This window comes from Variovorax sp. Soil_C_26, assembly GCF_057657075.1.
This window is the reverse complement of the sequence record NZ_JBDGJC010000002.1, coordinates 555798-611403: the sequence shown is the minus strand read 5'-3', so window position 1 is coordinate 611403 and position 55606 is coordinate 555798. Positions and strand designations below refer to the sequence as shown.

The 55606-nt window shown below is 68.0% G+C and carries 55 protein-coding genes (2 of these 55 only partly in view); 31 read left to right on the top strand and 24 right to left on the bottom strand.

What is annotated here, in order from left to right; translation table 11 throughout:
- The 3 genes from AC3A6G_RS08395 to ompA all read right to left on the bottom strand — a co-directional run.
- Window positions 1-593, bottom strand: the 5' portion of a protein-coding gene (locus AC3A6G_RS08395; RefSeq protein ID WP_487859809.1) for an HAD-IA family hydrolase. Its footprint begins 70 nt before the window's first position; 593 of the gene's 663 nt are visible here — the first part of the coding sequence; the start codon lies at window positions 591-593; its stop codon lies off the left edge, out of view.
- Complete coding sequence (gene ubiG / locus AC3A6G_RS08390; RefSeq protein WP_487859808.1) at window positions 590-1318, bottom strand: bifunctional 2-polyprenyl-6-hydroxyphenol methylase/3-demethylubiquinol 3-O-methyltransferase UbiG; 729 nt, start codon at window positions 1316-1318, stop codon at window positions 590-592. The genes AC3A6G_RS08395 and ubiG overlap by 4 nt, the downstream gene beginning before the upstream one ends.
- 118 nt (window positions 1319-1436) lie before the next feature.
- Window positions 1437-2093 carry an outer membrane protein OmpA gene (ompA, locus tag AC3A6G_RS08385; RefSeq protein WP_487859807.1) on the bottom strand — a complete coding sequence of 219 codons (657 nt, stop codon included), beginning with the start codon at window positions 2091-2093 and terminating at the stop codon, window positions 1437-1439.
- Window positions 2094-2318: 225 nt separating this feature from the next.
- On the opposite strand from ompA, the gene gyrA reads away from it, so the two are divergent.
- The 21 genes from gyrA to mnhG all read left to right on the top strand — a co-directional run bounded on the left by gyrA (window position 2319) and on the right by mnhG (window position 24857).
- Complete coding sequence (gyrA, locus tag AC3A6G_RS08380; protein WP_487863460.1) at window positions 2319-4964, top strand: DNA gyrase subunit A; 2646 nt, start codon at window positions 2319-2321, stop codon at window positions 4962-4964.
- Window positions 4961-5557 (top strand): DUF2059 domain-containing protein, encoded by a 597-nt coding sequence (locus AC3A6G_RS08375; RefSeq protein WP_487873522.1) that lies wholly within the window; start codon window positions 4961-4963, stop codon window positions 5555-5557. The genes gyrA and AC3A6G_RS08375 overlap by 4 nt, the downstream gene beginning before the upstream one ends.
- A gap of 22 nt (window positions 5558-5579) precedes the next feature.
- Window positions 5580-6695, top strand: a complete 1116-nt coding sequence (gene serC, locus AC3A6G_RS08370) for a 3-phosphoserine/phosphohydroxythreonine transaminase (RefSeq protein ID WP_487873601.1) — start codon at window positions 5580-5582, stop codon at window positions 6693-6695.
- 27 nt (window positions 6696-6722) lie between these two features.
- Window positions 6723-7844 (top strand): prephenate dehydratase, encoded by a 1122-nt coding sequence (gene pheA, locus AC3A6G_RS08365; protein WP_487859804.1) that lies wholly within the window; start codon window positions 6723-6725, stop codon window positions 7842-7844.
- A 13-nt stretch (window positions 7845-7857) separates the two neighbouring features.
- Window positions 7858-8742, top strand: a complete 885-nt coding sequence (locus tag AC3A6G_RS08360) for a prephenate dehydrogenase (protein ID WP_487873521.1) — start codon at window positions 7858-7860, stop codon at window positions 8740-8742.
- A 92-nt stretch (window positions 8743-8834) separates the two neighbouring features.
- Entirely contained in the window at window positions 8835-10847 is a 2013-nt protein-coding gene (locus AC3A6G_RS08355; protein WP_487859802.1) for a bifunctional 3-phosphoshikimate 1-carboxyvinyltransferase/cytidylate kinase, read from the top strand.
- 229 nt (window positions 10848-11076) lie between these two features.
- The gene (gene rpsA / locus AC3A6G_RS08350) at window positions 11077-12765 is read left to right on the top strand and encodes a 30S ribosomal protein S1 (protein WP_487859801.1); all 1689 of its coding nucleotides are present in this window, start codon (window positions 11077-11079) and stop codon (window positions 12763-12765) included.
- Window positions 12766-12801: 36 nt separating this feature from the next.
- The gene (locus tag AC3A6G_RS08345; protein WP_487860051.1) at window positions 12802-13164 is read left to right on the top strand and encodes an integration host factor subunit beta; all 363 of its coding nucleotides are present in this window, start codon (window positions 12802-12804) and stop codon (window positions 13162-13164) included.
- Window positions 13165-13215: 51 nt separating this feature from the next.
- Complete coding sequence (locus tag AC3A6G_RS08340; protein WP_487859800.1) at window positions 13216-13554, top strand: LapA family protein; 339 nt, start codon at window positions 13216-13218, stop codon at window positions 13552-13554.
- Window positions 13544-14722 (top strand): lipopolysaccharide assembly protein LapB, encoded by a 1179-nt coding sequence (lapB, locus tag AC3A6G_RS08335; RefSeq protein ID WP_487873520.1) that lies wholly within the window; start codon window positions 13544-13546, stop codon window positions 14720-14722. Before AC3A6G_RS08340 ends, lapB begins: the two co-directional genes overlap by 11 nt.
- A 149-nt stretch (window positions 14723-14871) precedes the next feature.
- A complete protein-coding gene (locus tag AC3A6G_RS08330) occupies window positions 14872-15246 on the top strand; it encodes a ComEA family DNA-binding protein (protein ID WP_487873519.1) in 375 nt (124 codons plus the stop codon).
- 176 nt (window positions 15247-15422) lie between these two features.
- Complete coding sequence (locus tag AC3A6G_RS08325; protein ID WP_487859797.1) at window positions 15423-16391, top strand: TRAP transporter substrate-binding protein; 969 nt, start codon at window positions 15423-15425, stop codon at window positions 16389-16391.
- 21 nt (window positions 16392-16412) lie between these two features.
- On the top strand, window positions 16413-16922 hold the full coding sequence (locus AC3A6G_RS08320) for a TRAP transporter small permease (RefSeq protein WP_487859796.1): 510 nt from the start codon (window positions 16413-16415) through the stop codon (window positions 16920-16922).
- Window positions 16915-18216, top strand: coding sequence for a TRAP transporter large permease (locus AC3A6G_RS08315; protein WP_487859795.1), 1302 nt, complete (start codon window positions 16915-16917; stop codon window positions 18214-18216). Before AC3A6G_RS08320 ends, AC3A6G_RS08315 begins: the two co-directional genes overlap by 8 nt.
- Before the next feature lie 31 nt (window positions 18217-18247).
- Window positions 18248-18625, top strand: coding sequence for a fluoride efflux transporter CrcB (crcB, locus tag AC3A6G_RS08310; RefSeq protein ID WP_487859794.1), 378 nt, complete (start codon window positions 18248-18250; stop codon window positions 18623-18625).
- A gap of 82 nt (window positions 18626-18707) precedes the next feature.
- Complete coding sequence (locus AC3A6G_RS08305; RefSeq protein WP_487859793.1) at window positions 18708-21662, top strand: monovalent cation/H+ antiporter subunit A; 2955 nt, start codon at window positions 18708-18710, stop codon at window positions 21660-21662.
- Window positions 21662-22015, top strand: coding sequence for a Na+/H+ antiporter subunit C (locus AC3A6G_RS08300; RefSeq protein WP_487859792.1), 354 nt, complete (start codon window positions 21662-21664; stop codon window positions 22013-22015). Before AC3A6G_RS08305 ends, AC3A6G_RS08300 begins: the two co-directional genes overlap by 1 nt.
- A 22-nt stretch (window positions 22016-22037) precedes the next feature.
- Window positions 22038-23741: a monovalent cation/H+ antiporter subunit D gene (locus tag AC3A6G_RS08295; protein ID WP_487859791.1), complete on the top strand. Its 1704-nt coding sequence runs from the start codon at window positions 22038-22040 to the stop codon at window positions 23739-23741.
- Window positions 23738-24229, top strand: coding sequence for a Na+/H+ antiporter subunit E (locus AC3A6G_RS08290; protein ID WP_487859790.1), 492 nt, complete (start codon window positions 23738-23740; stop codon window positions 24227-24229). The genes AC3A6G_RS08295 and AC3A6G_RS08290 overlap by 4 nt, the downstream gene beginning before the upstream one ends.
- Window positions 24226-24504, top strand: a complete 279-nt coding sequence (locus AC3A6G_RS08285) for a K+/H+ antiporter subunit F (RefSeq protein WP_487859789.1) — start codon at window positions 24226-24228, stop codon at window positions 24502-24504. The genes AC3A6G_RS08290 and AC3A6G_RS08285 overlap by 4 nt, the downstream gene beginning before the upstream one ends.
- A complete protein-coding gene (mnhG, locus tag AC3A6G_RS08280; protein WP_487859788.1) occupies window positions 24501-24857 on the top strand; it encodes a monovalent cation/H(+) antiporter subunit G in 357 nt (118 codons plus the stop codon). Before AC3A6G_RS08285 ends, mnhG begins: the two co-directional genes overlap by 4 nt.
- A 13-nt stretch (window positions 24858-24870) precedes the next feature.
- On the opposite strand, the gene AC3A6G_RS08275 is transcribed toward mnhG, so the two are convergent.
- A complete protein-coding gene (locus tag AC3A6G_RS08275; RefSeq protein ID WP_487863453.1) occupies window positions 24871-25866 on the bottom strand; it encodes an ABC transporter substrate-binding protein in 996 nt (331 codons plus the stop codon).
- Between the two features lie 111 nt (window positions 25867-25977).
- Here AC3A6G_RS08275 and AC3A6G_RS08270 point away from each other — a divergent pair, with 111 nt between their 5' ends.
- The 6 genes from AC3A6G_RS08270 to AC3A6G_RS08245 all read left to right on the top strand — a co-directional run bounded on the left by AC3A6G_RS08270 (window position 25978) and on the right by AC3A6G_RS08245 (window position 31323).
- Window positions 25978-26658 (top strand): TetR family transcriptional regulator, encoded by a 681-nt coding sequence (locus tag AC3A6G_RS08270; protein WP_487873518.1) that lies wholly within the window; start codon window positions 25978-25980, stop codon window positions 26656-26658.
- Between the two features lie 96 nt (window positions 26659-26754).
- Window positions 26755-27567, top strand: a complete 813-nt coding sequence (locus AC3A6G_RS08265; protein ID WP_487873517.1) for an ABC transporter permease — start codon at window positions 26755-26757, stop codon at window positions 27565-27567.
- Window positions 27564-28613, top strand: coding sequence for an NAD-dependent epimerase/dehydratase family protein (locus tag AC3A6G_RS08260; RefSeq protein ID WP_487863450.1), 1050 nt, complete (start codon window positions 27564-27566; stop codon window positions 28611-28613). The genes AC3A6G_RS08265 and AC3A6G_RS08260 overlap by 4 nt, the downstream gene beginning before the upstream one ends.
- Before the next feature lie 4 nt (window positions 28614-28617).
- Window positions 28618-29457, top strand: coding sequence for a GNAT family N-acetyltransferase (locus tag AC3A6G_RS08255; RefSeq protein WP_487859783.1), 840 nt, complete (start codon window positions 28618-28620; stop codon window positions 29455-29457).
- Between the two features lie 10 nt (window positions 29458-29467).
- Window positions 29468-30535 (top strand): dihydrodipicolinate synthase family protein, encoded by a 1068-nt coding sequence (locus AC3A6G_RS08250; protein ID WP_487863449.1) that lies wholly within the window; start codon window positions 29468-29470, stop codon window positions 30533-30535.
- A complete protein-coding gene (locus AC3A6G_RS08245) occupies window positions 30532-31323 on the top strand; it encodes an ABC transporter ATP-binding protein (protein ID WP_487859781.1) in 792 nt (263 codons plus the stop codon). The genes AC3A6G_RS08250 and AC3A6G_RS08245 overlap by 4 nt, the downstream gene beginning before the upstream one ends.
- Window positions 31324-31341: 18 nt before the next feature.
- Here the strand turns inward: AC3A6G_RS08245 and AC3A6G_RS08240 are convergent, their stop codons facing one another.
- The 7 genes from AC3A6G_RS08240 to AC3A6G_RS08210 form a co-directional block, all read right to left on the bottom strand.
- Complete coding sequence (locus AC3A6G_RS08240; protein WP_487873516.1) at window positions 31342-32364, bottom strand: XdhC family protein; 1023 nt, start codon at window positions 32362-32364, stop codon at window positions 31342-31344.
- A 10-nt stretch (window positions 32365-32374) separates the two neighbouring features.
- Window positions 32375-32962 carry an SRPBCC family protein gene (locus AC3A6G_RS08235; protein ID WP_487873515.1) on the bottom strand — a complete coding sequence of 196 codons (588 nt, stop codon included), beginning with the start codon at window positions 32960-32962 and terminating at the stop codon, window positions 32375-32377.
- A 46-nt stretch (window positions 32963-33008) separates the two neighbouring features.
- A complete protein-coding gene (locus AC3A6G_RS08230) occupies window positions 33009-34211 on the bottom strand; it encodes a vWA domain-containing protein (protein WP_487873514.1) in 1203 nt (400 codons plus the stop codon).
- A gap of 34 nt (window positions 34212-34245) precedes the next feature.
- A complete protein-coding gene (locus AC3A6G_RS08225) occupies window positions 34246-35148 on the bottom strand; it encodes an AAA family ATPase (protein ID WP_487863448.1) in 903 nt (300 codons plus the stop codon).
- A gap of 64 nt (window positions 35149-35212) precedes the next feature.
- Window positions 35213-36004 carry an FAD binding domain-containing protein gene (locus tag AC3A6G_RS08220; protein ID WP_487873513.1) on the bottom strand — a complete coding sequence of 264 codons (792 nt, stop codon included), beginning with the start codon at window positions 36002-36004 and terminating at the stop codon, window positions 35213-35215.
- Between the two features lie 50 nt (window positions 36005-36054).
- A complete protein-coding gene (locus tag AC3A6G_RS08215) occupies window positions 36055-38493 on the bottom strand; it encodes a xanthine dehydrogenase family protein molybdopterin-binding subunit (protein WP_487873512.1) in 2439 nt (812 codons plus the stop codon).
- 13 nt (window positions 38494-38506) lie between these two features.
- Window positions 38507-39004: a (2Fe-2S)-binding protein gene (locus tag AC3A6G_RS08210; protein ID WP_487859775.1), complete on the bottom strand. Its 498-nt coding sequence runs from the start codon at window positions 39002-39004 to the stop codon at window positions 38507-38509.
- 180 nt (window positions 39005-39184) lie between these two features.
- Here AC3A6G_RS08210 and AC3A6G_RS08205 point away from each other — a divergent pair, with 180 nt between their 5' ends.
- On the top strand, window positions 39185-40312 hold the full coding sequence (locus AC3A6G_RS08205) for a helix-turn-helix domain-containing protein (RefSeq protein ID WP_487873511.1): 1128 nt from the start codon (window positions 39185-39187) through the stop codon (window positions 40310-40312).
- Between the two features lie 3 nt (window positions 40313-40315).
- On the opposite strand, the gene AC3A6G_RS08200 is transcribed toward AC3A6G_RS08205, so the two are convergent.
- From AC3A6G_RS08200 to AC3A6G_RS08150, 11 genes are all read right to left on the bottom strand, one after another.
- Window positions 40316-40693 (bottom strand): nuclear transport factor 2 family protein, encoded by a 378-nt coding sequence (locus AC3A6G_RS08200; RefSeq protein ID WP_487859773.1) that lies wholly within the window; start codon window positions 40691-40693, stop codon window positions 40316-40318.
- Between the two features lie 110 nt (window positions 40694-40803).
- Window positions 40804-41640, bottom strand: coding sequence for an ABC transporter substrate-binding protein (locus tag AC3A6G_RS08195; RefSeq protein ID WP_487873510.1), 837 nt, complete (start codon window positions 41638-41640; stop codon window positions 40804-40806).
- On the bottom strand, window positions 41637-42317 hold the full coding sequence (locus tag AC3A6G_RS08190) for an ABC transporter ATP-binding protein (protein ID WP_487863442.1): 681 nt from the start codon (window positions 42315-42317) through the stop codon (window positions 41637-41639). Before AC3A6G_RS08190 ends, AC3A6G_RS08195 begins: the two co-directional genes overlap by 4 nt.
- Window positions 42318-42331: 14 nt before the next feature.
- On the bottom strand, window positions 42332-43087 hold the full coding sequence (locus tag AC3A6G_RS08185; RefSeq protein WP_487873509.1) for an ABC transporter permease: 756 nt from the start codon (window positions 43085-43087) through the stop codon (window positions 42332-42334).
- A 98-nt stretch (window positions 43088-43185) separates the two neighbouring features.
- Entirely contained in the window at window positions 43186-44661 is a 1476-nt protein-coding gene (locus AC3A6G_RS08180) for a M81 family metallopeptidase (RefSeq protein WP_487873508.1), read from the bottom strand.
- Window positions 44658-45914 (bottom strand): Zn-dependent hydrolase, encoded by a 1257-nt coding sequence (locus tag AC3A6G_RS08175; RefSeq protein ID WP_487873507.1) that lies wholly within the window; start codon window positions 45912-45914, stop codon window positions 44658-44660. Before AC3A6G_RS08175 ends, AC3A6G_RS08180 begins: the two co-directional genes overlap by 4 nt.
- A gap of 28 nt (window positions 45915-45942) precedes the next feature.
- Complete coding sequence (locus AC3A6G_RS08170; protein ID WP_487873506.1) at window positions 45943-46653, bottom strand: ABC transporter ATP-binding protein; 711 nt, start codon at window positions 46651-46653, stop codon at window positions 45943-45945.
- A gap of 172 nt (window positions 46654-46825) precedes the next feature.
- Entirely contained in the window at window positions 46826-47593 is a 768-nt protein-coding gene (locus tag AC3A6G_RS08165) for an ABC transporter ATP-binding protein (RefSeq protein WP_487859766.1), read from the bottom strand.
- Window positions 47590-48549, bottom strand: a complete 960-nt coding sequence (locus AC3A6G_RS08160) for a branched-chain amino acid ABC transporter permease (RefSeq protein ID WP_487873505.1) — start codon at window positions 48547-48549, stop codon at window positions 47590-47592. The genes AC3A6G_RS08165 and AC3A6G_RS08160 overlap by 4 nt, the downstream gene beginning before the upstream one ends.
- A 5-nt stretch (window positions 48550-48554) precedes the next feature.
- Window positions 48555-49415: a branched-chain amino acid ABC transporter permease gene (locus tag AC3A6G_RS08155; RefSeq protein ID WP_487859764.1), complete on the bottom strand. Its 861-nt coding sequence runs from the start codon at window positions 49413-49415 to the stop codon at window positions 48555-48557.
- A 25-nt stretch (window positions 49416-49440) separates the two neighbouring features.
- On the bottom strand, window positions 49441-50649 hold the full coding sequence (locus tag AC3A6G_RS08150) for an ABC transporter substrate-binding protein (protein ID WP_487863435.1): 1209 nt from the start codon (window positions 50647-50649) through the stop codon (window positions 49441-49443).
- A gap of 186 nt (window positions 50650-50835) precedes the next feature.
- On the opposite strand from AC3A6G_RS08150, the gene AC3A6G_RS08145 reads away from it, so the two are divergent.
- Window positions 50836-51621 (top strand): FadR/GntR family transcriptional regulator, encoded by a 786-nt coding sequence (locus AC3A6G_RS08145; RefSeq protein ID WP_487863434.1) that lies wholly within the window; start codon window positions 50836-50838, stop codon window positions 51619-51621.
- Window positions 51622-51639: 18 nt separating this feature from the next.
- On the opposite strand, the gene AC3A6G_RS08140 is transcribed toward AC3A6G_RS08145, so the two are convergent.
- Window positions 51640-52701: a DUF6929 family protein gene (locus tag AC3A6G_RS08140; RefSeq protein ID WP_487873504.1), complete on the bottom strand. Its 1062-nt coding sequence runs from the start codon at window positions 52699-52701 to the stop codon at window positions 51640-51642.
- 92 nt (window positions 52702-52793) lie between these two features.
- The gene (locus AC3A6G_RS08135; protein WP_487863432.1) at window positions 52794-53729 is read right to left on the bottom strand and encodes a LysR family transcriptional regulator; all 936 of its coding nucleotides are present in this window, start codon (window positions 53727-53729) and stop codon (window positions 52794-52796) included.
- Window positions 53730-53821: 92 nt separating this feature from the next.
- Between AC3A6G_RS08135 and aptA the strand changes: the two genes are divergently transcribed.
- Together aptA and AC3A6G_RS08125 are read left to right on the top strand one after the other, a co-directional pair.
- Window positions 53822-55177: an omega-aminotransferase AptA gene (gene aptA, locus AC3A6G_RS08130; RefSeq protein ID WP_487863431.1), complete on the top strand. Its 1356-nt coding sequence runs from the start codon at window positions 53822-53824 to the stop codon at window positions 55175-55177.
- A gap of 89 nt (window positions 55178-55266) precedes the next feature.
- On the top strand, window positions 55267-55606 hold the beginning of the coding sequence (locus AC3A6G_RS08125) for a substrate-binding domain-containing protein (protein ID WP_487873503.1). The gene runs 773 nt beyond the window's last position; only the first 340 of its 1113 coding nucleotides appear in the window; it begins with the start codon at window positions 55267-55269; its stop codon lies off the right edge, out of view.

Genomic DNA, 55606 nt, shown 5'->3' with positions numbered 1-55606 from the left:
GCCTGCGGCCCCATGTAGCCGTAGGTCGCCGCGACTGTCCGCATGCCCGCGGCGCGACCGGCGATGATGTCGCGCTCGTCGTCGCCCACGTAGATGCAGGCGCCGGACGGTACTTCAAGGCGTCGCGCAGCTTCGTGCAGCGGCTCCGGGTGCGGCTTCGAATAGGGCGTGGTGTCGCCGCTCACGATGGCGCCGGCGCTCGCGAAGAGCGGGATGGCGCGCGTCAGCGGGTCGGTGAAGCGCTTCGACTTGTTGGTGACCACGCCCCAGGCCAGGCCCCGTTCATGGATGGCCTCGATGAGCGCCTGCACGCCATCGAACACCTGCGTGTTGAGCAGCATGCGTTTTTCATACGCCACGAAGAACTCTTCGCGCAGTTCGGGGAACTCCGGCGCGTCAGGCGTGATGCCGAACGCGACGCCGAGCATGCCACGCGCACCGGCACCGGCCATGAAGCGGTAGCGCTCCAGCGGATACGACGGGAGCCCGCGGTCGGTGCGCATCTTGTCGGCCGCCGCGCCGAGGTCGGGCGCGCTGTCGACCAGCGTGCCGTCGAGGTCGAACAGCACGGCCTGGATGGGAGCGCGCGTCACGCTTGCGGCCCCGGCACAGCCGGCTTCTGCGTGGCGAACATGTAGTTGACGCTCGTGTCGGCGCTGAGCCAATAGCGGCGCGTGAGCGGGTTGTGCTCCATGCCGCGGGTCTGCCGCAGGTCGAGCCCCGCGGCGCGGCAGTGCGCGGCGAGTTCGCTCGGGCGGATCAGCTTCGCGTACTCGTGCGTTCCGCGCGGCAGCATGCCCAGCACGTATTCGGCACCCACGATCGCGAACGCGAAGGACTTGAGGTTGCGGTTGATCGTCGAGAAGAACACCCAGCCGCCGGGCTTCACGAGCGTGGCACAGGCCTGGACCACCGACGCGGGCTCGGGCACGTGCTCGAGCATCTCCATGCAGGTGACGACATCGAAACCGCCCGGCTGCTCGGCCGCCAGCGCCTCGGCGCTGACCTCGCGGTACTTGACGCCGCTCGTGCCGGCCTCGAGCGCATGAAGGCGCGCCACCTTGAGCGCCTTGCCGGCAAGGTCGATGCCGAGCACGTCGGCACCCTTCCTCGCCATCGAATCCGCGAGGATGCCTCCGCCGCAGCCGATATCGAGCACTTTGCGGCCCGAGATCGGCGCAATGGAATCGATCCATTCAAGTCGCAGCGGATTGATTTCATGGAGCGGCCGGAATTCGCCGTCCATATCCCACCAGCGATGGGCCAGTTCAGAAAACTTGGCGAGTTCGGCCGGGTCGGCATTCACTTGGTCTGTCATGCCACGATTATGAAACGGAGAACGGTCGCGGGAGCCCGGGCCATTCAGCGCCTGCGAGAAACAGACGGGCATAAAAAAACCCCGCCGAAGCGGGGTTCTTTTGAGCGGTTCAATCGAATCAGCGGGTGGCGCGGGTGCCGACCACTTCGATTTCCACGCGACGGTTCTTGGCGCGGCCTTCCTTGGTGCGGTTGTCAGCCACTGGCTGCTTCTCGCCCTTGCCTTCGGTGTAGACGCGGTTGCGTTCGATGCCTTGCGAGACCAGGAAGGCCTTCACGGCTTCGGCGCGGCGCACCGACAGACGCTGGTTGTAGGCGTCCGAACCGATCGAGTCGGTATGGCCCACAGCGATGATCACTTCGAGGTTGACGTCGCGGATCTTCGAAACCAGGTCGGTCAGCTTGGCGCGACCTTCAGGCTTGAGGACCGACTTGTCGAAGTCGAAGAAGGCGTCGGCAGCGAAGGTGACCTTCGAAGCGGCGACTTGCGGTGCAGGCGCAGGAGCGACCGGAGCAGCCGGGGTGGGCGCAACGGCTGCAGGTGCAGCAGGAACCAGAGCACCGTCGCAACCAGCAGCGGCAGTGGCGGGCGTCCAGTTGGCATCGCGCCAGCACAGTTCGTTCGTGCCGTTTTTCCAGACGAGTTCGCCGGTGCCGTTCTGCCAGTTGTCAATGGTAGGGCCGCCATTCGCAGCGGTGACACGGGTCTGCGCGCCGGCGGCAGTGGCGAGCGCAGCGACTGCAAACATCATCGCCACTTTATTCAGTTTCTTCATGGTTCTCCTCTTGGGGAAAAAGCCGCAGCCGCGCTGCGAATCAAGGACGCTTTAAGTGACCACCACCCAAAACGTTGAGGCGATTGTGCCATAGGGTCTTTGGCAAACAGGCCGCTGGGCGCCCCGGAAGCGTAGGACGGAGGCGGAATAGCCGCCTTGTGTTGCGGCGGAGCGACACCCCTCAGAGCGTAAAATTCCGCCTTCTGCCGCCAGCCTCTCGCCTCAATGACCTCCTTCGCCAAAGAAACCCTGCCCATCAGTCTCGAAGAGGAAATGCGCAGCAGCTATCTCGATTACGCCATGAGCGTGATCGTGGGCCGAGCGCTTCCCGACGCGCGGGACGGCCTGAAACCTGTGCATCGGCGCGTGCTCTTCGCGATGCACGAGCTCAACAACGACTGGAACCGCGCCTACAAGAAGTCCGCCCGCATCGTGGGCGACGTGATCGGTAAGTACCACCCGCACGGCGACCAGTCGGTCTACGACACGATCGTGCGGCTGGCGCAGGATTTCTCCATGCGCCACATGCTGGTGGACGGCCAGGGCAACTTCGGGTCTGTGGACGGAGACAACGCGGCCGCAATGCGGTATACGGAAATCCGGCTGGCCAAAATTGCGCACGAAATGCTGTCCGATATCGACAAGGAAACGGTCGATTTTCAGGACAATTACGACGGCTCCGAAAAAGAGCCGAAGGTTCTGCCGAGCAAGGTGCCGAATTTGCTGGTGAATGGCTCCGGCGGTATTGCAGTCGGCATGGCCACCAATATTCCGCCGCACAACCTCAATGAGGTAGTCGACGCCTGTCTGCACCTGCTGCGCCATCCGGAGGCGAGCATCGATGAGCTGATGGAGATCGTGCCGGCGCCCGACTTCCCGACCGCCGGCATCATCTACGGCATCAATGGCGTGCGCGACGGCTACCGCACCGGCCGCGGCAAGGTCGTGATGCGCGCCAAGTGCCACTTCGAGGACATCGACCGCGGCCAGCGCCAGGCGATCATCGTCGACGAGCTCCCCTACCAGGTCAACAAGAAGACGCTGCAGGAGCGCATGGCCGAGCTGGTGCACGAGAAGAAGATCGAGGGCATCAGCCACATCCAGGACGAGTCCGACAAGTCGGGCATGCGCCTGGTGATCGAACTCAAGCGCGGCGAAGTGCCCGAAGTGGTGCTGAACAACCTCTACAAGCAGACGCAGCTGCAGGACACCTTCGGCATCAACATGGTGGCGCTGGTCGACGGCCAGCCCAAGCTCTGCAACCTCAAGGACCTGATCCAGGTCTTCCTGCAGCACCGCCGCGAGGTGGTCACGCGGCGCACCGTGTTCACGCTGCGCAAGGCGCGCGAACGCGGCCACGTGCTCGAGGGCCTGGCGGTGGCGCTCGCCAACATCGACGAGTTCATCTCGATCATCCGCAACGCGCCCACCCCGCCGGTGGCCAAGGCCGAGCTCATGACCCGCAGTTGGGACAGCAAGCTGGTGCGCGAGATGCTCACGCGCACGCGGGCCGACGGCGGCGTGATCAACGCCGACGACTACCGCCCCGAAGGCCTCGAGCGCGAGTTCGGCATGGGCGGCGACGGCCTCTATCGCCTCTCGGAAACCCAGGCGCAGGAGATCCTGCAGATGCGCCTGCAGCGCCTGACCGGCCTCGAGCAGGACAAGATCGTCGCCGAGTACAAGGACGTCATGGCCGAGATCGACGACCTGCTCGACATCCTGTCCAAGCCCGAGCGCGTCTCGGTCATCATTGGCGAGGAACTCGGCGCGATCAAGCAGGAGTTCGGCCAATCGAAGCTCGGCGCGCGCCGCAGTCTGGTCGAGCACAGTGCCTTCGACCTCTCGACCGAAGACCTGATCACGCCCACCGACATGGTGGTCACGCTGTCGCACAGCGGCTACATCAAGAGCCAGCCGCTCCACGAATACCGCGCCCAGAAGCGCGGCGGCCGCGGCAAGCAAGCCACGGTGACCAAGGAAGACGACTGGATCGACCAGCTCTTCATCGCCAACACGCACGACTACATCCTGTGCTTCTCCAACCGCGGCCGCCTGTATTGGCTCAAGGTCTGGGAAGTGCCGGCAGGCTCGCGCGGTTCTCGCGGGCGTCCCATCGTCAACATGTTCCCGCTGCAGGAAGGCGAGAAGATCAACGTCGCGCTCGCGCTCACCGGCGAGAAGCGCAACTTCCCGGCCGACCAGTACGTCTTCATGGCGACTTCGATGGGCACGGTCAAGAAGACCACGCTCGACGAGTTCAACAACCCGCGAAAGGGCGGCATCATCGCGGTGAACCTCGATGAGGGCGACTACCTCATCGGCGCCGCGCTGACCGACGGCAAGCACGACGTGATGCTGTTTAGCGACGGTGGCAAGGCCGTGCGTTTCGACGAGGAAGACGTGCGCCCGCTGGGCCGCAATGCGCGCGGCGTGCGCGGCATGTCGCTCGAGCCAGGCCAGGGCGTGATCGCGATGCTGGTGGCGGAGGACGAGCAGCAGAGCGTGCTGACTGCCACCGAAAATGGTTACGGTAAACGCACAAGCATTACCGAGTACACGCGGCATGGTCGCGGAACCAAAGGCATGATTGCGATTCAACAGAGTGAGCGCAACGGCAAGGTCGTTGCCGCCACCCTCGTGCATGCGGACGACGAGATCATGCTCATCACCGACAAGGGCGTGCTCGTGCGCACCCGTGTTGCCGAAATTCGTGAACTAGGTCGCGCAACGCAGGGCGTCACGCTGATCGGGCTCGACGAAGGCGCAAAACTCAGCGGGCTACAGCGTATCGTCGAGAACGACGCAAACGGCGACATCGAGCCGGACGCGGACGACACTTCCACATCTTCAACGGAGAATCCTCAGTGAAAAAATACAAGCTCGCACTTCTGACGGTCGCACTGGCCGGCAGTTCGATGGCCGCCATGGCCCAGGACAAGGCCGCGCTCATCAAGCAGTTCATCGACGTGCAGCGCCCCGGCATCGAATCGCTCGCGCGTGGCCTGATCGAGCAATCGAGCGCCCCGATCGCGCAGGCCGGCTCGCAGTACCTGCAGACGCAGGTGCCCGAAGCCAAGCGCGAAGCTGCCGCCAAGGCCGCCGACGCCGAGCTCAAGAAGTACTTCGACGAGTCCTATCCGATCGTGCGCGACAAGGCCGTGCAGCTCGCACCTGGCGCGCTGACCCCGATCCTCGAGCAGAACTTCAGCGAAGACGAGCTCAAGCAGCTGCTGGCCTGGATCAACTCGCCGCTCAGCAAGAAGTACCAAGACCTCAATCCGAAGATGCAGACCGCGCTGACCGAGAAGCTCGTGACCGAAACGCGCGCCACCATCGAGCCCAAGATGCGCGCGCTCGACGAGAACGTGGCCAAGGCACTCGGTGCCCCCACGGGCGGCTCGCAAGGCGCGGCGCCCGCCAAGGCCCCGGCCAGGTCCTCGTCTAACAACAACAAGAAGTGACGTGACGCCCCAGCAGCAGCCCATGCCCGCCGGCACGCGCCCGTACAACTTCTCGGCGGGCCCGGCCGCCATGCCGGAGGCGGTGCTGCAACGCGCTGCCGCCGACATGCTCGACTGGCAAGACAGCGGCATGAGCGTGATGGAGATGAGCCATCGAGGCAAGGAGTTCGGCGCCATCTGCACGCAGGCCGAAGCCGACATCCGCCAGCTGCTGGCCGTTCCAGAACACTTCCACATCCTCTTCATGCAGGGTGGCGGGCTCGGCGAAAACGCCATCGTGCCAATGAACCTGTCGCGCGGCACCACCGCCGACTTCGTCATCACGGGCAGCTGGAGCATCAAGTCCCAGAAGGAAGCCCAGCGCTATTGCACCGCGCACGTCGCGGCCAGCAATGCCGGCGACCAGCACACGCGCCTGCCCGATCCTGCAACCTGGCAACTCGGCAACGATGCCTCGTACGTGCACGTCTGCACCAACGAGACCATCAACGGCGTCGAATTCCACGAACTTCCCGATCTCGCAGCGCTCGGCAGCAGCGCGCCGCTGGTGATCGACTTCTCCTCGCACGTCGCATCGCGCAGCGTCGACTGGCGCCGCGTCGGCCTCGCCTTCGGCGGTGCGCAGAAAAACCTCGGCCCGGCCGGGCTCACGCTCGTGATCGTGCGTGACGACCTGCTCGGCCGTGCGCTCGAGATCTGCCCGAGCGCGTTCAACTACAAGACCGTGGCCGACAACAAGTCCATGTACAACACCCCGCCGACCTGGGGCATCTACATGGCAGGGCTCACGTTCCAGTGGCTCCTGCAGCAGACCGAAGGCACGCTGAGCGGGGTGGCCGCCATGGAGCAGCGCAACATCGCCAAGGCGAAGCTGCTGTACGACTTCATCGACGCCTCCTCGTTCTACGTCAACAGGATCGATCCGGGCTGCCGGTCACGCATGAACGTGCCGTTCTTCCTGCAGGACGAAAGCCGCAACGACGCCTTTCTGGCAGGTGCGCGCGAAGCGGGCCTGCTGCAGCTCAAGGGCCACAAGTCGGTGGGCGGCATGCGCGCGAGCATCTACAACGCGATGCCGCTCGAAGGCGTGCAGGCACTCGTGGGCTACATGCGAGAATTCGAGCGATCGCATGCCTAGGGGCATGCCCAGCCGCTGCTCGCCACGATGACCGCCTCCGCACCCACACCGCCCTCTTCCCCCGAAAATTCCGACAGCCTGTCTGATCTGCGTGTGCAGATCGATTCGCTCGACCAGCAACTGCTCGCCCTGCTCAACGAGCGCGCCCATGTGGCCGAACAGGTCGGCGAGGTCAAGAAGCGCGAAGGCACCCCGTTCTTTCGCCCCGACCGCGTGGCGCAGGTCATCGAGAAGATGCAGAAGAGCAACGGCGGTCCGCTCAAGGACCTGCACGTGGCCGCCATCTGGCGCGAGATCATGTCGGCCTGCCTGGCACTCGAATCGCCGCAGCGCGTGGCCGTGCTCGGGCCCGAAGGCACCTTCTGCGAACAGGCCGCGATCGAATACTTCGGCGGTGCCGCCGACCTGGTCTATTGCGCCAGCTTCGACGAGGTGTTCCACGCCACGGCCGCAGGCAGCGCCCAGTACGGCGTGGTCGGGGTCGAAAACTCCACCGAAGGCGTGGTCACGCGCTCGCTCGACCTGTTCCTGCACTCGCCCACCCATGTGGTCGGCGAAGTCAGCCTGCTCGTGCGCCATCATCTGCTGCGCACCAGCAACACGCTCGAGGGCGTCGAGGCCGTGCTGGCCCATCCGCAGGCGCTCGCGCAGTGCCAGACCTGGCTCTCGAAGCACCTGCCGAATGCCGAACGGCGCGCCGTCTCGAGCAACGCCGAAGGCGCCCGGCTCGCCGCATCGAACCCGGCATGGGCCGCTCTGGCGGGCGAGCGGGCGGCCACGCGCTTCGGCCTGCACATCGTCGCGCACGCTATCCAGGACGACTCGTACAACCGCACCCGCTTCTCGGTGATCTGCCTGCCGCAGACGCTCGCCATGCCGCCTGCATCGGGGCGCGACTGCACCAGCCTGATCGTCTCGGTGCCCAACCGACCGGGCGCCGTGCACGACCTGCTCGTGCCGCTCAAGGTCAACAACGTCTCGATGACCCGCTTCGAGTCACGGCCCGCGCGTACCGGCCAGTGGGAGTACTACTTCTACATCGACCTCGATGGCCATCCTTCGCAGCCCAACGTGGCGGCGGCGCTGGCCGAGCTTCGCGGCCTCTGCGCTTTCTACAAGGTGCTCGGCGCCTATCCCGTCAAAGCCTGACCGGACGCGCACCATGTTCGAGCAATTGGGATTGATCGGCTGCGGGCTCATCGGCGGCTCCTTCGCGCTCGCGCTCAAGCGCGCCCGGCTGGTGAAGCGCGTGGTGGGCTACAGCAAGTCGCCGTCCACCACCGAGCGGGCGCGCCAACTCGGCGTGATCGACGTCGCCGCGCCGTCAGCGCTGCTGTCGGTCTCGGGCTCCGACCTCGTGCTGCTGGCGGTGCCGGTGGCGGCGTCCGAGGCCACATTCAAGGCCATCCGCCACGGCCTTTCTAGCGACACGCTCATCATGGACGTGGGTTCAACCAAGGGCGACGTGATCGAGGCCGCGCGCCATGGCCTGCAGAACCACTTCGCGAATTTCGTTCCGGCGCATCCGATCGCGGGCAAGGAAGTGTCGGGCGTCGAGCATGCCGAGGCCTCGCTCTTCACGGGCCGCAAGGTGGTGCTGACGCCGGTCAAGGCCACGCTGCGCTCGAACGTGCAGCGCGCCTCGCAACTCTGGAGCGGCATCGGCGCCAACGTGCTCACCATGACCCATGAGGAGCACGACAGCGCCTTCGCGGCCGTGAGCCACCTGCCGCATCTGCTGGCCTTTGCCTACACCAACGCCCTGCTCTCCCAGCCGCAGGGCGACCGTTTCCTCCGTCTCGCGGGTCCCGGGTTCCGAGATTTTTCTCGCATCGCGGCCAGCGACCCGGTCATGTGGCGCGATGTGCTGCTCGCCAACCGCGAGCAGGTGCTGCAGCAGTCGCAGGCCTTCCGCCAGGCACTGCTCGATCTGGAGGCGCTGATGGCCGCGGCCGACGGCAACGCGCTGGAGCAGGCGATTGCAATGGCCAGCAAGGCCCGCGCGGCCTGGCAGCCGGGCAGCGACACCTCCGCCCTGGACGCCTGAAATGAAACTGCCCCCACGCTCATCGCTTTGCGTATCGCTGCCCCCCGAGGGGGCGCGTCAGCGGCTTCGGGCGGCCGGGGGGCGCCACTGACATGTTTTCGACCGCCTTCCTCGACCTACCCGCCCTCGTGTCCGCCGCCGGCACGGTGCAGCTGCCGGGCTCCAAGAGCATTTCGAACCGCGTGCTGCTGCTGGCTGCACTCGCGAACGGCACCACCACCGTTCACGACCTGCTCGACTCGGACGACACCCGCGTGATGCTCGATGCGCTGCGCGCGCTCGGCTGCGGCGTCGAGGCCTCGGGCAAGGCGCTGCGCATCACCGGCATCGGCGGCCAGTTCCAATCCGGCGGCGCGCTGTTGTCGCTTTTCCTGGGCAACGCGGGCACCGCGATGCGGCCGCTGACCGCAGCGCTGTCGCTGCTCGGCGGCGACTTCGAACTCAGCGGCGTGCCGCGCATGCACGAGCGCCCGATCGGCGACCTCGTCGATGCGCTGACCCAGCTCGGCTGCCGCATCGACTACCTCGGCAACCCCGGCTATCCGCCGCTGCGCATCCACCCGGTCGACCGCGACGCGCTGGTGCTCGATGCGCCGATCCGCGTGCGCGGCGACGTGTCGAGCCAGTTCCTCACGGCGCTGCTGCTCGCACTCCCACTGGCGGCGGAACGCGATGTCGTGATCGAAGTGGTCGGCGAACTCATCTCCAAACCCTACATCGAGATCACGCTGAACCTGCTGGCGCGCTTCGGCATCGCGGTGCAGCGCGACAACTGGGAACGCTTCACCATTCCCGCGGGCAGCAGCTACCGCTCGCCCGGCGACATCCACGTCGAGGCCGACGCCTCGTCGGCCAGCTATTTCATCGGCCTTGGCGCGATCGCCACGGGCGATGCCGGCGCCAGCGGCATCCGCATCGAAGGCGTGGGTGCCGACTCGATCCAGGGCGACATCCGTTTCATCGACGCCGCCCGCCAGATGGGCGCGCAGGTCGACAGCGGGCCCAACTGGCTCGAAGTCCGGCGCGGCGCGTGGCCGCTCAAGGCCATCGACCTCGACGCGAACCACATCCCCGATGCCGCCATGACGCTCGCGGTGATGGCGCTCTACGCCGATGGCCCAAGCACCCTGCGCAACATCGCGAGCTGGCGGGTCAAGGAAACCGACCGCATCGAGGCCATGGCCAACGAGTTGCGCAAGCTCGGCGCCACGGTCGAGTCCGGCCCCGACTTCCTCCGCGTGCATCCGCTGGCTGCGGCGCTCTGGCGGCCGGCGAGCATCCGCACCTACGACGACCATCGCGTGGCGATGTGCTTCTCGCTCGCGGCGTTCAATCCGGCCGGCCTGCCGGTCCGCATTCTCGAGCCGCACTGCGTCGCCAAGACCTTTCCCGACTACTTCGAGACCCTGTTCTCGGTCGCACGGGCCGCGGAGATCCCGGTGATCTGCATCGACGGCCCCACGGCGTCGGGCAAGGGCACGCTCGCGGCAGAGGTCGCGCGCCTGCTGGGCTACCACTACCTCGATTCGGGATCGCTCTACCGCGTGACCGGCCTCGCCATGCGGCGCGCCGGGCTCGAGGCCGAGCCGGCGCAAGAGGCGCGCATCGCCGCACTCGCGAGCACCCTGCCGCTGCACTTCGCCGAGGGCAAGGTGCTGCTCGGCGGCGAGGACGTGAGCGACGAGATCCGCACCGAAGCCGCGGGCATGGACGCCTCGCGCGTCTCGACGCTGCCGGCCGTGCGCGAGGCGCTGCTGGGCCTGCAGCAGCGCTTCCGGCAGCTGCCGGGCCTGGTCGCCGACGGGCGCGACATGGGCACCGTGATCTTTCCCAACGCGGCGCTCAAGGTCTTTCTCACCGCCAGCGCCGCCCAGCGCGCCGAGCGGCGGCATAAGCAGTTGATTTCAAAGGGTATTTCGACTACACTCGACAGTCTTCGCTCCGACCTGGAGGCGCGCGACGCCAGGGATTCGTCCCGCAGCGTGGCCCCTCTGAAGCCGGCGCACGACGCCCGCCACCTCGACAACTCCCAGCTGTCCATCGCGCAATCGATCGATCAGGTGTTGGCATGGTGGCAGCAGATCCAGCCGTTCGAGCCCACTTGAACGACTGAACCGACGGCCTTTCAAGCCCGCTTGAAAGGCTCGCGCCAGCCGGGTTCCGGATGGCGCCCACCGCTCCGGCAGGCTCTTCTCGCGCGACAGCGCACTGGCCCGCCGGGATGTTCAACCAACCGGGCAACCGCCCAAACAACCGCCGTCTACAGACCTCAGCGCAGTCGCACGCAATTCCGCATGAGCGCCTGCCAACCCTGCCTGACGGAAGGAACCATCAATGTCTGAATCTTTTGCCGATCTGTTCGAAGAGTCCCTGAAGCGTTCTGAAATGCGCACCGGCGAGGTCATCACGGCCGAAGTCGTGCGCGTCGAGCACAACCACGTCGTCGTCAACGCCGGTCTCAAGTCCGAAGCGTATGTGCCGATCGAGGAGTTCAAGAACGACAAGGGCGAACTCGAAGTCCAGGCCGGCGATTTCGTTTCCGTTGCCATCGGCAGCGTCGAAAACGGCTACGGCGACACCATCCTGTCGCGCGACACCGCCAAGCGCCTCGCTTCGTGGCTCGCGCTCGAGAAGGCCCTGGAATCAGGCGACTTCGTCACCGGCACCACCAGCGGCAAGGTGAAGGGCGGCCTCACGGTGCTCGTCAACGGCATCCGCGCGTTCCTGCCGGGTTCGCTGATCGACACGCGTCCGATCAAGGACCTGACCCCCTACGAGAACAAGACCCTCGAATTCAAGGTCATCAAGCTCGACCGCAAGCGCAACAACGTCGTGCTGTCGCGCCGTGCCGTGGTCGAAGCCAGCATGGGCGAAGAGCGCGCCAAGCTGATGGAAACGCTGAAGGAAGGCGCAGTCGTGCGCGGTGTGGTCAAGAACATCACCGAATACGGCGCGTTCGTGGACCTCGGCGGCATCGACGGCCTGCTGCACATCACCGACATGGCATGGCGCCGTGTCCGCCACCCGAGCGAAGTCGTTCAGGCCGGCCAGGAAATCACCGCCAAGATCCTCAAGTTCGACACCGAGAAGAACCGTGTCTCGTTGGGTCTGAAGCAAATGGGCGACGACCCGTGGATGGGCGTTTCGCGCCGCTACCCGCAGTCGACCCGCCTGTTCGGCAAGGTCACGAACATCGCCGACTACGGCGCGTTCGTCGAACTCGAGCCCGGCATCGAAGGCCTGGTGCACGTCTCCGAAATGGACTGGACCAACAAGAACATCGCTCCGAACAAGATCGTCTCGCTGGGCGACGAAGTCGAAGTCATGGTCCTCGAGATCGACGAAGAGAAGCGCCGCATCAGCCTGGGCATGAAGCAGTGCAAGGCCAATCCGTGGCAGGAATTCGCGCAGAACACCAAGCGCGGCGACCGCGTCAAGGGCCCGATCAAGTCGATCACCGACTTCGGCGTTTTCGTGGGCCTGGCTGCCGGCATCGACGGCCTGGTGCACCTGTCCGACCTCTCGTGGAACGAAGCCGGCGAAACCGCCGTTCGCAATTACAAGAAGGGCCAGGAAGTCGAAGCGATCGTGCTGGCCGTCGACGTCGACCGCGAGCGCATCAGCCTGGGCATCAAGCAGCTCGACGGCGACCCGTTCACCACGTTCACCACGGTGAACGACAAGGGCCAGATCGTGACCGGCAAGGTCAAGACCGTGGACGCCCGCGGCGCTGAAATCGACCTCGGCGAAGACATCATCGGCTACCTCCGTGCTTCGGAAATCTCGCGCGATCGCGTCGAAGATGCCCGCAACGTGCTGAAGGAAGGCGACGAAGTCACCGCCATCGTCGTGAACGTGGATCGCAAGACCCGCAACATCCAGCTGTCGATCAAGCAGAAGGACATGGTCGACGAGCAAGGCGCCATGGCCAACCTGAGCCAGCAGTCGTCACGCGAGAACGCGGGCACGACGAGCCTGGGCGCCCTGCTGCGCGCCAAGCTGGACAACAACGACAGCAAGTAAGTCGAGTCCGAAGACAGAGCAGGCCCTGGGGCCGCTCTGTCTTTTTTTTCGTCCCCGTTTTTTGCCCGGCCTATGACCCGCTCCGATCTTGTCGAAGAACTCGCAGCCCGCTTTGCGCAGCTGACGCACCGCGATGCCGAATACGCCGTCAAGACCATCCTCGACGCGATGAGCGACGCGCTGGTTCGCGGCCACCGCATCGAGATCCGCGGTTTCGGCAGCTTTTCCGTCACGCGGCGTCCGCCGCGCATCGGGCGCAATCCGCGCTCGGGCGAGAGCGTGCAGATTCCCGAGAAGCGGGTGCCGCACTTCAAGCCCGGCAAGGCCCTGCGTGAGGCCGTCGATGCACGCACCGCCGAACTCGGCACCAGCGCGCTGCCTCCCGACCGGAAGCCCTGAGCCGCACATGGCGGCGGCAACCGTAAAATGCCCCCGGCAACGGGAATGGCTATGAAATACATCCTGTGGCTGCTCAAGGCAGCCATTTTTTTTACGCTCTTCGCTTTCGCGCTGAACAACCAGCACGACGCCACGGTGTACTTCTTCTTCGGCACGCACTGGCGCGCGCCGCTGGTGCTGGTCGTGCTCGCGGCCTTCGCGGGCGGCCTCGTGGTCGGTGCGCTCGGCATGCTGCCGGGCTGGTGGAAGCATCGCGCCGCCGCGGCGGCGCAGCCGGCTTCCGCCGCGCCGCAGGTCCAGCCCATGCCGGGCCCGCCCGCCACGGCGCCCGCGCCGGCGCCATCCCTCTCCGCCACCGACCTCCCGGCCGCACGTCAACATGGACTTTGATCCCAGCTGGCTGCTGATCAGCCTGCCCGTCGCCTTCGTGCTGGGCTGGCTCGCATCGCGCTTCGACCTCCGGCAGCTCAAGCTCGAGAACCGGCAGGCGCCCAAGGCCTACTTCCGCGGCCTCAACTTCCTGTTGAACGAGCAGCAGGACCAGGCCATCGATGCCTTCATCGAAGCCGTGCAGAACGACCCCGACACGCAGGAGCTGCACTTCGCGCTCGGCAACCTGTTTCGCCGGCGCGGCGAATACCAGCGCGCGGTGCGGGTGCACGAACATCTGCTCGGCCGCGGCGACCTGAGCCGCGCCGACCGCGAGCGCGCGCAGCATGCGCTGTCGCAGGACTTTCTGCGCGCCGGGCTGCTCGACCGCGCCGAGGCCGCGCTGCAGAAGCTCGAAGGCACGCGTTACGAGAATGAAGCACGGCTCGCCCTGCTGGCCATCTACGAGCGTTCGCGCGAATGGACGCAGGCGGCCGATGTGGCGCGCAAGCTCGACGAGTCCGACCAGGCGAGCTACAGCACGCGCCGCGCGCACCACCTCTGCGAGCAGGCTGCCGAGCAGGCGGCGGCAGGCGACCTCGCCGCGGCCGCCCGCCTGCTCGACGAAGCCGTGGCACAGGCGCCGCAGGCGCCGCGCCCCGCCATCGACACCGCCACGCTGCAATTGCGCAATGGCGATGCGACTGCGGCCTTCGACACGCTGCTGGCGCTCGGCGAAACCGCGCCGCTCGCACTACCGCTCTATGCCGCCACGCTGCAGCAGGCGGCCGTCGCGGCGCACCGCGAGTCCGAGGCGCTGGCACTGCTGCAACGGCGCTATGCCGAGTCACCCTCGATCGACGTGCTCGAGGCGCTGATCGCACTCGGCGGTGCGCCCCATGCGGCCACGCCGGCCGCCGACGACCAGCCGCTCGCGCCACGCGACGGCTACATCGCGCACCTGGCACAACAACCCTCGCTCGTGGCCGCATCGCGCTGGCTTGCCGGCGAACGCTTCGAGCACGAGCAATTCCATCCGCAGGTCCAGCGCGCGCTCGACCAGGCCACGCGGCCCTTGATGCGCTACCGCTGCGCCGCCTGCGGCTTCGAGGCGCACCAGTACTTCTGGCACTGCCCCGGATGCCAGGCCTGGGACAGTTATCCCCCGCGCCGCGTCGAGGAACTCTGAGCCACATTCCGACCACGGTTGGGGACAATGGTCACCTGGGCGGCTGCCAGCCACAGCGCCGTCAACGCAGATCTTCCTGGGCCGTTGAACGCGCGCCGGCACCTCTGCCGGCGAGAAGTTCGATCAACCATCAGGGAGTTCAAAAAATCATGCTGAAGAAAATCTTCGCCGCACTGGCGATGCTGTGTGCCGCCGCTTCGTTCGCCGCGGTCGACGTCAACAAGGCCACGGCGGCCGATCTCGATGGCATCAAGGGCGTGGGCCCGGCCATGTCGACGCGCATCCTCGATGCACGCAAGCAGGGCGAGTTCAAGGACTGGGCCGACCTGATGCAGCGCGTCAAGGGCGTGAAGGACAAGACCGCCGAAAAGCTCTCGGGCGAAGGGCTCACGGTCAACGGCAAGGCCTTCAGCGCACCAGCGGCCGCGCCGGCGACCGCACCCGCGGCAACCCCGCCCGCGAGCATGGCGAAGCCGGCTGCCGCGTCGGCCGAGGCCAAGCCTGCGAAGCCAGCCAAGCCTTGAGCCCACCGCAGCAGCCGCTGCGAACCGAGCCGCCCTCCGGGGCGGCTTTTTCATGCCCGGCCGCACGGCGCGCCAGCGCGCACATGGCATCGCGTGGCAGGGAAATGCCTCACAAGTGGCCCGGAATTTGCACGTATGCTGGCCTTCGTTTTTCACTTCATACGTCCGGAGAGCCCATGAATCACAAGTTCGGCATCGCCCTCGCTGGCCTCACCCTTGGCGCCGCAGCATTCGCGCAGACCAAGTGGGACCTGCCCACCGCCTACCCGGCGAGCAACTTCCACACCGAGAACAACATGCAGTTCGCGAGCGACGTCGACAAGGGCAGCGGCGGCAAGCTCAAGATCACGGTGCACGCCAACGCTTCGCTGTTCAAGGCGCCCGAAATCAAGCGCGCGGTGCAAGGCGGCCAGGCGCAGCTCGGCGAGATCCTGCTGGTCAACTACCAGAACGAGTGGCAGATGTTCGGTGCCGACGGCATTCCGTTCCTGGCCGACAGCTACGACGCGGCGTGGAAGCTCTACCAGGCGCAGAAGCCCGCGCTCGAGAAGAAGCTCGCCGAACAGGGCATCGTGCTGCTCTACACGGTGGCCTGGCCGCCGCAGGGCATCTTCGTGAAGAAGGAGATCGCGTCGGCCGCCGACCTCAAGGGCGTCAAGTGGCGCGCCTACAGCCCCGCCACCGCGCGCATCGGCGAACTCGTCGGCGCCCAGCCCGTCACCGTGCAGCAGGCCGAGCTGTCGCAGGCCATGGCCACCGGCGTGATCGAGTCGTACATGTCGTCGGGTTCGACCGGCTACGACACGAAGACCTTCGAATACATCAAGAACTTCTACGACACGCAGGCCTGGCTGCCGAAGAACGCGATCCTCATGAACAAGAAGGCCTTTGATGCGCTCGACAAGCCCGTACAGGACGCCGTGCGCAAGGCCGCAGCCGACGCCGAGAAACGCGGCTGGGAACTCTCGAAGAAGAAGAACGTCGAGTACCTCGACCTGCTCAAGAAGAACGGAATGGCCGTGCACGTGCCCTCGGCCGCACTCAAAACCGACATGAAGAAGATCGGCGACACCATGATCAAGGAATGGCTCGAGAAGGCCGGGCCCGAGGGACAGGCCGTGGTCGACGCCTACAAGAAGATGTGAGCCGAGCCCGCACCGCGCCCGATGCGAAAAGCCCTCGACTTCCTCTACGACAGCGCCGCCGCCCTGGCGGCGCTTTTCATGATCGGCCTGCTGGCGATGGTGCTGCTGTCGATCGTCAGCCGGCAGCTGCATTTCAACGTGCCGGGCATCGACGCCTATGCGGGCTACCTGATGGCCGGTGCGGGTTTCCTGGCGCTGGCGCACACGCTCAAACGCGGCGAGCACATCCGCGTGACCTTGGTGCTGCAGCACCTGCCGCCCACGGCGCAGCGCTGGCTCGAGCGCTGGGCCATGGGTGCCGGTGCGGTGCTCGCGCTGCTGTTCGCCTGGTACAGCGCGCGGCTGGTACTGCAGTCGCATGAATTCCACGACATCTCGACCGGCAACGACGCCACGCCGCTGTGGCTGCCGCAACTCTCGATGGCGCTCGGCGCGCTGGTGTTCGCCATTGCGGCGCTCGACGAGTTCGTGATCGAGTGGCGCGGCCGCCCGGCCAAGGCCGAGGGTGCGGAGGCGCTGCGCCATGAATGACATTGCCGTCGCAGCGCTGCTGATCGCGGCGCTGTTCCTCATTCTCGGCAGCGGCGTCTGGATCGGGCTCACGCTTTCGGGCGTCGCATGGATCGCCATGCAGGTCTTCTCGTCGCGCCCGGCCGGCGACGCAATGGCCGTGACCATCTGGGGCTCGGCCTCGAGCTGGACACTGACCGCGCTGCCGCTCTTCATCTGGATGGGCGAGATCCTCTTCCGTACCCGGCTCTCGCAGGACATGTTCAAGGGTCTCGCGCCCTGGATGCAGAGCCTGCCGGGGCGGCTGCTGCACACCAACGTGGTGGGCTGCGCCGTGTTCGCAGCAGTCTCGGGATCGAGCGCGGCCACCTGCGCCACCATCGGCAAGATGAGCCTGCCCGAACTCAAGCGGCGCGGCTACCCCGACGACATGGTCATCGGCACGCTGGCGGGCGCGGGCACACTGGGCCTCCTGATCCCGCCGTCGATCATCATGATCGTCTATGGCGTGAGTGCCGACGTTTCGATCGCACGCCTGTTCATCGCGGGGGTGGTGCCGGGCATCGTGCTCGGGCTGCTGTTCTCGGGCTACATCATGGTCTGGGCGCTGCGGCATCCCGAACGCGTGCCGCCGGCCGACCTGAAGCTGCCGCTGCTGGAGAAGCTCAAGGCCTCGCTGTCGCTGATCCCGGTGGCGCTGCTGATCCTGTCGGTGCTCGGCTCCATCTACGCCGGCATCGCCACCGCCACCGAGGCGGCGGCGCTGGGCGTGGTGGGCGCGCTGGTCATCTCTGGCACGCAGGGGTCGCTCAGTTGGCACAGCTTCAAGGAAGCGCTGCTCGGCGCCACGCGGCTCTACTGCATGATGGCGCTGATCCTCGCCGGCGCCGCTTTCCTCACGCTCGCCATGGGCTACATCGGCCTGCCGCGCCACCTGGCCGAATGGATCGGTTCGCTCGGCCTCTCGAAGTTCCAGCTGATCGCGATGCTCGCGATGTTCTTCATCGTGCTGGGCTGCTTCCTCGACGGCATCTCGATGGTGGTGCTGACCATGGGCGTCATCATGCCGACCGTGCACGCGGCCGGCATCGACCCGATCTGGTTCGGCATCTTCGTCGTGCTGGTGGTCGAGATGGCGCAGATCACGCCGCCCGTGGGGTTCAACCTGTTCGTTCTGCAGGGAATGACCGGCAAGGACCTGCTCTACATCGCGCGCGTCACGCTGCCGATGTTCCTGCTGATGGCAGCGGCCGTGCTGCTCATCTACTTCGTGCCGCAGCTCGTCACCTGGCTGCCGCAGCAGATGGCGCCCTGAGCCACAGATCCGCGCCACCGACAATAGGCCGATGCTGCTTCCGATCATCGCCATCTGCATGGGTGCTTCCGTGGGGGCGCTCGCGCGCTGGGGCCTCGCACTCTGGCTGGGTAGCGGCGGACTCATGCCCTGGGGCACGCTGGCCGCCAACCTGATCGGCGGCTACCTGATCGGTGTGGCGATCGCTGCGTTCCAGCTGCTGCCCGACCTCGACCCCGTCTGGCGGCTGGCGCTGGTGACCGGCTTCCTCGGCGGGCTCACCACCTTCTCGAGCTTCTCGGCCGAGGTGGTGACGATGCTGCTCGAGGGCCGCGTGGGCGTGGCCCTGCTCACCGCGTCCGCCCACCTCGGCGGCTCGCTCGTCGCGACCTGGCTCGGCATCCGCAGCGTGCAGGTGCTGGCCGGCTGACCGCGATCGGGGCTGTAAAACCGGCCGACGGCACCGGCTTTGGCGGGGCCGGCCGGGGGTGCGGTCGATAGAATCGACCGCAATGCCCCTGGTCTTCCTCGTCGCCCTCCCCTTCATTGCCAGCGTGCTGGCCGCGTTGTTGCCGTCCAATGCGCGCAATCGGGAGTCGACGCTGGCTGGGCTGGTGGCGCTCGGCTGCGCGGTGCAGACCGCGTGGTTCTTTCCGCAGATCGCCCAGGGCAACGTGCTGCGCCAACACATCGAGTGGCTGCCCGAACTGGGCCTCGACCTGGTGTTTCGCATGGACGGCTTCGCGTGGCTCTTCTGCATGCTGGTGCTCGGCATCGGCGCGCTGGTGGTGCTCTATGCGCGCTACTACATGTCGCCGTCCGATCCGGTGCCCCGCTTCTTCTCGTTCTTCCTTGCCTTCATGGGCGCGATGATCGGCGTGGTGCTCTCGGGCAACCTGATCCAGATGGTGCTGTTCTGGGAGCTCACCAGCCTGTTCTCGTTCCTGCTGATCGGCTATTGGCACCATCGGCGCGATGCGCGCCGCGGTGCCCGCATGGCGCTCACCGTCACCGGTGCCGGCGGGCTCTGCCTGCTGGCCGGCGTGCTGGTGCTGGGCCGCATTGCTGGCAGCTACGAGCTCGACGTGGTGCTCGCCTCGGGCAACGAGATCCGCGCCCACGCGCTCTACCCCGTGGCGCTGGTGCTGATCCTGCTCGGCGCCTTTACCAAGAGCGCGCAGTTCCCGTTCCACTTCTGGCTGCCGCGCGCCATGGCAGCGCCCACGCCGGTGTCGGCCTACCTCCACTCGGCCACCATGGTGAAGCTCGGCGTGTTCCTGATGGCGCGCCTGTGGCCCGTGCTCTCGGGCACCGAGCAGTGGTTCTGGCTGGTCGGCGGCGCAGGTGCGATCACGCTGCTGCTCGGCGGCTTCATCGCGATGTTCCAGCGCGACCTGAAGGCACTGCTGGCGTACTCGACCATCTCGCACCTCGGGCTCATCACGCTGCTGCTGGGGCTCAACAGCCCGCTCGCCGCGGTAGCGGCGGTGTTCCACATCATGAATCACGCGACGTTCAAGGCGTCGCTCTTCATGGCGGCCGGCATCATCGACCACGAGACCGGCACGCGCGACATCCGCAAGCTCAGCGGCCTGATGCGGTTGATGCCGATCACGGGCACGCTGGCGATCATCGCCAGCGCCGCGATGGCAGGCGTGCCACTGCTCAATGGCTTCCTGTCGAAGGAGATGTTCTTCGCCGAGACCGTCTTCATCCAGTCCACGCCCTGGATCGACTTCAGCCTGCCGGTGATCGCCACGGTCGCGGGCATCTTCAGCGTGGCCTATTCGGCGCGCCTCGTGTTCGATGTGTTCTTCGGCCCGCCCTGCGGCCCCGACGTGCCCAAGCAGCCGCACGAGCCGCCGCACTGGATGCGCGTGCCCGTCGAGCTGCTGGTGCTGGTCTGCCTTGTCGTGGGCGTGGCGCCGGCATGGTCGATCGGCGCGCTGCTCGCGGCCGCCGCGCAACCGGTGGTGGGCGGCGTGCTGCCGGCCTACAGCCTCGCGGTGTGGCACGGCTTCAACCTGCCGCTCGCGATGAGCTTCGTCGCGCTCGCCGGCGGCGCAGCGCTCTACCTGTCGCAGCGCAGCCGCCGCGCACGCGGCGCGCTCGAACACACGCCGCTGCTGCACCGCTTCGACGGCCAGCTGATCTTCGAGCACCTGCTCGCGCAGCTCAGCGAGGCCGGCCGCCGCAGCCGCCGCGTGCTCGGCACCCGGCGCATGCAGTCGCAGTTGCTGCTGCTGGTCGTGGTGGCGGCCGCCGGCGCCGCGGCCGCGCTCTGGACCGCACCGGTGGCACGCGGCAGCCGCGAACCGCTGCCGTTCTCGCCGATGTTCGCCATGACCTGGCTCATCGGCGGCGTCTGTGCGCTGGCCGCGGCATGGCAGGCCAAATTCCACCGGCTCGCCTCGCTGATGCTCGCGTCGGCGGCGGGCCTCGTTGCCTGCATCACCTTCATCTGGTTCTCGGCGCCCGATCTCGCGCTCACGCAGCTCGTGGTGGAAGCCGTCACCACGGTGCTGATCCTGCTCGGCCTGCGCTGGCTGCCGATGCGCAGCAAGGACGCAGTGCAGCCCGCCCGCGCGCGGCTCAGGCCCTGGGGCCGGCGCGGGCGAGACCTGCTGGTGGCCGCGTGCGCCGGCAGCGGCATGGCGGCGTTGGCCTGGCTCATGATGACGCGCCCGTTCCCGCAGAGCATCTCGCCGTTCTTCCTCGAACGCGCGCTCACCGAGGGCGGCGGCACCAACGTGGTCAACGTGATGCTGGTCGACTTCCGCGGCTTCGACACGTTCGGCGAGATCACGGTGCTCGGCGTGGTGGCGCTCACGGTGTATGCATTGCTGCGCCGCTTCCGGCCCGCGCCCGAATCGATGGCGCTGCCCCCGCAGCAGCGCGCGCAGACCGACGACGGCAGCAGCGACCTGCTGAACCCGCGGCTCGCGAAGGACACCGCGGTCGGCTACCTCATGGTGCCGGCGGTGCTGGTACGGCTGCTGCTGCCGCTCGCGGTGCTCGTGTCGGTGTATTTCTTCATGCGCGGGCACAACGCGCCGGGCGGCGGCTTCGTCGCCGGCCTCGTGATGTCGGTCGCGCTGGTGCTGCAGTTCATCGTGTCGGGCACCGAATGGGTCGAAGAGCACCTGCGCATCTATCCGCGCCGCTGGATCGCGGTCGGGCTGCTGCTTTCCATGGCCACCGGCAGCGGCGCCGTGCTGCTCGGCTATCCGTTCATGACCACGCACACCGCGCACCTGCATGTCCCGATCCTCGGCGAACTGCACGTGCCCAGCGCCCTCTTCTTCGACATCGGCGTGTTCGCGCTGGTGCTCGGCGCCACCATGCTGATACTCACCGCGCTCGCGCACCAATCGATCCGGAGCCACCGCTGGGCCGCCGAGCAGGACGAAAAGGCGGCCGAGGCCGCAGCAGCCGCCGCCGCATTGGCCGCGGAGGGCGCGCGCTGATGGAAGCCGTGCTCGCCATCGCCATCGGCGTGCTCTCCGGCTCGGGGGTGTACCTGCTGCTGCGTCCACGCACCTTCCAGGTGATCATGGGCCTCACGCTCATCTCGTATGCGGTCAACCTGTTCATCTTCAGCATGGGGCGGCTCAAGGTCGACAGCGAGCCGGTGCTCATCGAAGGCTTCACCGCCACGCTCGCCAACACCGCCGACCCGATGCCGCAGGCCCTGGTGCTTACGGCGATCGTGATCGGCTTCGCGATGACCGCATTGTTCCTGGTGGTGATGCTGGCTTCGCGCGGCCTCACCGGAACCGACCACGTCGACGGCGAAGAGCGGCAGGGGACGGCGGAATGAGCGCAGCGCCTAGGAAGCACCAATGACCGGCCTCGTGCACCTGCTCGACCGGCTGCTCGAGTTCGGCATGCCGCACCTGGTGGCGGTACCGATCCTGCTGCCGCTGCTCACGGCCGCGCTGATGATGCTGCTCGGCGAGCGCCGCCGCCGCACCAAGTCGGCGCTGAGCGTGATCTCCGGCCTCGCCGGCCTCCTGGCCGCGCTGGCGCTGCTGCGCTGGGTGAATGCGCCCGACACCGGCGACGGGCCGGGCTCGGTCGGCATCTACCTGCCGGGCAACTGGCAGGCGCCGTTCGGCATCGTGCTGGTGGCCGACCGGCTCTCCAGCATGATGGTCGCGCTCACCGGCGTGGTGGCGTTCGCGGCCTCCATCTACTCGACCTCGCGCTGGGACCGCGCGGGCGTGCACTTCCATCCGCTGCTGCAGCTGCAGCTCATGGGCCTGAACGGCGCCTTCCTCACGGGCGACCTGTTCAACCTGTTCGTGTTCTTCGAGGTGATGCTGGCGGCCTCCTACGGCCTGCTGCTGCACGGCTCGGGCCGGCTGCGCGTGCAGGCCGGACTGCACTACATCGCGATCAACCTCGCCGCCTCGGCGCTCTTCCTGGTCGGTGCGGCGCTGCTCTACGGCGTGACCGGCACGCTCAACATGGCCGACCTCGGCATGCGCATCGCGCAGCTCGATGCGGGCGACCGCGGCCTCGTGCATGCGGCCGCGGCCATCCTCGCGACCGCCTTCTTCGCCAAGGCCGGCGCCTGGCCGCTCAACTTCTGGCTCGTGCCGGCTTACAGCGCCGCGGTGTCGCCGGTGGGCGCGGTCTTCGCGCTGCTCACCAAGCTCGGCGTCTACACGCTGCTCCGGCTCTGGACCGTGCTCTTCGCGCCCGACACCGGCGCCTCGGCCGGGCTCGGGCAATCGGTGCTGATCGCGATCGGCCTCGCCACGCTGTTCGCGGGCGCGCTCGGCATCGTCGGCACGCAGCGGCTCTCCAACCTCGCGGGCTTCAGCGTGCTGGTGTCGGCCGGCACGCTGATCGCGGCCATCGGCCTCGGCGAAACCGCGGTCTGGGCGGGTGCGCTCTATTACCTCCTGAGTTCGACGCTCGCGGTCAGTGCCTTCTTCCTGCTGGTCGACATGATCGAGCGCTGGCGCAATGCCGGCCTGAGCGTCGCGCCGCACGAGCAGGCGGGCAACGCCCCGTTTCTTGCCGAAGACCTGCGCGTGGTCGACGACGTGAACCTCGACGACGAGGCACAGGCACTCTACGGCCGCGCCATTCCGGCCGGCGTCGCCTTCCTGGGCCTGAGTTTCATCGGCTGCACGCTGCTGCTCGCGGGGCTGCCGCCGCTGTCGGGCTTCGTGGGCAAGTTCGCGATGCTGTCGGGCGCCTTCGTGACCAGCGGCACCTCGACGCCCGCCTGGATCTTCCTTGCGCTGCTGCTGGCGTCGGGCTTCCTGGCGCTGATCGCGCTGAGCCGCACCGGCATCCGGCATTTCTGGACCCAGCCGCATCCCGTCATGCCCGCGCTGCCGGCGCTCGAGGTGCTGCCCGTGGCCGGGCTGCTCGCGGCCTGCGTGGCGCTGACGGTCTGGGCCGGCCCGGTCATGCGCCACGCCACTGCCACGGCCGAGAACCTGCGCACGCCCACCGCATACCGCAAGGCCGTGATGGATGCGCGGCAGGTGCCCAACCCGCCGCGGCCGGCCAAGGGGGGCACCCCATGAAGCGATGGATGCCGTCGCCGCCGCTCTCGCTCGCGCTGTTTGCGGTGTGGCTGCTGCTGAGTCAGTCGCTCGACGCCGCCACATTGATGTCGGCGGCCGTGATGGCCATTGCCGTGCCCCTGCTCACGCAGGGCCTGCGCCCCGCCCCGGTTCGCATGCGCCGGCCCGGCCTGGCGCTGCGGCTGGCGTTCGTCGTGCTCTGGGACATGCTCAAGTCGGCCTACGACGTGTCGCGGCTGCTCCTCACGCGCCGCACGTCGCGCATCGCCTCGAAGTTCGTGCAGGTCCCGCTCGAACTGCGCGACCCGAACGCCCTCGCCGTGCTGGCCATGATCATGTGCCTGACGCCGGGCACCGCCTGGGGCGAGATCGCGTTCGACCGCAGCACGCTGCTGATCCACCTGTTCGACCTCGACGACGAAGCCGCCTTCATCGAGATGATCAAGACGCGCTACGAACGCCCGCTGATGGAGATCTTCGAATCATGACGCCCGTTCTTTTCTGGGCCCTCAAGGCCGCGCTTTTCCTGCTGGCGGTGGCCATGCTCTGTGCGCTCTGGCGCCTGCTGATCGGACCGACTGCGCAGGACCGCGTGATGGCGCTCGACTGCCTCTACATCAACGGCATGCTGATGATGCTGGTGCTCGGCATCAACTACGCGAGCAACGTCTACTTCGAGGCCGCGATGCTGGTCGCGATCTTCGGCTTCGTGGGATCGACGGCGATGGCCAAGTTCCTGTTGCGCGGGGAGGTCATAGAGTGAATGATTTCATCGTCGGCCCCCTGCCGCTGTGGGCCGAGATCGCGACCGCGGTGTTCGCGGTGCTCGGCGCTGTTTTCGCGGCCATCGGTTCCTTCGGGCTCGTGCGCCTACCGAGCTTCTTTCGCCGCATCCATGCGCCCACGCTGGGCGCCACCGTCGGCGTATGGTGCATGACGATCGCGATGATCGTCTACTTCTCGGTGCAAGGCTTCAGCCTGTTCCTGCACGCCATCCTGATCGTGCTGTTCATCGCGCTCACCGCGCCGATCACCACCATCTTCCTGATGCGCGCCGCGCTGTTCCGCGAACGGCAAAAGGGCGGCGACGTGCCGCCCCAGGCCAAGTCGGGCTGAAGCCGGCTCGGCCTCAGTTGGGCGCCATGCGCACGCCCTTGTCGAGGAACTCGTTGGTGAAGAGTGTCGCCGGGTCGTAGGGCTTGTCGATGCCGATCAGCGAAGACACCAGTTCGTAGTCGGCCTTCACGCGCTGGCCGTCGAAGGCGCCGAGCGCCACCTTGGTGGTGGTGTCGTCGCGCATCAGCTGCTTGATGCGGCTCCACTGGTCGCGCTGGTTGTCGGGCGTGAGGCCGCTCACGCTGGCCGTCAGCGCCTGCAGGCAGGGATCGAAGCTCTTCACGCAGGCGTCGTAGGCGCGCTGCGTCACCGCCACGAACTTTTTCACCTGCGCCGCGTTCTTCGCCAGATACGCGCCGTTCACGATCAGCGAGTTGCCATACACGTTCACGCCCGCGTCGCGCCAGGGCTGGAAGCCGAGGTCGCTGCCGAACTCGCGCACCTTCAGGTCGTGCTCGTTGTAGAAGTCGCTGATGATGTCGACCGACTTGCTCTTGAGCGCCGCAACCTTGGCTTGCGGGCTCACGTTGACGAAGCCCACGCTCGCCGGATCGAGCCCCACCTTCTTGGCGAACGCGGGCCACATGAGGCGCGCCGCATCGCCGGGAGGGTTGCCGATCTTGCGGCCCGCGAAGTCCTTGGGTCCGGTGATGCCCGAAGACTTGAGCCAGTAGAAGCCTTGCGGACTGTTCGCGTAGATCACCATCACCGCCTTCACGTCGGCACCCTTGCCCTTCGCCTGGATGGCGGTGGGCAGGTCGGCGATGCCGAGCTCGGCGCCGCCCGTGCCCACGCGCTGCGCCGAAACCGCCGAACCCTTGCCGGCCTCGATGCTCAGGTCGATGCCGGCCTCGGTGTACCAGCCCTTCGACTTCGCGAAATAGATCGGCGCATGGTCGGCCGTCGGCGTCCAGTTGAGCATCAGGCTCATGGAATCGGCCGCGAAGGCGGCGGGGATCGAGACCATCAGCAGCGCGGTGGCGCCGAGTGCCGGCAGCAGCTTTTTCATGCGGGTCGCTCCAAAAGAGGGTAAAAACAGATTCTGCAATTCATCGTACCAACTGTTTGGTTGACAGGCAATCCAGACACGCCCGCCCATGGGGCCAGAATCCATCCCACCATGCCCGCAGCAAACTCCTCCCTCTCCCGCCGCCCTGCATCCGCACCTGCACCTGCACCCGCGCGCCGCGAGCGCGACCCGGCCGCCGCCAAGCAAGCGCTGATCGCGGCCGCCGTGGCCGAGTTCGCCGGCAAGGGCTTCGCCGGCGCGCGTGTCGACGAGATCGCCGCGACCGCGGGCGTCAACAAGCAGCTCGTCTACCACTACTTCGACAACAAGCAGGGCCTGTACCTGGTCGCGCTCGAATCGGTGTACGCCGAGATCCGCGAAAAGGAAAAGAAACTCACGCTCGATGCGCTCGAACCGATGGAGGCCATGGCCAAGCTGGTGGCGTTCTCTTTCGACTACCTCGCCGAGCACCCCGAATTCATCGCGCTGCTGGCGGACGAGAACCGCAACCAGGGCGCCCACCTGCGCGCTTCCGAGCGGCTGCAGAAGATGCATTCGCCGTTCATCGACATGCTCGAGGCCACGCTCAAGCGCGGCGTGGCAGCGGGGGTGTTCCGGGCCGACTTCGACGCGATCAACCTCTACATCTCGATCGCGGGCATCTCGTACTTCTTCTTCTCCAACAACCACACGCTGTCGGCGATCTTCGGCAAGGCGCTCGACGCGCGCGGCGCATTGCGCAAGCGCCGCAAGCACGTGGTCGAGTTCGCACTCAACGCGTTGAGGCCCTGAGGGTTTCCTCGCCCGCTTTTTATCAACCGGTTGGTTGACTCGGTCCGGTGCGGGTCCTATGATCCGCCGCATTGCTTGCCCAGACCAGGAATCGAGATGACGGCACCCGAGGGCGCACTCGCGCCAACCGCCCCCGCGCCCTTCGCGGGCGAGCGCCCCGACTGGCAGCGCTGGGCCATCGTGGTCGCGGTGCACGTCGCGGCCGTCGTGCTGTGGGAAATCGTCGTGCGGGTGCTCGAGGTCCAGTCCTTTGTCTTGCCCGCGCCGTCCAAGGTGCTGGCCACGCTGGGCAACCCCAACTACAGCTGGCTCATGAACACCGGCGTCACCGCGCTCGAGGTGTTCGGCGGCTATGCGCTCGGGCTGGTGCTCGGCATTCTTTCGGCGCTGCTCTTCATTACCAGCCGCCGGCTCATGCTGCTGGTGTTTCCGCTCCTGGTCACGCTCAACATGATTCCCAAGGTGGCGATGGGCCCGCTCGTGATCGTGTGGTTCAGCTACGGCATCGGGCCCAACATCCTGATCACCTTCAGCCTCTGCTTCTTTCCAATCCTGCTGACCACCATTCGCGGCCTCAACGAGGCCGAGCCCGAGATGCTCGACCTGGTGCGTGCGCTCAAGGGTTCGCGCTGGCAGTTGTTTCGCTACATCCAGCTGCCGGGCTCGCTGCCCTACGTGTTCTCGGGCATGAAGGTTGCCACCATCCTCGCGGTGGCCGGCGCAGTGGTCGGCGAGTTCATTGCCTCCGAACGCGGGCTGGGCTACCTGATGATCCAGGTCCAGGCCTCGCTCGACACGCCCGCGGTCTTCATGGCCGTGCTGCTCATCACGGGCCTGGGCGTTCTGCTCTACCTGCTGGTGCTCCTGCTCGAGCGCCTCTTCATCACCCAGGACGCAAGAATCCAATGACCGCACCCATCGTGCTCGACGAGCTTCCCTTTCCCGATCGCTTCGAGACCGAAGCTGCACTCGAAGACTACCTGGCCACGCCCTCGCGCGACCTCGTGCGCGACATGGCGCGCATCGACGGCGACCTGATGATCCTCGGCGTGGGCGGCAAGATGGGCCCGACGCTCGCGCGCCTCGCAAAGAACGCGATGCCGGGCCGCCGCGTGATAGCCGTGGCGCGCTTCAGCGAAGCCGGCGTGCGCGAATCGCTCGAAGCACACGGCATCGAGACCATCGCCTGCGACCTGCTCGACCGCGCCGCGATCGCCGCGCTGCCGCCGTGCGCCAACGTGGTCTTCATGGCCGGGCGCAAATTCGGCGCCGATGCAAACAACCCGCTCACCTGGGCCATGAACGTGCATGTGCCGGCGCTGGTGGCGGAGCACTTTCGCGCGTCGCGCATCGTGGCCTTCTCGACCGCTTGCGTGTACCCGTTCGTGCCGGTGATCGGCCAGGGCGCGAGCGAAGGCGATGCGCCCAATCCGCCCGGCGAATACGCCAACTCGTGCGTGGGCCGCGAACGCATGTTCGAGTATTTCTCTCAGCAGCACGGCACGCCCGGGCGGCTGTTTCGCCTGAGCTATGCAATCGACCTGCGCTACGGCGTGCTGGCCGACGTGGCGCTCAAGGTCTGGCGCGGCGAGCCGGTCGATGTGACGATGGGCCACGTCAACGTGATCTGGCAGGGTGATGCGAACGCACAGGCGCTGCGCTGCCTGTCGGTGGCCACGGTGCCGACCTCGCCGCTCAACGTGAGCGGCCCCGAGACGACCTCGATCCGCTGGCTCGCCGAAGAATTTGCGCGTCATTTCGGCAAGCCCGCGACGATCACCGGCCAGGAGGCCCCGACCGCCTGGCTCATGAACACTGGCGAGGCGGAGCGCCTGTTCGGCTATCCGCGCGTGCCGCTCGCCCAGCAGATCCGCTGGGTGGCCGACTGGATCTCGCGCGAGCAGCGCCAGTACGGCAAGCCGACGAAATTCGAATCGCGCGACGGAAAGTACTGAAGCCGTGGCCACGCCCGCCGTCGAAACGCTCGCGTCGATCACGCCCGGCACGCAGCCGATGCTCGATGCGCTGGTCGCCGCCAGCGGCTGGAACCAGACCGGCTGCGACTGGCGACTGTTCGAGCGGCTCGGCACGCTGCACGTCGTGCGCGATGCGCACGGCACGATCGTCGCGAGCGGTGCCGTGCTGCCGATGGAAGGCGCAGCCTGGATCAGCATGATCCTCGTGCAGCCGGAGATGCGCGGCCAGGGCCTGGGCCGCGCGGTGTTCGCGCGCTGTCTGCAGCAGGTGCAAGCGGCGGGCCTGGTCGCCATGCTCGACGCCACGCCGCAGGGCGAGCCGCTCTATGCGAGCTTCGGTTTCACCCCGCTGTGGCGGCTGGCGCGCTGGCAGCGCGAGGCCACCGCAGGCCCCACCGATGCGCTCGCGGCCGGCAAGCCGCCCATCGACAGCCTCGCCGCACTCGACGCCGAGGCGCTCGGCATGGCGCGCCCGGCCGTGCTCGCCGACCTGCTCGCGCGCGAGGACAGCCGCTGCGTGCGCAACGGCCTCGGCTTCGGGCTGGTGCGCGCAGGCCGCATCGCCCATCACATCGGTCCGCTGCTGTCGGCCGACGAGCACACGGCCGCGGCGCTGCTGCAGGACGCCGCACGCGGCTTGGGCGGCCGCATCTTCATCGACGTGCCCGAAAACCGCCCCGCCATGGCCGCGGCGCTGCGCGAAGCCGGCTTCACGCCGCAGCGCAGCTTTGCGCGCATGGCGCTCGCCACGCGCCCCGGCACGGCACCGCCGCTCGGCCAGCCTGCCTTCATCCACGCCATTGCCGGCCCCGAGTTCGGCTGAGGACATCCAGATGCCATTGAATCGATCCGACCTGCCCGCCGACGTGCTCGCGCTGCTCTCGCAAGGCACGGTGATTCCCGCGCACCCGCTCGCACTCGACGCGTCGCGCCGCCTCGATCGCCAGCGTCAACGTGCGCTCACGCGCTACTACGTCGATGCCGGCGCCGGCGGGCTGGCGGTGGGCGTGCACACCACGCAGTTCGCGATCCGCGAGCGCGGCCTCTACGCCACGGTACTCGAAGCCGCGATGCACGACCGCCTTGCCTGGAGCGGCCGCCCGATGGCGATGATCGCCGGCCTCTGCGGCCCGACCTCGCAGGCGCAGGCCGAGGCGCGCACGGCCGTCTCCCTCGGCTACCACGCGGGACTGCTGAGCCTCGCCGCGCTCGCGGGCTCGCCCGAAGACGAACTCATCGCCCACTGCGAAGCCATCGCCGAAGAGATTCCGCTCGTCGGCTTCTACCTGCAGACGGTCGTCGGCGGCCCGGTGTTGTCGAGCGACTTCTGGCGCCGCTTCGCATCGATACCGAATGCGCTCGCGATCAAGGTCGCGCCGTTCAACCGCTACCGCACGCTCGACGTGGTGCGTGGGCTGGTCGATGCGCGCGCCGAGGAGCGCGTGTTTCTCTACACGGGCAACGACGACCACATCGTGCTCGACCTTGCGCTGCCGTTCGCCGCCATGCGCGACGGCACGCCGGTCGAGGTGCGCTTTCGCGGCGGACTGCTCGGCCACTGGTCGGTCTGGACGTCGAGCGCAGTGAAGCAACTGCAGGCGATCAAGGCCGAGCTCGCCGCGGGCGGGGGCACGCTGAGCCCGTCGCTGCTCGCGCTCGATGCGCGCGTGACCGACTGCAATGCCGCCTTCTTCGACGTGCCGAACAACTTCCACGGCTGCATCGCCGGCTGCCACGAGGTGCTGCGGCGCCAGGGCCTGCTCGAAGGCATCTGGTGCCTCGACCCCGAAGAGGGCCTCGGCCGTGGGCAGGCGGACGAAATCGACCGCGTCTACCGCCAGCACGGCGACCTGGCCGACGATGCGTTCGTGCAGGCGAACCTTGCGCGGTGGCTGGCATGAGCGCCGTTCTGCAATCGCGCGACGAAACGCCGCTGATCCGCATGCGGCAGTTGCGCAAGGTCTACCGCAAGCGCAACGAAGAATTCCTCGCCGTCTCCGACGTCACGATGGACGTGCACGCCGGCGATCTCGTCTCGCTGGTCGGGCCTTCGGGCTGTGGCAAGTCGACGCTGCTCAAGATCCTCTCGGGACTGCACGGCCACGACGGCGGCACGCTCGAGATCGGCGGGCCCGGCGGTGCCGGCTTCCAGCCAGGGCGCGATGTCGGCATGGTGTTCCAGCAACCGCTGCTGCTCAAGTGGCGCACCATCCTCGACAACGTGATGCTGCCCGCCGACATCCTCGGGCTGGAGCGCCGCGCTGCCCGCCAGCGCGCGCACGAGCTGCTCGAGATGGTCGGCCTCGCGGGCTTCGCCGACAAGCTGCCCTACGAACTCTCGGGCGGCATGCAGCAGCGCGCGGCCATTGCGCGCGCGCTGATCCACGATCCGAAGCTGGTGCTGATGGACGAGCCCTTCGGCGCCCTCGATGCGCTCACGCGCGAGAAGATGAACCTCGAGATGCTGCGCATCTGGGAACAGAGCCGCAAGACCTTCGTCGTGGTCACGCACAGCATCCAGGAAGCGGTGTTCCTGGGCTCGCACTGCGCCGTGCTCACCGCCGGGCCCGCGCGCATGGCCGACTTCTTCCCCATCGAGCTGCCCGAACCGCGCAAGCTGCATGTGAAGACCAGCCCGGCCTTCGGCGCGTACGTGCGCCGCATCTACGACCTGCTGGGCGTGGAATAGCGCGCGCCCCCGCGCGTGTCAGCCCGCCACCGCCTGCTGCAGGCCCTTGGCGCGCGCCACTTCCATTTCGCGCGGCAGCGTCACCGCGTTCTTCACCGCGAGGATCTCGGCCATCACGCTGACCGCGATCTCGGGCGGCGTCTTGCTGCCGATGTAGATGCCGATCGGCCCGCGCAGCCGCGCGAGCGAGGCGTCCGTCTGGTCGAAGTGCTCGATCATGCGGCTGCGCCGTGCCTCGGCATTGCGGCGCGAGCCGATGGCGCCCACGTAGAAGGCCTCGCTCTGCAGGGCCTCGAGCAGCGCGAGGTCGTCGAGCTTGGGATCGTGCGTGAGCGCGACCACGCAGCTGCGCCGGTCCGGCCTGAAGGCCAGCACCGCATCGTCGGGCATCTCGGTGGTGATCTCCACGCCGGCCAGCGACCATGCGGTGCGGTACTCGGCGCGCGGGTCGCACAGCGTCACGGCGAAGCCGCTGAACTTGGCCATGGTGGCAAGGTATTCGGCCAGTTGCCCGGCGCCGATCAGCAGCATGCGGTACTCGGGACCGAAGGTGTTGGTGAGCTCGGTCTCGTCCACCTTGAGTTCGTCGGGCGCGCTGGCCTCGGCCAGCTGCACGGCGCCGCTCGCGAGCGCGACCGTGCGCCGCATGAGCCGGCCCTTCTCGAGCGCGGTGACGAGCGCCGCGAGCGACGCGGCATCGGGGTCGTGTTCGAGCAGCAGCTCCAGCGTGCCGCCGCAAGGCAGCCCGAAGCGATGCGCCTCGTCGGCCGTGATGCCGTACTTGACGAGCGCGGGCGGCGTGCCCGGCGGCACGCGCTCGCCGATGTCGTGCGCGTGGCTGTAGCGTGCGATCAGGTCGTCCTCGATGCAGCCGCCCGAGACCGAGCCCACCACCGCGCCGTCGTCCGCCAGCGCCATGATCGAGCCGACCGGCCGTGGCGACGAGCCCCAGGTGCGCACCACCGTGGTCAGCAGCGCACGCTTGCCGGCCTGTCGCCAGTCGCGCAGCGTGCGCAGCACCATGACGTCGAGATTTTCCATCCCTTCGCCCCTAGCTCGCCGCGTCGGGCGTGTCGCTGTCGTCCTTCTTGCCGAGGCCGATCTTCTTCATCAAGCCCGACACCATGCCGGGTTTTTCGGCCGGCGCTTCGGCGGCACCTTCCGCGGGCGGCGCACCGTAGCGGCTTTGCATCTCGGCATCGAAGCGCTTGAAGAAGTCGTCGGCGGTGGACTTGGCGGCGCCGTCGATCAGCCGCTGGCCAAGCTGCGCGATCTTGCCGCCGACCTGTGCCTGCACCGTGTAGTCGAGCTCGCAGGCCGCATCGCCGGCGGCGCCGCCATCGACCGGCCGGAGCGTCACGCTCGACGATCCCTTGGCAAAACCCGCTACGCCGCCCTGCCCTTCGAACGCGAGCTTGTAGCCGTCGGGGGCGACGATGTCGGTGAGCATGACCTTGCCGCTGAACTTGGCCGACACGGGGCCGATCTTGAGCGCCAGCGCCACGCTGTACTGGTTGTCGCCGGTGGCTTCGAACTTGTCGCAGCCCGGAATGCACTTCTTGAGCGTCTCGGGGTCGTTGAGCGCTTCCCAGGCCTGTTGTTGCGTCACGCCGAGGCGACGGTTGCCGAGCATTTCCATGGTGGTTTCCTTTGGGGTTCTTCGCTAGCGTGCTTGCTTCTTCCGGTCAACGGCCGGAGCGCATCAGGGCCGCGAGGCTGGCGGCCAGCTGTTCGAGGGCATTCAGATTGTGGACCGCCCACATCGCATCCGCATGGCGGTGCAGCACGGCGGCCCCACGCGCCAAGGGGGCGTAGCCCTCGAAGCGCAGCAGCGGGTTGAGCCACAGCAGCCGGCGCGAATGGCGCTTGAGCCAGAGCAGCTCGTGGTCGAGCACGGCCGGTTCGCCGGTGTCGAGCCCGTCGCTGATCACCAGCACCAGCGTGCGCAGCCCCGTCAGCCGGCGCGCATGCGTTCGCCGGAGTTCGGCCAGCGAACTGCCGAGCCGGGTGCCGCCCGCGAAGTCGTCGATTGCCAGGCTCGCGGCCGAGAGCATCGCGTCGGTGTCGGCCAGGCGGAACGCCGGCGTGAGATCGGTGAGTCCGGTGCCGAAGGCGAACACGTCGCGCCGCCCGGCGCGCCGCGTGGCGGCATGCAGGAAGGCCAGCAGCAGCCGCGCGTAGCGCTCCATCGAGCCCGACACATCGACCAGCACCAAAAGCGGCAGCGGCTCTTCGCGCCGCGTGAGCCGCGGCAGGCGCAGGATCTCGCCGCCGGTGCGCGCGGCCTCTTGCAGCACGCCGGGCCAGTGCATGCGCGCATGCGCTCCCGCCTGGCCGGTCGCGCGCAGCCGGCGCGAAGGCAGCAGGGGCACGGGCAGCGTGACCTCGCGCGCGAGCCGCTCGACCAGCCGGTATTCCGAGGCGCCGAGCGCATTGAAATCGGCGTGCCGCAGCCGATGCCGGTCGCTGGCCGTCATGGCGGCGTCGAACTCGATCTCCTTGTCCGGCGGGGCCGCCGCAGCCGGCTTCACCGCATCGCGCGGCGGGCTCAGGGCTTCGCGCACGCGCGGGCGCCGCTTCGACGGCTCGGCCTTGCCTTCGGCGCTCGGCAGCATCTGGGCCAGCAGCTTGTTGGCCAACTCGGGGTCGCGGAACCAGGCATCGAACAGCTCGCGGAACACCATGCGGTCCTGCTCGCGGCTCACCATGACGGCCTCCATGGCGGCGCCAAGATCACGCCGGCTCTCCACGCCGACCAGCGTCGCGGCTTCGGCGGCCAGCGCGATGCGCATCGCATCGGTGCGCACACCCGCGCGGCGCAGCGCGCGGCCGAAGGCCGTGATGTTGCCGGCCAGCTTGCCGGTGCGGGCGTCGCCTAGCTGCTGCATCGGCGGGCTCGGGCGGACATCACGGCGCCCGCGTTCATGCCCCGGCCTCCTCCTCCGGCCGCAGCGCATCGGCGGCCAGTTCGTGCGTGAGCGCGGCCACGTCGTCGCGCTGCTTGAACAGGATGCCGGCAGTGTCGACCACCACCTCGGGGTCGAGCTCGACCGTGTCGAGCGCGATCAGGGCGCGTGCCCATTCGACGCTCTCGGCAATGCCCGGCGCGCGCTGGAACGCGTTGACGAAAGGCGCATCGCGCAGCCGCGCGACGAAGGCGGCCACCTGGGCCGAGAGCTTCTCGCCGGCCTCGGGCACCTGGGCCCGAACGATCGCCAGCTCGCGCTCGCGCTCGGGGTAGTCGAGCCAGTGGTAGAGGCAGCGCCGCTTGACCGCGTCGTTGAGCTCGCGCGTGCGGTTGCTCGTGAGGATGGTGACCGGCGGCACCACGGCGCGCACGGTACCGAGCTCGGGAATGCTGACCTGGTACTCGCCCAGGTATTCGAGCAGGAAAGCCTCGAAGGGCTCGTCGGCGCGGTCCACTTCGTCGATCAGCAGCACTGCGCCGGGCATCGGGGTCTGCAGTGCCTGCAGCAGGGGGCGGCGGATCAGGTAGTGCGGCTGGTAGACCTCGGACTCCACATCCCGGGCAGCGCCCGCAGCTTCGGCCGCGCGCATATGTAGCAATTGCGCGGCGTAGTTCCATTCGTAGAGCGCCTCGCGTTGTTCCAGGCCGTCGTAGCACTGCAGCCGCAGCAGCGCGCGGCCCAGCGCCTTCGACAAGGCCTTGGCAAGCTCGGTCTTGCCGACGCCGGGCTCGCCCTCGAGCAGCAGCGGGCGCTGCAGCTTGAGCGCGAGGAACACCGCGGTGGCCAGGCGCCGGTCGGCGAAGTAGCCGGCCTGCACCAGGCTGTCGGAAAGGGCGTCGATGGAGGCGAAGGTCATGGCAAAGGGTAGCGCAGGCTGCCGGACGCAGGGGTCTCGAACAGGCAGCCGAAGGTCTCGTCCGTCAGCCCAGCGCCCGCGCCACCGCCCTCTGGCTCAGCACGCTGATCAGGTTCGCGCGGTAGGCCGCCGACGCGTGCAGGTCGCTGTTGAGTTCGCTCGCGTCGATCTTCACCGCGGCCGCCGCCGCGGGCGTGAAGCTCTGGTTCAGCGCATCCTCGAGCCCCGCGTGGCGGAACACACCGTTGCCGGCACCGGTGACGGCCACGCGCACGCCGCCGTCGTACTGCGCGAGGAACACGCCGACGAGCGGAAAGTGCGAGGCCTTCTGGCGCAGCTTTTCGTATACCGCGCGCTTCGGGACCGGGAAGCGGATGGCGGTGATCAGCTCGTCCTCCTCGAGCGCCGTGGTGAAGAGCCCGAGGAAGAAATCGTCGGCGGCAATCTCGCGCTTCGACGTGACGACGGTCGCACCGGAGCCGAGCACCGCGCTCGGGTAGCAGGCGGCCGGGTCGTTGTTGGCCACCGAGCCGCCGATGGTGCCCATGGCGCGCACCTGCCGGTCGCCGATGCGCGCGGCCAGGTCGGCCAGTGCCGGGTAGGCGGCCTTGACGTCGGCATGGTTCGCCACCTCGATGTGGCGCGACATCGCACCGATGGTGATCGTGTCGCCGTCCTTGCGGATGCCGGTGAGTTCGCGGACGCCGCCGAGGTCGACGAGTTGCTCGGGCGCAGAGAGCCGCAGCTTCATGGAGGCCAGCAGGGTCTGCCCGCCTGCGAGCGGCTTGGCGCCCGCCGCGGCGAGCCGGACCGCATCGGCCACGGTGGTCGGCTGTTCGAGTGTGAAGGCGTACATGGTGGGGTTCCTTCTTTTCGTGCTTCTTTTCTTGTCGGTTCTTGCGGTGTTCAGGGCGCGGGGCGGCCCTGGGTGCTGGCGGCGAGCGAAGGCGCCTGCACGTCGTGCGGGTTGCCGCCCTTCTGCATCGCTTCCCAGACCCGGTTCGGCGAAGCGGGCATGTCGAAGTCCTTCACGCCGAGCGGCGCCAGCGCATCGAGCACGGCATTGATCACGGCCGGCGGCGAGCCGATCGCGCCGGCCTCGCCGCAGCCCTTGGTGCCGAGCGGATTGTGGGTGCACGGCGTGCAGACGGTGTCGAGCTTGAACTGCGGGAAGTCGCCCGCGCGCGGCATCGCGTAGTCCATGAAGCTGCCGGTGAGCAATTGCCCCGTCTCGTTGTCGTAGACGCAGTTCTCGAGCAGCGCCTGGCCGATGCCCTGCACCAGCCCGCCATGCACCTGGCCCTCGACGATCATCGGGTTGATGATGGTGCCGAAGTCGTCCACCGCGGTGAAGCGGTCGACCTTCACTTCGCCGGTCTGCTTGTCGATCTCGACCTCGCAGATGTAGGTGCCGCCCGGAAAGGTGAAGTTGGTCGGGTCGTAGAAGGCGGTTTCGTTGAGGCCCGGCTCCAGCTTGTCGAGCGGATAGTTGTGCGGCACGTAGGCCGTGAGCGCGACCTGTCCGAACGGAATCTTCTTGTCGGTGCCCTTGACGGTGAACTCGCCATTGGCGAACTCGACGTCGGCGTCGCTCGCCTCCATCAGGTGCGCCGCGATCTTCTTGGCCTTGGTCTCGATCTTGTCGAGCGCCTTCATGATGGCCGCGCCGCCCACCGAAATGGAGCGCGAGCCGTAGGTACCCATGCCGAAGGGCACGCGACCGGTGTCGCCATGCACCACGTCGACGTTCTCGACCGAGATGCCGAGCCGCGCCGCAACGACCTGCGCGAACGTGGTCTCGTGGCCCTGCCCGTGGCTGTGCGAGCCGGTGAACACCGTCACGCTGCCGGTCGGGTGCACGCGGATCTCGCCGCATTCGAACAAGCCCGCGCGCGCACCGAGTGCGCCCGCGATGTTCGACGGCGCGATGCCGCAGGCCTCGATGTAGCTCGAGTAGCCGATGCCGCGCAGCTTGCCTTGCGCCTCGGTCGCCGACTTGCGCTCGGCGTAGCCGTCGACGTCGGCGAGCACGCGGGCCTTGTCCATGCACGCATGGAAGTCGCCGGTGTCGTACTGCAGCGCCACGGGCGTCTGGTAGGGAAAGGTGGTGATGAAGTTGCGCTTGCGGATCTCGTCCTGGCCCAGGTTCATTTCCCAGGCACAGCGCGACACCAGCCGCTCGAGCAGGTAGGTGGCCTCGGGCCGTCCCGCGCCGCGGTAGGCATCGACCGGCGCGGTGTTGGTGAACCAGGCATCGACCTCGACGTAGATCTGCGGCGTGGCGTACTGGCCCGCGAGCAGCGTGGCGTACAGGATGGTCGGCACCGCGGTCGAGAAGGTCGACAGGTAGGCACCGAGGTTGGCGTCGGTGTGCACGCGCATGGCGAGGAACTTGCCGTCCTTGTCCATCGCCATCTCGGCGTGACTCACATGGTCGCGGCCGTGCGCGTCGGACAGAAAGCACTCCGAGCGCTCGGCCGTCCACTTGATGTTGCGGTTGAGCTGCTTGGCGGCCCAGGTCAGGCACACGTCCTCGGCATAGAGAAATATCTTCGAGCCGAAGCCGCCGCCCACGTCGGGTGCGATCACGCGCACCTTGTGCTCGGGCAGGCCCAGCACGAAAGCCGTCATCAGCAGGCGCTCGACGTGCGGATTCTGGTTCGACACGTAGAGCGTGTAGTCGTCGGTGCCGCGGCTGTAGCTGCCGATGGCCACGCGCGGCTCGATCGGGTTGGGCACCAGCCGGTTGTTGACCAGGTCGAGCTTCGTGACGTGCGCCGCATTGGCGAACACCGAATCGACCGCGGTCTTGTCGCCCAGCGCCCACTTGTAGCACTGGTTGTCGGGCGCCTCGTCGTGCAGCGTGACGCCGCCGGCCTTCTTGGCGGCATCGGCCACGCTCACGAGCGCGGGCAGCACGTCGTAGTCGACCACCACGGCCTCGGCGGCATTCTTGGCCTGCTCCACCGTCTCGGCCACCACCATGGCCACATGGTCGCCCACGTAGCGCACCTTGTGGATCGCGAGGATCGGGTGCATTGGCTCCTTCATCGGGGTGCCGTCGGGGTTGTTGATGAGCCAGCCGCAAGGCAGCCCGCCCATCTTGCCCTCGATGTCCTTGCCGCTGAAGATGCCGACCACGCCGGGCATCTTCAGCGCCTCGGCCGTGTCGACCGACTTGACGACCGCATGGGCGTGCGGCGAGCGCACGAAGACCGCGTGGCTCTGGTTGGCCAGCGTGATGTCGTCGGTGTAGTTGCCCGCGCCGGTCAGGAAGCGGTAGTCTTCCTTGCGCCGCAGCGCCTCGCCGATGTGGGGCAGGTTCGAGAAGTCGGAAGCACCCATGATGTCGCTCCCTTCAGGCCGAAGCCGTGGTCTTGACCGGGGTGCCCGAGGCCATGGCCTCGCCGCCCATCTGCACCGCCTTGACGATGTTCTGGTAGCCGGTGCACCGGCACAGGTTGCCGTCGAGCAGCTCGCGGATCTCCGATTCGCTCGACTTGGGATGGTGCGTGCACAGGTCGATGGCGCTCATCACCATGCCGGGGGTGCAGAAGCCGCACTGCAGGCCGTGGCATTCCTTGAAGGCGGCCTGCATCGGGTGCATGGTGCCGTCGGGCTCGGCGATGCCCTCGATGGTGGTGATCTCGGCACCGGCCGCCTGCGCCACGAGGATGTTGCACGACTTGACCGCGCGGCCGTTGAGGTGGATGGTGCAGGCGCCGCACTGGGCCGTGTCGCAGCCGACGTGGGTGCCGGTCAGGTGGAGATGCTCGCGGATGGCGTGCACGAGAAAGGTGTTGGGGGGTGCGTCGACCGTGACCTGACGGCCGTTGACCGTGAAAGCTACCTGCATGTGGCTGTCTCCGTTGAAGGTGATGGCTGGTTCAGCGAAAGGCATCTTGGATGCCGGCCACGTGCACTATCCTAGGCAAAACCCTCAGCGCTTGCGCCACGGGCGCGAAATTCTCAAAATGAAACAGCTTGCGGCCGGCAAGCGCTCCCCACGACGCCCCTCCCCGCGTAAACCAGAACGATGTCCGCTCCGATCGCCCCGCACCTGACCGAGCGTTCGCTCGCCATTGCCGAGGCGCGCCGGGCCCTGATCCACGGCGAGGCCCGCGCGCCGGTACGCATCGAGCCCTGGATCGCGCGCTCCTGGCAGCGCTGCATGGAGGCCGGGCGCCAGCCGCAGCAACGCGTGAGCTTCGATCCGGTCGGCCAGTCGGCCATCCGCGACGTGGCCGAGCGCAACCGGGCGCTCATGGCGGCGGCGCGGCCGGTGATCGAGCGGCTGTCGCGCGCCATTGCCGACACGCGCTATTTCGCGGTGCTGACCAATGCCGAGGGCATCGTGGTCGACGTGGGCGCTCTGCCCGACGGCGCCGACGACAGCGCCCGCTATGCGCGCAACATCGGCCGCATCGGCGTGGACCTGTCGGAGCGCGCCATCGGCACCAGCGCCATCAGCACCGCGCTGGCCGAGCAGGAGGCGGTGTGGCTGCACCGTGGCGAGCACTTCTTCGAGGACACCAGCGTCTACAGCTGCGCCGGCGCCCCGCTCTTCGGCCCGCAGGGCGACTGCATCGGCATGCTCGACCTGACCGGCGTGCAGGTGGCCGAACGGCCCGAGCTGCGCCACCTGGCCATGCTGTCGGCGCGCAGCATCGAGAACCTGCTGGTGCTGAATCAGCCCTGCGAGATGCGCCTGCACCTGTCGTGGCCCGGCTGTCCGCCCAGCGAGGCGACCGAAGGCCTGCTGTGCGTCGATGCCGAGGGCGGCGTGATCGGCGCCAATGCCGCCGCGCGGCAGATGCTGCACGAGCCGCTCGGTCGCAGCCCCCAGGCGCCGCTGCACTGCAGCGACCTGTTCGCGCTGCCGCTGCAGATGCTGCTCGATGCCGCACGGCGCGGCGACGCGGTGCTCGAAGCCCCGCTCTGGTCGGGGCTGCGCGTGCAGGTGCGGCCGCAGCGCGGCGGCGGCAAGCACCCGCCGGAGCCCGTTGCCGAATCGCGGCCCCGGCTGCGCGATGTGGAGACCGCGCTGATCCGCAAGGCCGTGGCCGACGCCCGGGGCAACGTGGCCGAGGCTGCACGTGCGCTCGGCATCAGCCGTGCCACGGTCTACCGCAAGCTGTGGCGCGGGCGCTCGGCTTCGCGCTGAGGCTCAGGCGCTCGCGGGAACCTTGTCGAGAAACCCGGTCACGGCGTGCAGCTTGCCCGCCTCGAGCTGTGCAAAGTCGGTGCCCTGGATCATGTCCTCGGCCTCGCTCGGTCCCAGGGTCCACGAAAAGCGCAGGTTATCGCCGTGGGACTGCGCTTCGCCGAGCAGCTTGAAGCGGAAGCCCGGAAAGCGCTGCTGCACCGCACCGACCAGTGCGCCGATCTGCTCGCGGCCGCTGGCCTGCGCCATGGGATCGACATAGCGTGCATCGGCGGTCCAGCCCGAAGCGATGAGTTCAGCCCGGCGTGCGGCGTCGGTTTCGTTCCAGACATCGATGTAGCGCTGGGCGATGGCGGTGGCGTCGTGGGCGGCGGTGTTCATGGTGCGTGTCCTTTCGAGGTCGATGCCCGCAACGTCGCGGGGTGAAAGGATGGTCGCGCCGCGCGCGTTGGGCGTCGATGACCTCGGAGGTCATGGCGCGCCGGCGCCGCTCAGTTGGCCGAGGCGTTCGGGAAGAAGAGCTGCTCCCCGCCGATCTTGTAGCCCGCGATCGTGTCCTGCCCGGCCGGCGAGATCACCCAGTCGACGAACTTCTGCGCGCCCCGGCTGTTGAGCGATGGAAACTTCGCCGGGCTCACGACCATCACGCCGTACTGATTGAACAGGCGCTTGTCGCCCTCGACCAGCACCGCCAGGTCGGCGCGGTTCTTGAAGCTGAGCCAGGTGCCGCGGTCCGCGAGCACATAGCCGCCCGAGGAGGCCGCGATGTTCAGCGCCGGGCCCATGCCGCAGCCGCACTCCTTGTAGCCGCTGCCCTTGCGCTCGTTCGGCACCGGCTGGCCCGCTTCGGCCACGCCGGCCTGCGTCCAGAGGCGGCGCTCGGCCGCGTCGGTGCCGCTCTTGTCGCCGCGCGAGACGAAAGGCGCATTCGCCGCGGCGATCTTCTTCAGCGAGGTGGCGATGTCCTTGCCCTTTGCGCCCGCCGGGTCGGCCTTCGGGCCCACGAGCACGAAGTCGTTGTACATCACCGGATAGCGCCTGACGCTGAAGCCTTCGGCCACGAACTTCTCCTCGGCCGCGGCGTCGTGCACGAACAGCACGTCGGCATCGCCGCGCCGCGCCATGTCGATGGCCTGACCGGTGCCCACCGCCACCACCTTGACGTCGATGTTGCTGGCCTTCCTGAAGGCCGGCAGCAGGTGCGAGAACAGGCCCGACTGCTCGGTGGACGTGGTCGAGGCCATGGTGATGGTCTCGGCGTGTGCGGCGGCCGCAGCCGCCGCGAACATGGCCAGCGCGGCCGCAAGGTGCTTGAAAGACAAGTTCATGCCAACTCTCCTTTGACGAACAGGCGGGCCTCTTCCGGCAGCGGCCCATGAAAGAAATCGTGCACCGGCAGGTCGGCCAGGATGCGGCCGTGCTCGAGGTAGACCACGCGCGTGGCGAGCCGCTTGACCTGCCCCAGGTTGTGGCTCGCGAACACCAGCGTGCGGCCGCTCGCGGCCTCGGCGATGAGCGACTCGACCTCGCGCTTGGCGGTCGGGTCGAGGCTGGCCGTGGGCTCGTCGAGCAGCAGCACCGCCGGATGCAGCGCCCAGGCGCGCGCCAGCGCGACGCGCTGCTGCTGCCCGCCCGACAGCGCGCGCGCATTGCGCTCCGCGAGGTCTTCGAGGCCCACGCGCGCGAGTGCCGGCAGGGCCGCACGGCGCGCCTCGCGCCAGCGCATGCCGCGCAGCCAGAGCGCCAGCGCCACGTTGGTGGCGACCGAGGCGCGCAGCATGTGCGGCCGCTGGAACAGCATCGCCTGCTGGCGGCGCGGCACCGCGCCCGCCAGGCTGCCCGCCACGTGCGGCACCAGCCCATGAAGCAGGCGCAGCAGCGTGGTCTTGCCGCTGCCGTTGGCGCCGATCAGCGCCACCCGCTCGCCCGCATGGATGCGCAGCGTGGCGCCCTGCAGCGCCACGACCCGCCCCAGGCGCACGTCGACGCCCTTCAGTGAGAACACGGCCGCATCCGCGATCACGAGCGCGCCTCCGCACGCCAGGCCGGCGCCGCGGCGCCCGGGCCTGCGCCGCCGTCGATCCGCTCGCGCCAGCCGCGCAGCGCCGCGATCGCGAGGTTGAGCACCAGTACCACGCCCAACAGCACCAGCCCGAGCGCGAGCGCCAGTGGCAGGTCGCCCTTGCTGGTCTCGAGCGCGATGGCGGTGGTCATCACGCGCGTGAAGCCGTCGATGTTGCCGCCCACGATCATCACCGCGCCCACCTCCGAGACCGCGCGCCCGAAGGCCGCGATCAGCACCGTGAGCAGCGCGTAGCGCTCGTCCCATGCCAGCAGCAGCGCCCGCACCAGCGGCCGCGCGCCGAGCGAGCGCAGCTGCTCGCCGTGCGCGCGGTCGGTGTCCTCGATGGTCTGCCGCGTGAGCGCCGTCACCACCGGCAGCACCAGCACCGTCTGCGCCAGCACCATGGCCTGGAACGAGAACAGCCAGCCCAGGAAGCCGAGCGGGCCCGAGCGCGACAGCAGCAGGTAGATCACCAGCCCGACCACCACCGAAGGCAGCGCCAGCAGCGTGTTCAGCAGCGTCAGCAGCGCGGCCCGCCCGCGGAACCGCGCCACGCCGAGCCAGGCGCCGAACAGCAGCCCGAAGCCACAGGCCAGCACGCAGGCACTGGCGCTGACCGCGAGCGAGCGCCCGACGATGGCCAGCAGCATCGGGTCGCCGTCGGCGAGCAGGTGCCAGGCCGCGACGGCACTTTGCGCGAAGGTGTTCATGCAGCGGGCTTCATGGGAGGCGTGGGAAGGCGCCGCAGTATCGGGGCGTGGCCCCAATTACCTATGTAAATTTTTGCATAGGTGACGAGGCGCGCGCCTCAGATTGCGTCAAGCGGAAAGATGGGCCTGCGGACCTTGGAGAACGGGAACAGGCTGTAGTCAGAACTCGTCACCCCCCGACTGTCGCATTCGACCAGCCCGGCCGACAGCGGCTCGAACACCGGCCGGCAGTACATGCGCGACTTGAGCAGCAGAAAGCGCTCGGTACGCGGATCGAGCCCCGTGCATTCGAAGACGCCGAGGTCCCACGGCTCCTGCGTGCGCTCGGTCACGACGATGCGCGCGGCGCCGGTGTCGAACAGCACGGTGCGGCCCATGCTGCTGCGCTGCCCGGTGTAGGTGGGACCGGTGATCACGTACTCGCCATTGCAGACGGTGCGCACCACGCCGGTCAGCACCACGGGCGGCGCCGACCGGCCGATGCCCGCGAGCGAAACCTTGTTGCCGAGCGCCACCGTGGCCGTGGCGCCCTCGCCCGCCGCGACCAGCGCGGCCACGGCTTCGGGGTCGCAGAGCGGGCCCACGCCAATGCCGGCCAGCCCCTGCGCCAGCGCTTCCTGCAGCACGTCCATCGTGTCGCAGCTGCCGCCTGACATGCAGTTGTCGCCGTGGTCGAGCAGCAGCACCGGGCGCGTCGCGCCGTCGGCGAGCCGTTTCGCGCGCGCGACCGATTCGGCCAGCGGCTCGCTGCGGTAGACGAACGCCTCGCGCTCGGCCCACATCTGCGCGGCGATGCGGTCGGCGGTGGCCTGCGCGCGCTCGGGCGACTGCGCGTCGACCGCCACCACGCTCATGCAGGGCGCCTCGATGTCCGACAGCGAGAAGCCCGCGAAGATCGACACCGCGAGCGATTCGCCCGCGCCCTCGGCAGCGCGCGCGGCCTCGATCGCGCGCTGCATCGCGCCCACGAACGAGGCGCTGCGCAGCGTGTGCGCCATCAGCGGCAGCCCGTGCCAGCGCATCGCGGGCCGGCTGCGCCCCGCGAGCAGGTCGAACAGCAGGCGGCCCGCGTGGGCGCCGGTCTCGTACATGTCGACGTGCGGATAGGTCTTGAAGCCGACGATCACCTCGGCGTTGCCGACCATTGCCGGCGTCACGTTGGCATGCAGGTCGAGCGCGACGCCGATCGGCACGCCCGGGGCCGCGGCGCGCAGGCGCAGCAGCAGGTCGCCCTCGCCGTCGGCGCTGTTCTCGGCCACCATCGCGCCGTGCAGGTCGAGCAGGATGGCGTCGCAGCCCGGCGCCGCATCGACGATGCTCTGCGTGAGCGTGGTGTAGGCCTCGGCATCGACCGGCCCGCTCGGGTTGGCCGAGGCCGACACCGGCGTGACAACCTCGGCGCCCGCCTGCTCGGCCAGGTCGATGAAGGCCGACATCGCGGTTCGCATGCCCTTGTTGTCGCGATAGGCCTGGGCGCCGAACGTGGGGCCCTCGGGCCCGAAGGCCGAAAGCGGCGTGGGCACCGGCGAGAAGGTGTTGGTCTCGTGGTTGAGGCGCGCGATCAGCACTTTCATGATGCGGCCACTCCCGCGCTCTGCAGCATCGCCTGGAGCAGCACGTTGCAGCCGGCCTCGAGGTGCGCGGCTTCGGCGTCCTCGATCTCGTTGTGGCTGATGCCGTCGCGGCAGGGCACGAAGATCATGGCGGCGGGGCACACGCGCGCGAGGTACACCGCATCATGGCCCGCACCGCTGATCACGTTCATCGCGCTCAGGCCCTGCACTTCGGCCGCCTCGCGGATCGCCGACACCAGCGCGGGCGTGAAGGGCTGCGGCGGGAAATAGACGACCTGTTCGACCGTGGCCTCGACCCGGCCCTTGGCGGCGATGCGCTGCACCGCGTCCTTGAATGCGGCGTCCAGGGCCGACAGCACCGCGTCGTCGGCCGCGCGCAGGTCGACGCTGAGCTTCACGCGGCCGGGGATCACATTGCGCGAGTTGGGGTAGTTGTCGATCCAGCCGACCGTGCCGCGCGCGTGCGGCGCATGGGCGAGCGCGATGCGGTTCACTTCGACCACGAGTTCGGCGGCCGCGAGCAGCGCGTCGCGGCGCAGTTCCATCGGCGTGGGGCCCGCATGCGCCTCCATGCCCTGCAGCACCACGTCGTACCAGCGCTGGCCGAGCGCACCCTCGACCACGCCGATCACGCGCTCGTTGGCCTCGAGCACCGGGCCCTGCTCGATGTGCGCCTCGAAGTACGCGCCCACAGGCGACGCGGCGGCCGAGGCCGGTGCATCGCCCGCATAGCCGATGGCCGCGAGCGCTTCGGCCACGCTGATGCCGTCGTTGTCGCGCTGGGCCAGCGCATGCTCGAGCGTGAAGGCGCCGGCGAACACGCCCGAGCCCATCATCACGGGCACGAAGCGCGAGCCCTCCTCGTTGGTCCACACGGCAATCTCGAGCGGCGCTTCGGTGACGATGCCCGCGTCGTTGAGGCTGCGGACCACCTCGAGCCCGGCCAGCACGCCGTAGTTGCCGTCGAACTTGCCGCCCGTCGGCTGGGTGTCGATGTGGCTGCCGGTCACCACGGGCGGCAGCGCGTCGTCGCGGCCCGCGCGGCGCGCGAAGATGTTGCCGATGCGGTCGACGCGCACCGCGCAGCCGGCCTCGCGCGCCCAGCGCACGAAAAGGTCGCGGCCCTGGCGGTCAAGGTCGGTCAGCGCGATGCGGCAGACGCCGCCCTTTGCGGTGGCGCCCAATTGGGCCAGTTCCATCAGCGACTGCCAGAGGCGCTCGCCGTCGATGCGGATTTCGGTGTGGGGTGTCATGGTGTTCGAAGAATGGAAGTGCGGAACCTCAAGCAAGGCCCACGCCCAGGTAGCGGTCCTTCACCTCGTGGTCGGCCATGAAGGCCGCATTGCCGGCCTCGTGCACGACCACGCCCTGCTCCAGGATGTAGTGGCGGTCGGCCAGCTGCACGCAGACCTCGAGGTTCTGCTCGACCAGCAGGATCGCCACGCCAGCCGCCTTGATGGTCTTGAGCTGGGCGACGATCTCTTCGACGATGACCGGCGCGAGGCCTTCGACGGGCTCGTCGAGGATCAACAGGCGCGGGTGGTTCATCAGCGCACGGCCGATGGCGAGCATCTGCTGCTCGCCGCCCGAGAGCTGGCCGCCGCCGTTGCGCCGGCGCTCCTTCAGGCGCGGGAAGATGCGGTACACGTCGCCCAACTGCCAGCGCGAGTCGCGCCGCTGGCCGAGCATGAGGTTCTCTTCCACCGTCAGCAGCCTGAAGATGCCGCGGTGCTCGGGCACCAGGCAAACGCCGCGCTGCGCGATCCGGTGCGCCGCCTGGCCCGCGACGTCCGCACCCTGGAAGCGCACGCGGCCGCCGCTCGGCGTGACGGCGCCCGCAATGCTCTTGAGCGTGGTCGACTTGCCGGCGCCGTTGCGGCCCAGCAGCGTGACCAGCTCGGCCTCGCCGACCGTGAGCGACACGCCCTGCAGCACATGGCTCTTGCCGTAGTGGGCGTGCAGGGACTCGACTTCGAGGATGTTCGCGCTCATCGGGTCGCCTCCGTTCCCCGAGAATCGGCCATGGCCTGGCTGCTGCCCCCTCTCCCCTTGGGGAGAGGGCTGGGGTGAGGGCCAGCGGCGACGGCAGGGGCAGTGCATGTGCGAAGGCCGTTGCCCTCACCCCTGCCCTCTCCCCAGGGGGAGAGGGAGCAAGAAACGGCGCTCATGCTTTTCCTCCGGTGATCATGTTGCCCAGGTAGGCGCTGCGCACGCGCGCATCGGCGCGGATGTCGCCCGGCAGTCCTTCGGCGAGCACGCGGCCCAGCTGCATCACGGTCACGGTGTCGGAGATGTCCATCACGATGTTCATGTTGTGCTCGATCAGCACCACGGTGTGCGCGTCGCGCAGCCCGCGAATCAGCTGCTTCATGTCGTCGAGGTCGTCGATGCCCATGCCCGAGGTCGGTTCGTCGAGAAAGATCGCCTTGGGTCGGGCGGCCAGCGCCATGCCCACCTCGAGGCGGCGCTGCTGGCCGTGCGACAGTGCGCCGGCCGGCGTGTCGGCCATGCGCTCGAGGCCGACGCGCTGCAGCACCTCGTCCACCGTCTGCGTGCAGGCACGCTCGCCGACCGGCGCGCGCCAGCAGTTCATGGCCTGGCGCGGCGCCACGCCCTGCGCGGCCACGCGAAGGTTCTCGCGCACCGCGAGGCTCGCGAACAGGCTCGTGACCTGGAACGAGCGCGCCATGCCGCGCTGCACGCGCCGGTGGTCGGGCTCGCGCGTCACGTCGTGGCCATCGAACAGGATGCGCCCGCCCGTGGTGGTGCCGGTGCCCGTCAGCATGTGGAACAGCGTGGTCTTGCCCGCGCCATTGGGCCCGATCACCGAGTGCACGGTGTTCGCCCTGATCTTCAGGTCGACGCCGCCGAGCGCGGCGAACTTGCCGTAGTGCTTGGTGACGCCGATCGCTTCGATGAGCACCTCGCTCATGCTTTTTCCCCTTGTGCGTCGGGCAGCCGGGCCGCAGGCGGTGCCTTGCGGAACACGCGCCGCCAGGCGCCTTCGCCAAGGCCCCAGAGCCCGCGCTGCATGCCGATGCTCACCGCGATCAGCAGCAGCCCCAGCAGCAACAGCCAGCGCGGCCAGAGCGTCGAGAGCCAGTCGGCCAGCAGCACGTAGAAGGCCGACCCGAGCACCGACGCGAAGAGGTTGCCGGTGCCGCCGATCACGGTGATGACCAGGATCATCTCGCTCGTGTGGTACTCGGCGTTCGACAGCGGTGCGATGCCGGTCATCATCGCGTGCAGGCCGCCCGCCAGGCCGGTGACAGCGCCCGAGATCACGAACGCCAGCAGCTTGAAGCGCCGCAGGTTGTAGCCCACGGCGGCGGCGCGGTCCTCGTTGTCGCGAATGGCGAGCAGCGTGCGACCGAACACCGAATCGGTCACGCGCAGCAGCAGGCCGAACGCGATGAGGAACATCACGGCGACGAAGGCGTAGTACTTCCAGGGGGTGTCCATGAAGGCGGGGCGCGGCACGTCGAGCAGGCCGTTGTCGCCGCCCGTCAGGCCCGAGGCCGTGTAGGCCACGAAATAGAACATCTGCGCGAAGGCCAGCGTGAGCATCACGAAGTAGGTGCCGCGCTGACGAATGGCGACCCAGCCGACCACCGCCGCGCCGAGCGCGCCCATGGCAATGGCCGCGAGCAATGCCAGCGGCATCGGCAGCGCAAGCCGCGTGAGAAGGATGGCGATGGTGTAGCTGCCCAGGCCGAAGAAGATGCCTTGGCCGAACGACAGCAACCCGGTGTAGCCCAGCAGCAGGTTGCAGCCCAGCGCGGCCAGCGCGTAGATCAGCACCTCGCTCGCGAGCGAACCCGAGCGCAGCACCAGCGGCAGGCCCGCGGCGACGATCAGCGCCAGGAGAAACGTCATTTTTTTCGACATGGCGGTCAGGCCCTCCGGCCGAGCAGGCCATGTGGACGAAGCAGCAGCACGGCGCCCATCGCGATGTAGATCATCAGGCTCGCGCCCGGCGGCCAGAGGGTGCTCATGAGGCTCTGCACGATGCCGATCAGCAGGCCGCCCACCAACGCGCCGCCGAAGCTGCCGAGCCCGCCGATCACCACCACCACGAACGCCACGCCCAGCGCCTCGACGCCCATGAACGGTTCGGCACCGCGGATCGGCGCGGCCAGCACACCGGCCAGTGCGGCCGTGGCCGCGCCGAGCGCGAACACCAGGCTGAACACGCGGAACACGTTGATGCCGAGCAGCGACACCATCTCGGTCGATTCGCTGCCCGCGCGCACCGCGCTCCCCAGCCGCGTGCCTTCGAGCACCCACCACAGCAGCACCGCGAGAACGGCCGTGAAGCCGATCACGAACAGCCGGTACTTCGGGTAGATGAAGCTGCCCCACATCACCACGCCCTGCAGCAGGTCGGGCGTCGGCACGCTGTTGCCCAGCGGCCCCCAGACGACGATGACGATCTCCTGCACCGCGAGCGCGAGCCCCACGGTCACGAGGATGTGGAACTCGTGCGGCTTGGCATACACGCGGCGCAGCAGCAGCTTTTCAGCCAGCCAGCCGAGCGCACCGACGAACACCGGCACCACCACCAGCGCGAGCCAGAAGTCGAGCCCCCACTGCATCACCTGGAAGCAGAGGTAGGCGCCCAGCAGGTAGAACGCCCCGTGCGCGAAGTTGACGAAGCGCAGCAGGCCGAACACGATGGACAAGCCAACGGCCAGCAGGAAATACAGCATCCCGATGCCGATGCCGTTGATGGTCTGGAGCAGGTAGACGGACATGGGGCGCGTCGGTTTCCTTGCGTGCTCAGCCCAGCTTGCAGCCGGTCTTGTCGGGGGCCAGGAACGACTTGCCCGAACTCACCACGTCCACGTAGTCGGCCGCATCCTTCATCTTCGACTTGGCCTTGCCCTTGAGCAGGTAGTAGTCCTTGATGACCTGGTGGTCGGCCTTGCGGATTTCCTCGGCACCCGTGAGGCCGTCGTACTTCAGGCCTTCGAGCGCCGCGATCACGGCCTTCTGGTCGACGTTGCCGGCCTTGACGATGCCGTCGATCAGGATCTTGGTGCACACGTACGAGCCCGCGAGGCTGTAGTTGGGCACGATCTTGAGCTTGTCGGCCGTGCGCTTGACCAGGTCCTTGTTGAGCGCCGAGTCGACCGTGTGCCAGTACTGCGCGCCGAAGTACACGCCGTCGCAGAGGTCGGCGCCGAGTTCATCGAACTGCTCCAGCCCCGACGCCCAGGCGATCAGGATCGTCATGTTCTTGTGCATGCCGAAGCTCACCGCCTGGCGCAGCGCCGCCGACGACTGCGCGCCGAAGTTCAGCAGGAGCAGCACGTCGGGCTTGGCGGCCAGCGCGTTGGTGAGATAGCCGCTGAACTCCTTCTCGTTGAGCGAGTGGTAGCTGTTGCCCACGTGCTCGATGCCCTTCTCCTGGAAGATGTTCTTGGCGGCGCTGAGCAGGCCTTCGCCGAACACGTATTGCGGCGTGATGGTGTACCAGCGCTTGGCCTTCGGCATGCTCGCGATCAGCGGGCGCACTGTCTGCTCGACCGCACCGAAGGTGGGCACCGACCAGCGGAAGGTGGCCGGGTTGCAGTCCTTGCCGGTGATCTCGTCGGCGCCCGCGGTGGTGATGAACACGCCGCCGGCCTTCTCGGCCTCCTTGCCCATGGCGAGCGCCTCCGACGACAGGATGCCGCCGGCAAAGAACTTGGTGCCCTGCTGCTGCAGCGCTTCCTGCACCTTGCGCACGGCGGTGGCCGGCTTGCCCTCGGTGTCGAGCACGGTGTAGGCGAGCGGACGCTTGAGCACGCTGCCGTACTGCTCGATCGCGAGCTTCATGCCCAGGTCGGCGTACTTGCCGTTGGCCGCGAAGGCGCCCGACATCGGCACCGGGCAGCCGAAGCGGATCGCCTCGGCTGACTGGGCCCAGGCGGCACGGCCGCCCAGCAGGGAGGCGGCGGGCGCGGCCGAGAGGGCGGCGAGCTGAAGAAGGTGTCTGCGTTGCATGGAGTTCTCCGGTCGGGGTGAAGTGAGAGAGGGTGCTGCGTCGAATCGCAGCAATTTAAGCGGATAAATAGGATTAATATGCTGGTAAAAACCCGCTAGCAATGCGCGTGCCAAAATCGGCAGCGACCGAATCCGATACCTGCTCGCACATTGCTTTTCCCTCTCGCAAGGACTTCTTTCTCACGCATGAAACCGCAGGACGCCAGGAGCTTCGGGCAGCGCCGCCCCAAGCGGCAAAAGCTGTCAGACGTCATCGTCGAAGACGTCAAGCGCTGGATCGTGGCCGAGCGCAAGCAGCCCGGCGATCGGCTGCCGAACGAGAAGGAGCTGATCGAGCTGTTCGGCTATTCGAAGAGCACGGTGCGCGAGGCGCTCAAGGCGCTGGAGGTGCGCGGCCTGGTGGCGATCCGCACCGGCCCCGGCGGCGGCGCCTACCTGCAGCAGGTGTCGGTCGAGCATGCGTCGGAGCCGCTGCGCAACTTCCTGCACTTCCATCACCTCGACGGGCACCACATCTACCAGCTGCGCAAGGCGCTCGAACCAGAGCTCGCGGTGAGCGTGGTGGGGCGGCTCACGCCCGAGAACTTCGAGCAGCTCGAGGCCAACGTGCGCCTGTGCACCATCGAGCCGACCAACGAAGACGAGCTGCGCACCCAGCGCGAGGCCGAACTCGCTTTTCACACCCTGCTGGCCGAGCGCTGCCCCAATCCGGTGCTCTCGTTCATGTGCCGCTTCCTCAATGACCTGCTGCGCGACCTGGTGGTCTACAAGAAGGCGCTGGACCACCACCACTTCGGCGAGACCAACGTGGACTACCACACGCAGCTGCTCGCGGCCTACCGCAAGGAGGATGCGGACGAGGTGCGCCGGCTCATGGCCGAGCACATGGTCGACGCCGAGGCCCACATGCACGAGATGGAGGCGCACATCGGGGCGAAGCATTTGCTGCTGCCCAGTGGGGGACAGCGGTAGGCGCGCAGGCCCGCGTGGTCAGCGTCGCTGCGCGGACTTCAGGGTCAAGACGACATCGAAGAACTCGCTCGTGCCGTCGTCGTTGTCGCTGACCAAGGCCGCCGTGGCCTGGCGCGGCTCCGTGTGCGTCAGCGCAATGGATTCCACCTTGGTCTTGAGTGGCACCCCGCCCTTCGACAGCAGGCGCTGCGCGCGTTGGGTCAGGTCGAGCGGCGCGCCATCGTCCAGCTCGGACAGCGGAATCAACCCCAGGAAGCTGCCGAGCACCGCGCCATCATCGTAGGCGTTGTCGGTTCCCTCGACCGAGGCGCTGTAGACCAGGCTGTCGATCTCGGGCCAGTGGTCGGCGCCCGAGAGCCCTGCCTCGCGTCCCCCTAGCCGCGGCAGCTGCACCACGTACCGGCGGATGTCGGTGATGCGGCTCGCCTGGCCGGTCATGTAGGCCATGAGGTCGGCGAGCGTCACCTTGAAGAGCATGTTCTGCCCGGCGTTGCCCCGATTGAAGAAGTAAACCGCGTCAAGGGCCACCGCCACGGCCTCGATGTTGACCGTCTGGCCGGCCTCGAAGCCCGCGAGGGCGGCGAAGTCGCGATAGAGCCCGGCCATGTCCCGCACATGGGCGACAGACTTGCCACTCACGGCAACCAGCAGGCCCGTTTCGCGCGTTCCCTGCTTGCTGCCCGAGCCCAGGATCAGGTTCCAGACGACCCCATTCCATGTGACCGTGGTCATCGCTTCATGGTCGGGCTTGATGTTTTTGGCAATGCGGCCGTTCTTCTTGAGCGGATAGTCCTGCAGCAGGGTCTTGTCGACGATCGCGAATTTGCGGTTCAGCTCGAACAGATAGGGCGAATCGTCACCCACGACGAAGTACTTCCCCGCATGCCAGGTCATGCCCGAACCGGACGGAAGCGCTTTGCTGACCACCGGGTCGGTGGCTTGAACGCCGATGTCCGCGGCATGCGAACTCGAAGCGAAAGCCGCCAGCACGAGCGAGGCGGTGAAGGTCTTGTAGCGCGGGATGGGAATCTGTGGGAGCTGGCGAACGGGTCTGTCGCGCGGTTTCTGGAGGGAGCGCAAGCCTAATCCAGGCTCTGGCCGCAGCCCGAAAAGAAGGCGTCCACCGCGTGATGTATGCACGCTTTTGTTTTACTTTCTGCACGACATCGCATTCAGCAATGCGCCTCCTCCAGGCACGCTTGAAACGCCAGCACCGCCCGCGACGGCTTCGGCGACCTGCGCAGCAGGCTCACGAACCGGCACGCATAGTTGAACCGCGCCGGCAGCACGGCCTGCATGAGCCCGCGCTGCTCGAACACCTGTGCGTAGTGGTCGGGCAGAAAACCGAGAAAGCGACCCGACAGGATCAGGGTCGCGATCGCCTCCTGGTCGAAGCCCGTGGCCTTGCGCGACAGCTTCGCGCGGTGGCTCAGTTCCATGTTCGGCGAGTGGTAGCCCAGGCCCGCGAAATGATGTTCGCGCAACCGGGCCCAGGTGAGCTTCGCGTGGCTCGCACCGAAGAGCGGATGCCCGGCACCGCAATACAGCAGCATGGTCTCGTCGAACAGGTCGGCATACACCAGGCTCTTCGACGCCCGGTGCGCGGGGATGATGCCGATCTGGAAATGGCCTTCGAGCACGCCCTGCTCGATCGCGTTGATCGAGCCCACGTGCACGGCCAGGTTCACCTCGGGCGCGATCTCGGCAAAGCGCGCGATCGCCTCGCCGATGCGCGCCTTCGGATTGGTCGCTGTCTTGTCGAACAGCGCCACGTCGAGCTGGCCGCCCATGCGGTTGTGGATGTCGTCGATGCTGCCGCGAAAGGCATCGACCGAGGCCAGCAAACGCAGCGTCTCGTCGTACACGCGCTGGCCCTCGGCCGTGAGCGCAAAGCCCGCGCGGCCGCGCCGGCACAGCACCAGGCCGAGCCGCGTCTCGAGGTCCTTGACATGGCGGCTCACCGTGGAGGTGCCGATGTTGAGTTCGAGCTCGGCCGCCGCCATGCCGCCGCAGTCGACCACGCTCCTGAACACCTTGAGCAGGCGCAGGTCCATGTCGCTGAGCTGGCCGAGCACCGCACGACTTCGGCTCTTTTCCTTTACTTGCATGAATCGTCAAGTGAACATTGATATTGCGCCATTCTCCACACTGAAGGCACTATCAACAATCGGCGCATCCACTCACCTCCGGAGCCCGCGCCATGACCCTTGCCACCCCCGCCGCAGATCCCACGCCCGCCCTGCGCACCGACGCCGCCTGGCTCGACGCGCACTGGATGCCCTACACCGGGAACCGCCAGTTCAAGGCCGATCCGCGCATGATCGTGGAAGCCAAGGGCGCCTACTTCACCGACGGCGAAGGCCGCAAGATCTTCGACGGCCTCTCGGGCCTGTGGTGCTCGGGCCTGGGCCACGGCCGCCCCGAGATCACCGAGGCGGTGAGCCGCCAGATCGCGAAGCTCGACTATTCGCCGGCCTTCCAGTTCGGTCATCCGCTGTCTTTCGAGCTTGCCAACAAGCTCAAGGAACTCACGCCCGCGGGCCTGGATTACGTGTTCTTCACGGGCTCGGGTTCGGAGGCCGCGGATACCTCGCTGAAGATGGCGCGCGCCTACTGGCGCACCAAGGGCCTGGCGGGCAAGACGCGCCTGGTCGGCCGCGAGAAGGGCTACCACGGCGTCAACTTCGGCGGCATCTCGGTGGGCGGCATCGCGGCCAACCGCAAGCTCTTCGGCCAGGGCGTGGAAGCCGACCACCTGCCCCACACGCAGATCGCGGCCAACGCCTTCACGCGCGGCATGGCCGAGCACGGCGCCGAGCTCGCCGACCGCCTGCTCGACCTGATCGCGCTGCACGACGCATCGACCATCGCGGCCGTGATCGTGGAACCCTTCGCGGGTTCGGCCGGCGTGGTGATCCCGCCCAAGGGCTACCTGAAGCGCCTGCGCGACATCTGCACTGCCAACAACATCCTGCTGATCTTCGACGAGGTCATCACCGGCTTCGGCCGCTGCGGCGCGCTCACGGGCGCAGAGGCCTTCGGCGTCACGCCCGACATCATGAACGTGGCCAAGCAGGTGACCAACGGTGCGCAGCCGCTGGGCGCGGTGATCGCGAGCAAGGAGATCTACGACACCTTCATGGCGGCCGGCGGCCCCGACTACATGCTCGAGTTCCCGCATGGCTACACCTATGGCGCGCACCCGGTCGCCTGCGCGGCCGGCATCGCCGCACTCGACGTGCTGCAGAAGGAAGACATGATCGGCCGCGCGAAGGCGCTCGCACCGCACTTCGAGAACGCGGTGCACAGCCTCAAAGGCAGCAAGCATGTGACGGACATCCGCAACTACGGCCTGGCCGCGGGCCTGACGATCGCCGCGCTGCCGGGCGAGCCGGCACGCCGTCCGTACGAGATCGCGATGAACTGCTGGAAGAAGGGCTTCTACGTGCGCTACGGCGGCGACACGATCCAGCTCGCGCCGCCGTTCATCGCCGAGCCGGCCGAGATCGACCGCCTCGTCAACGCGCTGGCTGACGCATTGGCCGAAACGCAATAAAGGGACGCCGCGCACCGCGCGGCGCAGGCCGACACCCGCCGGCGGAGGCGGCTCTGCATAATGGGCCGGCCTCCACCCTCCGCCGCCCCGTGCAACAGATCGACCTTTCCTACGCGATCCGGCCGCGCCGCCATGGACCGCGGCAGATCCGCAATCCGCTGATGCAGATCCTGCTGGCGGTGCGCGAGCATGGCTCCATATCGGGCGCGTCGCGGGCGCTGGGACTGTCGTACCGCCATGTGTGGGGCGAACTCCGCGCGTGGGAGCAGACGCTGGGCCGGCCGCTGGTGCAGGGCGAACAGGGCCAGCGCGCGCAGCTCTCCGAATTCGGCGACAAGCTGCTGTGGGCCGAGCGCCAGGCGCAGGCCCGGCTCGCGCCGCAGATCGAGGCGCTGCATGCCGAACTCGAGCGCGCCTTCGCGCTCGCCT

Bases quoted from the DNA above. Each gene is read 5' to 3' on its own strand.
- AC3A6G_RS08330 (WP_487873519.1), top strand. From the start codon at position 14,872: ATGCTGAAGAAAATCTTCGCCGCACTGGCGATGCTGTGTGCCGCCGCT.
- AC3A6G_RS08250 (WP_487863449.1), top strand. From the start codon at position 29,468: ATGCCATTGAATCGATCCGACCTGCCCGCCGACGTGCTCGCGCTGCTC.
- AC3A6G_RS08210 (WP_487859775.1), bottom strand. From the start codon at position 39,004: ATGCAGGTAGCTTTCACGGTCAACGGCCGTCAGGTCACGGTCGACGCA.
- pheA (WP_487859804.1), top strand. From the start codon at position 6,723: ATGACCGCCTCCGCACCCACACCGCCCTCTTCCCCCGAAAATTCCGAC.
- AC3A6G_RS08160 (WP_487873505.1), bottom strand. From the start codon at position 48,549: ATGTCGAAAAAAATGACGTTTCTCCTGGCGCTGATCGTCGCCGCGGGC.
- AC3A6G_RS08215 (WP_487873512.1), bottom strand. From the start codon at position 38,493: ATGGGTGCTTCCGACTTCTCGAACCTGCCCCACATCGGCGAGGCGCTG.
- AC3A6G_RS08230 (WP_487873514.1), bottom strand. From the start codon at position 34,211: ATGCAGCAGCTAGGCGACGCCCGCACCGGCAAGCTGGCCGGCAACATC.
- AC3A6G_RS08265 (WP_487873517.1), top strand. From the start codon at position 26,755: ATGACGGCACCCGAGGGCGCACTCGCGCCAACCGCCCCCGCGCCCTTC.
- AC3A6G_RS08295 (WP_487859791.1), top strand. From the start codon at position 22,038: ATGACCGGCCTCGTGCACCTGCTCGACCGGCTGCTCGAGTTCGGCATG.
- AC3A6G_RS08235 (WP_487873515.1), bottom strand. From the start codon at position 32,962: ATGGAAATGCTCGGCAACCGTCGCCTCGGCGTGACGCAACAACAGGCC.
- AC3A6G_RS08205 (WP_487873511.1), top strand. From the start codon at position 39,185: ATGTCCGCTCCGATCGCCCCGCACCTGACCGAGCGTTCGCTCGCCATT.
- AC3A6G_RS08170 (WP_487873506.1), bottom strand. From the start codon at position 46,653: ATGAGCGCGAACATCCTCGAAGTCGAGTCCCTGCACGCCCACTACGGC.
- AC3A6G_RS08225 (WP_487863448.1), bottom strand. From the start codon at position 35,148: ATGACCTTCGCCTCCATCGACGCCCTTTCCGACAGCCTGGTGCAGGCC.
- AC3A6G_RS08300 (WP_487859792.1), top strand. From the start codon at position 21,662: ATGGAAGCCGTGCTCGCCATCGCCATCGGCGTGCTCTCCGGCTCGGGG.
- gyrA (WP_487863460.1), top strand. From the start codon at position 2,319: ATGACCTCCTTCGCCAAAGAAACCCTGCCCATCAGTCTCGAAGAGGAA.
- AC3A6G_RS08290 (WP_487859790.1), top strand. From the start codon at position 23,738: ATGAAGCGATGGATGCCGTCGCCGCCGCTCTCGCTCGCGCTGTTTGCG.
- AC3A6G_RS08360 (WP_487873521.1), top strand. From the start codon at position 7,858: ATGTTCGAGCAATTGGGATTGATCGGCTGCGGGCTCATCGGCGGCTCC.
- AC3A6G_RS08195 (WP_487873510.1), bottom strand. From the start codon at position 41,640: ATGAACTTGTCTTTCAAGCACCTTGCGGCCGCGCTGGCCATGTTCGCG.
- ompA (WP_487859807.1), bottom strand. From the start codon at position 2,093: ATGAAGAAACTGAATAAAGTGGCGATGATGTTTGCAGTCGCTGCGCTC.
- AC3A6G_RS08260 (WP_487863450.1), top strand. From the start codon at position 27,564: ATGACCGCACCCATCGTGCTCGACGAGCTTCCCTTTCCCGATCGCTTC.
- AC3A6G_RS08200 (WP_487859773.1), bottom strand. From the start codon at position 40,693: ATGAACACCGCCGCCCACGACGCCACCGCCATCGCCCAGCGCTACATC.
- AC3A6G_RS08325 (WP_487859797.1), top strand. From the start codon at position 15,423: ATGAATCACAAGTTCGGCATCGCCCTCGCTGGCCTCACCCTTGGCGCC.
- AC3A6G_RS08245 (WP_487859781.1), top strand. From the start codon at position 30,532: ATGAGCGCCGTTCTGCAATCGCGCGACGAAACGCCGCTGATCCGCATG.
- aptA (WP_487863431.1), top strand. From the start codon at position 53,822: ATGACCCTTGCCACCCCCGCCGCAGATCCCACGCCCGCCCTGCGCACC.
- AC3A6G_RS08180 (WP_487873508.1), bottom strand. From the start codon at position 44,661: ATGAAAGTGCTGATCGCGCGCCTCAACCACGAGACCAACACCTTCTCG.
- AC3A6G_RS08165 (WP_487859766.1), bottom strand. From the start codon at position 47,593: ATGAGCGAGGTGCTCATCGAAGCGATCGGCGTCACCAAGCACTACGGC.
- AC3A6G_RS08150 (WP_487863435.1), bottom strand. From the start codon at position 50,649: ATGCAACGCAGACACCTTCTTCAGCTCGCCGCCCTCTCGGCCGCGCCC.
- AC3A6G_RS08155 (WP_487859764.1), bottom strand. From the start codon at position 49,415: ATGTCCGTCTACCTGCTCCAGACCATCAACGGCATCGGCATCGGGATG.
- AC3A6G_RS08270 (WP_487873518.1), top strand. From the start codon at position 25,978: ATGCCCGCAGCAAACTCCTCCCTCTCCCGCCGCCCTGCATCCGCACCT.
- lapB (WP_487873520.1), top strand. From the start codon at position 13,544: ATGGACTTTGATCCCAGCTGGCTGCTGATCAGCCTGCCCGTCGCCTTC.
- AC3A6G_RS08305 (WP_487859793.1), top strand. From the start codon at position 18,708: ATGCCCCTGGTCTTCCTCGTCGCCCTCCCCTTCATTGCCAGCGTGCTG.
- AC3A6G_RS08315 (WP_487859795.1), top strand. From the start codon at position 16,915: ATGAATGACATTGCCGTCGCAGCGCTGCTGATCGCGGCGCTGTTCCTC.
- AC3A6G_RS08285 (WP_487859789.1), top strand. From the start codon at position 24,226: ATGACGCCCGTTCTTTTCTGGGCCCTCAAGGCCGCGCTTTTCCTGCTG.
- AC3A6G_RS08240 (WP_487873516.1), bottom strand. From the start codon at position 32,364: ATGGAAAATCTCGACGTCATGGTGCTGCGCACGCTGCGCGACTGGCGA.
- rpsA (WP_487859801.1), top strand. From the start codon at position 11,077: ATGTCTGAATCTTTTGCCGATCTGTTCGAAGAGTCCCTGAAGCGTTCT.
- AC3A6G_RS08135 (WP_487863432.1), bottom strand. From the start codon at position 53,729: ATGCAAGTAAAGGAAAAGAGCCGAAGTCGTGCGGTGCTCGGCCAGCTC.
- ubiG (WP_487859808.1), bottom strand. From the start codon at position 1,318: ATGACAGACCAAGTGAATGCCGACCCGGCCGAACTCGCCAAGTTTTCT.
- AC3A6G_RS08145 (WP_487863434.1), top strand. From the start codon at position 50,836: ATGAAACCGCAGGACGCCAGGAGCTTCGGGCAGCGCCGCCCCAAGCGG.
- AC3A6G_RS08220 (WP_487873513.1), bottom strand. From the start codon at position 36,004: ATGTACGCCTTCACACTCGAACAGCCGACCACCGTGGCCGATGCGGTC.
- crcB (WP_487859794.1), top strand. From the start codon at position 18,248: ATGCTGCTTCCGATCATCGCCATCTGCATGGGTGCTTCCGTGGGGGCG.
- AC3A6G_RS08175 (WP_487873507.1), bottom strand. From the start codon at position 45,914: ATGACACCCCACACCGAAATCCGCATCGACGGCGAGCGCCTCTGGCAG.
- AC3A6G_RS08355 (WP_487859802.1), top strand. From the start codon at position 8,835: ATGTTTTCGACCGCCTTCCTCGACCTACCCGCCCTCGTGTCCGCCGCC.
- AC3A6G_RS08275 (WP_487863453.1), bottom strand. From the start codon at position 25,866: ATGAAAAAGCTGCTGCCGGCACTCGGCGCCACCGCGCTGCTGATGGTC.
- serC (WP_487873601.1), top strand. From the start codon at position 5,580: ATGCCCGCCGGCACGCGCCCGTACAACTTCTCGGCGGGCCCGGCCGCC.
- AC3A6G_RS08340 (WP_487859800.1), top strand. From the start codon at position 13,216: ATGAAATACATCCTGTGGCTGCTCAAGGCAGCCATTTTTTTTACGCTC.
- AC3A6G_RS08185 (WP_487873509.1), bottom strand. From the start codon at position 43,087: ATGAACACCTTCGCGCAAAGTGCCGTCGCGGCCTGGCACCTGCTCGCC.
- AC3A6G_RS08320 (WP_487859796.1), top strand. From the start codon at position 16,413: ATGCGAAAAGCCCTCGACTTCCTCTACGACAGCGCCGCCGCCCTGGCG.